Genomic DNA, 53,743 nt, shown 5'->3' on the forward strand with positions numbered 1-53,743 from the left:
CCTCGGTCGTGCCGAGCCGCTTCGCCATCTCGCAAAATTCGCGCAGCGGCAGTTTCGGGGCCGCGATGTGGTTGAGCGCAAGGCGCATGGCTTCCCCCTTACGCGTAAAGCGCCGGACGGGCGGGATAAGAGATGGCGACTGCTTCGCCCTCACACTCCTGCGCCTTCACGCAGGCGTCCGAGGTGACGGCAGCCATATAGCCATCCCACGAGGTCGGGCCCGAGGCGGTGCCGCGCGCGGCCGCTTGCAGGAAGTCCTGCAGTTCCACGTCATAGGCACCGACGAAACGATCTTTCCAATCCGTCAGGATCTCGTTTTGCAGCTTCGCGCCCAGACGCATCTGGATCGCCATCGGCTCGGGCAGTTTCGCAATGCCATCCTCGCCCACGACTTCGCATTGAATGTCGTAGCCGTAGTGGCAGTTCACGAAGATCTCGGTGTCGATGACGACGCCCTTGGCGGTTTTCAGCGTCACGATCTGCGGGTCGCGCAGCTTTTCGTGGCTGCGGGGGCATTTGCGCGGGAAGGTCACGCGGGCCTCGGTGTAATCGTCATCGAGCAGCCAGCGGAACACGTCGATTTCATGGATCAGCGTGTCATGGATCGCCATTGGCGTGACGTAATTCACGCCGACGCGCGGGTTGCGATGCGCGGCATGCACCATCAGCGGCGCGCCGGTGTGGTTTTCGACCGCCGCTTTCAGTGCGACATAGCCCGCATCATAACGGCGCATGAAGCCCACCTGCACCAGACGCTTGCCCGCCGCCACCTCGGCATCGACGATGCGCTTGGCGCCGTCCGCCGTGGTCGCGAGCGGCTTTTCGCAGAAACACGGTTTGCCCGCGGCGATGGCGGCAAGAACATATTGTTCATGCGTTTGGCCCCAGGAGCAGACCAGAACCGCATCGACATTGGCCGAGGCGATCAGCTCTTCGCCGGTGGCGAACAGTTCGGCATCGGGGGCGATTTCGGCCTTGACCGCCTCTGCCGAGGCCATGTTCACGTCGGTCAGCGCGGTGATCTTGCCGCCTGCCAGAACCTGCTCGATGCGGCGGGCATGGTCGCGACCGATGGCGCCGGTGCCGATAACCCCGATTTTCACAGTCATTTCAGGAACCTCATTTCCAGAATTTGTCGATGTAGCGTTGCATTTCAGCACGCATGAAGCTGGAGGACTGATCCGCCCTGTCTTCCCAGGCGAAGACGCAGGCGGTCATGATGCCGTCGAAACCCACCTCGTGGAGCGTGCCGAAGAAGTCGTCCCAAGGCACTTCGCCCTGACCGATGTTCAGATGCTGGTGCACGCGCGCCTGCGTGCCGGGCGGGTTCAGGATGTAGCGCAGACCCGACGACGCCTTGTGGTTGAACGTGTCGCCGACATGGACATGCGCGAGCACGTCGGCGGCTTCGCGGATCATCGCCTTGGTGTCGTCGCCGAAATAGAACGTATGCGGCGCGCAATAGAGGAACTTCACCCGCGGGCTGTTCACCGTGCGGATGATGTCGAGCGCCGGTTGCAGCGTCTCGCACCAATCCTCGGGGTGGGGTTCGATGTGCAGGTTCACGCCTTCGCGCTCGAAAAGCGGCACCAGCTCTTCCATCGAGCGCCACCAGGCATCCTCGCAGGTCTCGATCATCGAGCCGGTATGGCAGCAGTAGCACGAGCCCTTGTCCGGGTGCGGCCCCCGGCCGAATTCCGAGTTCATCGTGTCGACGCCCATCTCGACACAGATTTCGAGCGCGCGTTTCCAGTGCTTGACGGCGGCCTGCCGCTCGCCCTCGTCGTTGCTGGCCCAGCGATACATCGGCAGGATCGAGGCGATCTGCACATTGGCGTCGGAGAGCGCCTTTTTGAACGACTTCACCCGGTCGGGGAACACCCGAGGCGCCTTGAACCATTCGAGGAAATCGGCCCGCGGGCTGAGTTCAATCCAATCGTAGCCAAGTTCCGCGACCTTCGAGGGCAGGGCCTCAAGGCTCAGATGGCGGTGCATGAAGGGGTCGAGCGCGATCCTCATCACTGATACCTCAGGGGGTTACCGGACGGCCCTGCGAGGCCGCCATCGCATGGATGATTTTTTCGATGACGAGGCCCTGCGCGAAATCCGGGCCGCAGGCCGGACCGCCCGCAATCGCCGACAGCAGATCGCGGGCCTCGATCACCTTCTGCTCGTTGAAGCCGAAGTTGTGGCCGGGCGCGGGGCAGAAGGCGGCGAAATCGGGCTGATCGGGGCCGGTGAGGTGACGGGTGAACCCGGCCTCGCCTTTGCGGTGCAGCCAAAGCTCGTTCATGTTTTCCTGATCGAAGATCAGTGTGCCGTCGGTGCCATGCACTTCCCATTGCAGACGGCATTTGCGGCCGCGGGCCACGCGCGAGGTGGCAAACGACCCCTGCGCGCCGCTTTCGAACTTGAGCAGGGCGAGCGCCGAATCCTCGTTCTCGATCGGCTTCATGCCGTCGGGCGAGGGGCGCATCGGCACCGAAATATGGGTCAGCGCGGTGAGTTCGGCCACCGGCCCCATCAGCGCCAGCATCTGCGATACGAGGTGGCAGCCCAGATCGCCCAGGGCGCCCAGACCGCCCCCCGCGCGCGTCATCCGCCACGACCAGGGGAGGGAGGGATCGGCGGAATAGTCTTCGTCATAAACGCCGCGGAAGGCCATCGGCGAACCGATCGCGCCGGATTGAACGAGGGCGACCGCCTGCTGGAAAGCGGGGCTGCGCAGGTAGTTGTAGCCAAGGATCGTCACCTGACCCGGATGCGCGGCGGCCAGATCGGCCATCGCCTGCGCGTCGGCCAAGGTCAGCGCCATCGGCTTTTCCAGCCAGACGTGCTTGCCCGCTTTCAGCGCGGCTTCGGCCATCGGGCGGTGCAGCCCGTTCGGCGCGGTGATCGAGACGACATCGACCGCCGGATCGCTGCAGGCCGCCTGCCAGTCGGAGGTCGCCCGGGCAAAACCGAATTGCGCGGCAAAGGCCTGCGCCTTTTCCTCGGGCAGGTCGCAGAGCACTTCCAGCCGGGGATGGGCCCCCCCGAAGGTGGCCGCGACGGTCCGCCAAGCCATGGCATGGCATTTGCCCATGAAGCCGGTGCCGATCAGGGCAACGCCAAGGGATTTGTCAGGCATGGGGCGGGTCATCGGGTCATCCTTCGGGGGGAGGCGGGGGAGGAAGAGAGGGAATCCCCGCCGATCAGGTTATTGATATTGCGACATGTTTTCTTTGGTGACGGGTTCGAATGGGATCCAGATGTTGCCATCCACCTTCTCGCCCTTCGTCATCGCCACGGCCGAGGACAGCGCGACCTCGCCCTGTTTCGTGGCGTTCTGGAACACCGTCACATCGAGATCGCCCGCCGCCATCGCGGCCAGACCATCAGGCGTGGCATCAATGCCCGCAACCACGACCGAGCCCATGTCGACGCCCGCGCCCTTCAGCGCCTGAATGGCGCCGATGGCCATCTCGTCGTTGTTGGCGATGATCGCGTCGAAATGCATCCCCGTGGTCAGCCAGTTCGTCGTGATGTCCTGACCCTGCGTGCGGTTCCAGTTGCCGACCTGCTTGTCGAGGATCTTCATGCCGGAGCATTCGGGCGTGGCGATCACGTCCTCGATGTCCTTGGTGCGCACCAGCGAGGCTTCGTTTTCCAGCGGCCCCATCAGCACCAGCACGTCGCCCTTGCCGCCGAGCATCTGGCAGACGGCCTTCGTTTCCATCGTGCCGCTGTCGACCTCGTTCGAGCCGATGAAGCTGGTGCCCGCGGGCATCGCGGCATGTTCGGCGGGCGGGTGGTTGACATAGACAAGCGGGATACCCGCTTCCGTCGCCAGTGCGGTCATGGCGGGGGTCGAGGCGCCGTCGACCGGGTTCACGATGATCGCATCGACGCCATTCGCGACGAAATTCTGCACCTGATTGAGTTGCTTGGCCACGTCGAGCTGCGCGTCTTCCAGGCTGAGCGTCACGGTGCTGTCCTTGGCGGCCTCGGCCTTGATCCCATTGAGAAGGATCGTCAGGAACGGGTTGTCGAAGCTCGTCATGCTGACACCGATCTTCGTCTCGGCAGCGGCGGGCAGGGCGCACAAAACAAGCGCAGTGGTCACGAACATGCGTTTCATGGGATCTCCTCCGGGGGGTAACCCCCTGCCCGTCGAGCGGACAGGGGGAAATCGAAATGTCAGGATTTCTTGCTGCGTTTCTTTTGCCGGTAGACGTCGGCAACAACGGCGGCGACGATGATCACGCCCTTGATCATTTCCTGATAGTAAGCGTCGAGGCGCAGGAAGGTGAACCCCGAGATGATCACGCCGAAGATCACCATCCCGATCATCGTGCCGATGATCGATCCGCGACCCCCGGTCAGCGACACGCCGCCGATCACCGCCATCGCGATGGCGTCGAGTTCATAGGCGAGCCCCATGCCCGCTTGCGCAGTCTGACCGCGGGCGGCGACGACCATCCCGGCGAGCGCGGCCAGCGTGGCGGCGACGACATAGACCTTGATCAGATGCTTTTCGACATTGATGCCGGAGACGCGGGCGGCCTGGGCATTGGCGCCGATCGCATAGGTGAACTTGCCGTAGCGGGTGTATTTCATCGCCACATGGAAGATGGCCGCAACCAGAAGGAAGATCACGACCGGCATCATCCCTTTGCCGATGAAGGCAAAACCGTCGGTCGGAAAGGAAATCGGCTGGCCCTTGGTATACCATTTCGCAAAGCCGCGTGCCGTCACCATCGTGCCCAGCGTGGCGATGAAGGGCGGGATGCGGGTATAGGCGATCAGCACCCCGTTGATGCCGCCGACGAGCGCGCCCGCCAGAAGCCCCAGCAGGATCGGCACGATTGCGGGCAGGTCGGTCAGTTCGGGGTAGACCGCGCGGGCATAGGTCGAGACCTGCGCGAAGCTCATCGCGAACATCGCCACGGCGCCGACGACCGAGCCCGAGGACAGATCGATGCCCCCCGAGATGATCACCTGCGTCACGCCGACCGAGATGATCCCGATCACCGAAACCTGCAGGATCATGATCTTCAGCCGGTCGATCGACATCAGGAACGACTGCCCCTGAAAGATCCAGCCAAGGATTTCGAAGACGAGCGCGATGCCCACCAGAACGAACAGGATGTTGACCTCGGGCGGCAGGCGCCTTGGCGCGGCCTTGATCTCGGCCCCGGTCGTGTATGTGTCTTGCATGGCCATCGGCTCCCCCTATTTCGCCGCCAGTTCCATCACGCGCACCTGAGTGGCCTCGGCGCGGTCAAGGAAACCGCTCACGCGCCCCTCGTGCATCACCATGATGCGGTCGGACATGCCCAGAACTTCGGGAAGTTCGGACGAGATCATCAGCACCGCCACACCCTGCCCGGCGAGGGCGGTGATCAGGCGGTGAATTTCGGATTTGGCCCCCACGTCGATGCCGCGGGTGGGTTCATCGAGAATAAGGATGCGCGGGTTGGTCAGCAGCCAGCGCGCGATCAGCAATTTCTGCTGGTTGCCGCCGGACAGGTTCTCGACCCGCTCGGCAAGGTTCGGCGTCTTCACCCGCAGCTTGGCGGAATACTCCTGCACCAGCCGCGTCACCTCGGCCTGCTGCACGAAGCCCGCGCCATTCACCTTGTCGCGGGTGATCAGCGCCATCTGCATGTTCTCGAGGCAATCCAGCACGAGGAAGCAGCCGGTTTCCTTGCGATCCTCGGTCAGGAAGGCGAGGCCGTGCTCCATCGCGACCTGAGGCGAGGTCATCACGACATGCTCGCCGTTGATCCAGATGTCGCCCGTTTCCGCCGGATGCACGCCGAAGAGCGCCTCCGCCACGTTCGACCGGCCGGAGCCGACAAGCCCCGCGACGCCCAGAATCTCGCCCTTGCGCAGCTTGAAGCTGATGTTGTCGAAGACCCCCGGCAGGCTCAGATTCTGCACATCGAGGATCACCTCGCCGATCGGGCAATCGACCTTCGGGAACATCTCGGTGATCTCGCGACCGACCATCATGCGGATGATGTCGTCGCGCGTGACCTCGGAGGCCGGAACGGTCGAGATGTATTTGCCATCGCGGAAGACGGTCAATTCGTCTGCGATTTCAAAGATTTCATTCATCTTGTGGGTGATGTAGACGATGCCCACGCCGCGCGCGCGCAGATCGCGGATGATCGCGAACAGATGCTCGACCTCGCTCTCGGTGATCGCCGAGGTGGGTTCGTCCATGATCAGCACGTCGGAATTGTAGCTGACCGCTTTCGCGATCTCGATCATCTGCTTTTGCGCGACGGTCAGATCGCCGACGATCGCCAGCGGATCGAGATGGATGTTCAGGCTGGCAAAAAGCTCGGCCGTCATCGCGACCATGCGCGAATGATCGATCAGACCGAAGGCGCCCTTCGGCTCGCGGCGGATCCAGACGTTTTCCGCCACCGTCATCGTGTTCATCAGGTTCAGTTCCTGATGGATCATCGCGATGCCGCAGTTCAGCGCGTCGATCGGCGTGCGGATCACCAGCTTTTCCCCGGCAAAGCGCACTTCGCCCCGGTCGGGGTTGTAGACCCCGGCGATGATCTTCATCAGCGTCGACTTGCCCGCGCCATTCTCGCCCATCAGCGCATGGACCGAGCCCGGACGGATCTTCAATTGCACATTGTCGAGCGCCACGACGCCCGGGAATTCCTTGCGCACCCCATCCACTTCGAGGATGAACTCGCCGTCATAATGTCTGCGGCCTTGGGCCCCTGTCGTCGAAAGGGTCGCATCCAGCATGGTCGTCTCCTTGAACCGGCGCCGCTGTTGCGGTCCGGGCAAACCGGGGGCGTCGACCGCCCCCGGCAGCGCTCAAAGCGGGATCAGTTCTTCGCCTGGTAATCCGCGACGTTCGCCGGGGTGACCAGTTCGAAGGGGATGTAGACCTTGGTGTCGACCTTCTCGCCCTTGGCGAGTTTCAGCGCCGCATCCAGCGCACCCTGGCCCTGACCGGCGGCATTCTGGAACACGGTGACGTCCAGATCCCCGGCCGCCATCGCGGCCAGCGCGTCCTGCGTCGCGTCAACGCCGCCGACGACCATCGTGCCCATGTCCTTGCCGGCGGCCTTCAGCGCCTGAATGGCACCGATCGCCATCTCGTCGTTGTTGGCGACGACCGCATCGAATTCGAGCCCGGCCGAAAGCCAGTTGGTGACAAGGTCTGCGCCTTGCGTGCGCGACCAGTTCGCGGTCTGCTCTTCGACGATCTTGATGAAGCTGCACTCGGGCGTGGCGATCACGTCATGCACGTCTTGCGTACGCATCCGCGCCGCCTGGTTCGACAGCTCGCCCATCATCACGACGATCTTCGCCTCGGTCTTGCCCTGCTCTTTCAGCAGACGGCAGACTTCCTGCATTTCCAGTGTGCCGCTGTCCTTTTCGTTCGAGGCGACGAAGGCCTGTTTTTCCGGCAGGGTATCGACGTTGACCGGCTCGCGGTTGACGTAGACGAGCGGAATGCCCGCGGCGGCGGCGGCTTCCGACATCGCCACGGTGGCGTCGGTATCAACCGGGTTCACGACGATGGCATCGACCCCCGAGGCGACAAAGTTCTGGATCTGGTTCAGCTGTTTGCCGACGTCGTTCTGCGCATCTTCGATCTGCAGGTTGACACCATCGAGCGTCTTGGCATGATCTGCCATGCCGTTGCGCAGCACGGTCAGGAAGTTGTCGTCAAAGAGCGCCATCGAGACCCCGACGTTCTGGGCCTGCGCCGCAGTCGCCATCAGCCCGACCAGAGCGGTCGAGATCAGAACCTTCTTCATTGTCTTCCTCCTCTGTGGTGCCCGGGGATGCACCGATTGAACCCGAGGCGGATCATGGGCATGCAAAAACCGGCCCCCGGAAAATCCGGGGCTGCGGCCGACCTGCCATGCGCAGATCGCGGGACGTCACCTCCTCTGCGACGTCTTGTCCCGAAGGATTCCCGAAAGCGGACCCAAGGTCAAAGAAAACGCGCCCAAAATTTCATCAACCATGATGGAAAATGCGCGTCATCATGATGCAATTCCATCAATTACAGACTTTCCGGCGTCAGGATGATGGAATTGTGGAAGCGCTGGCCCGGGGTCTCGGCCATGCCATTGGCCGCGGTGGCACACATCAGCGCCACCAGATCCTCGCACAGCGCCCGCAGCGGTGTCTGCATCACCACCGAGACGGTGCGATCCAGAAGGCCTTCGCGCGAATCGGGGGTGAGTTCGTGCACGATCAGCACCGGACGACGCGGCATGGGCAATTCGCGGATGGCCGCCACCGCGCCTTCCATGCCCCCGCCCGCGCAATAGACGCCAACGAGATCGGGGTGGCGGGCGATCATCTCATGCGTCGCCTCATAGGTCAGTTGCCGCGTTTCCAGGTTCGGCTGCGGGCTGAGCAATTCGAAATCGGGCGCATATTCGCGGAAATAGCTGCGAAAGCCGGTTTCGCGCAGCTCGTGGCCGTGAAAGCGATGCCCGCCGATGAAGACCGCCACCTTGCCCGGCCGCCCGGAAATCTTTGAAATCAACCAACCTGCGGTGCGCCCGACCTTGAGGTTGTTGGTGCCCAGATAGCTTTCCCGCACCCCTTGCGCGAAATCCGACAAGAGCGAAAAGGTCGGAATACCGCGCGCGCGCAACTCGGTCACCGCATCGGTGACCAGATGATGATCAAGCCCGCTCGCCGCCACCGCATCGACCTTGCCCACCATCGCGCGCAGCATCTCGGCGAGTTCGTCGGGCAGGGTGGATTGGGCGAATTTCAGCGTCAGCCGCAGCCGGTGTGTGGTGCTGGCGGCGCAGCGCTCCTCGATCTCGCGGGCGAAGCTTTGGTAAAAGGCGTGCCGCTCCTTTTGCAGGATGACGCCGACATGCAGCTCTGGCAGGTCGGCAAAGACCCGCTGCCGGATCACATTCGCGCCGTGATAGCCGATCTTCTGCGCCGCCTCATGCACCTTGCGCGCGGTTTCCTCGCGCACTTTCACCCGCCCGTTCAGCACGCGATCGACCGTGGCAACGCCAACACCTGCCGCTTGCGCCAGATCGGCAATCGTCGGTCGCTTCATCTTAACCTCTTGCATGATGGAATAACATCATTTCCATCATGGTGCCATCAGGTCAAGCGTGGTCGAAGGGTTGCGGCCTGCGGACTGTCACATGAGTGATGCAAAACGGGTTCAAGGACGGGGCCGACGCAACCCGACCCAGGAGACCACGATGACCCTGCGCAGCCAGCTTCTTGCAGCCAGCGCCCTGATCGCCGCCCCGATCTTCGCACATGCCGGTGATATCGCCTTTGCCCCGGTGCCCTTTGCCGCCGACGATGCCGCCAAGCGCGCGGTGCTTGCCTCCGACAAGGTGACGATCGACGGCAAGGACTACCCCATCGGCTACACCACGCTTGCCCGCTCGGGCGACAAGATCGGCGCCGGGGTCTTTGCCGCGCTGACCGACCGCAAGGGGCAGGTGGTGAAATCCGAGGACGGCTCGGAACATATCTCGGTCGATGCCGATTTCACCTCGCTGCTGCATGTCGGTGGCAAGATCTTCTCGGTGACGCATTTCGAGTCGCGCCCGGGGGCGATGTATGTGAGCGAGCTGACGCAGGCTGCCGATGGCAAGCTGACGCCGGTCTCGACCAAACCGGTCGATTTCTCGGCCTTTGGCGGGCTCTGGGTGCCCTGCGCGGGCTCGGTGACGCCGTGGGAGACGCATCTGGGCTCCGAGGAATATCCGGCCGATGCGCGCGAGATCGAAGCGGCGACCGCGCTCGATCAGATCGACGATTACGATTACCCGATGGCCCGCTACGAGGGTCTCGATCCGGCGAAGATGACGCTCGACGCATTCCGCGCCGCCTTCAAACCCTATCGCTACGGCTTCCCGACCGAGGTCACGGTGAGCGAAGACGGCACCGCCAAGGCGCAAAAGCACTTCGCGATGGGCCGTGTTGCGGTCGAGCTTGCCAAGGTGATGCCCGACAAGAAGACCGCCTATATCTCGGATGACGGCACCAACACCGGCCTGTTCCGCTTCGTCGCCGATGCCGAGGGCGATCTGTCGGCGGGCAAGCTTTACGCCGCGAAATGGGTGCAGACCTCGGATGCGGGCGCGGGGGCGGCGACGCTCGAATGGGTCGATCTGGGCCATGCCGACGACGCGACGATCCAGGCCGCGATCGAGAAGGGCGTGACCTTCTCGGACATCTTCGAAACCGCCGAGTTTGGCGCGGACGGCAGCTGCCCCGAAGGCTTCCTTGCCTCGAATGCCGAGGATCGCGCCGAATGCCTGAAGGTGAAACCGGGGATGGAGGCCGTGGCGTCGCGGCTTGAAACCCGTCGCTATGCCTCGATGCTCGGCGCCACGACCGAGTTTCGCAAGATGGAAGGCATCGCCTTCGACCCCGACCACATGAAAGTCTATGTGGCGATGTCGGAAGTGTCGAAAGCGATGGAAGGCGGCGCGAAGCAGGACAAGGGCGGGCGCGATGCGATCCGGCTCGAAAAGAACAGCTGCGGCGCGGTCTATCAGCTGGATCTGGATGCCAGCTACACCGCCACGGCGATGAGCGCGCTTGTCGCGGGCACGCCGATGAGCAAGGAACAGGAAGCGGCGGCGGCCGATCCGAACTGCGATCCGGCGCATAACATGTGCGGGGATGCGGCCAAGGTGAATAGCTGTGATGTCAATGGCATCGCCAACCCCGACAACATCACCTACATCCCCGGTTACAACACGCTGATCATCGGCGAGGACACCGGCGAGGGCCATCAGAACGACGCGATCTGGGCGATGAACCTGGGTGACAAGTCGCTGACGCGGATCTTCTCGACGCCCTATGGGTCGGAATCCACCTCGGCCTACTGGTATCCGAACCTCGGCGGGCATGGCTATCTGATGGCCGTGGTGCAGCACCCTTACGGCGAATCCGACGAGGACAAGCTGGCCGATCCGGCCGATGCCCGCGCCTATGTGGGCTACATCGGCCCGTTCCCGGCGATGGACAAGTGAGCCTGACCTGATCTTCCCGCGGGGCCCGGGCGATCCGGGCCCCGCCGCTTTTCGGAGAGATTGATGCTGCGCCTGTCCCTCATCGCGCTTCTGGCCGCGGCCCCGCCCGCGCTGGCGCTGGATTTCGCCTCGACCGCGCTTGATAACCGCACCGCCTATATTCCGCCGCAGTGCTATACCCGCACCGAAGATGCGGCGGGCGTCGCGCATAACCCCTGCCAGACCTGCCACGTCGCGCCGCGCGCGCCGAATTTCGTCAACGACGCCGATCTGCAGCTGTCCTATGCCTTCCCCGGCCCGGGGCTTGAGAATCCCTGGACGAACCTCTTCGTCGATCGCTCGGCCGAGGTCGCCGCCACCGATCCGGCCGAGATCACCGCCTGGGTGCGCACCGACAATTATCATGGCGCGGATGGCCGCCCGGCGCTGGCCGACAGGCTTGATCCGCCGCCCGCCGCCTGGGACGTGAACCACGACGGGCGCTGGAACGGCTACAGGCCCGACGCCTTTTTCCGCTTCGATGACGAGGGCTTCGATCTGGACCCGGCCGGCCAGCCGACCGGCTGGCGGGCCTTCGCCTATCAGCCGTTGCCGGGCACCTTCTGGCCCGCGAACGGATCGGGCGATGATGTGCTGATCCGTCTTCCCGCGGCCTATCGCGAAAATCTTGCGGGCACCCCGGACCGCGCCACCTACCGCATCAATCTTGCTATCGTCGAGGCGCTGATCACCCGCGCCGATGTGGCCATCGCGCCGACAGACGAGGCGGCGATGGGCGTCGATCTCGACCGCGACGGGCAGATCGGCACCGCCCGCCGCGTCGCCTTTGCCTTTGCGCCGCTGGCGGGCATCACCATGCACTGGGCGGGCCGTGCCGGGCAGCTGCCCGCCGCGCAGGCCCCGCTTGCCGCCGGGCTTTATCCGCTTGGCACCGAATTCCTGCATTCGGTGCGCTATCTCGACCCGACGGAGACCGGCGTCGCGATGGCCGCGCGGATGAAGGAGCTGCGCTACATGCGCAAGACGCGCTGGCAAAGCTATGCCGATCTCGAGGAATGGGCGCTGGCCGAGAAAAAGGAAGACAGCGACTTTCCCGACCGCACGAAGCAATTCTTCGGCTCGGCCGAGACCGGGCTGGCAACCGGCACCGGCTGGCGCTTGCAAGGCTTCATCGAGGATGCCAAAGGCGCCCTGCGTCCGCAAAGCTTCGAAGAGACCGCCTTTTGCATCGGCTGCCATTCCGCGATCGGCACGCTGGATGACGCCACCTTTGCCTTTCCGCGCAAGCTTGGCGCCGGGGCCTTTCGCGACGGCTGGTATCACTGGAGCCAGAAGGGCCTTGCGGGCACGCCCGAGCGGCTGCGCGCCGATGGCCGGGGCGAATATGCGCAATATCTGCGCACCAACGGGGCAGGGGACGAGTTTCGCGCCAATGCCGAGCTGATCGCGGCCTGGCTCGACAACGGGCAGCTGTCCGAGGCCAAGGCCGCGGCGTTGCGGACCGATATCGGCCCGCTTGTCACGCCCTCGCCCGCGCGGGCGCTTGCGCTTGATGCCGCCTATCGGATGATCGTGCGCGCGCAAAGCTTTGCGCAGGGCCGCGATGCGACGATCACCCCGCCCGAGGCCACGGTCTGGCGCAGGCTCGATCAGGACCGCCCGACTGGCATCGTCACGCCCGAGGCGCCCTGGTTTCCGCGCCGGGCGCGCTGAGGGGCGGGGCTCAGCCCCCGGCCGCGATCCGGGCGACCGCAGCCTCGAACGCCGCGGCATCGCCCGCGCGGTGCTGCAGCCACGCCCGGATCAGCTGCTGGTCATCCTGCGGCAACCGTGTGCGCGGCCCCATCAGGCGGAAATAGTCCTGCCATTCCAGAAGGCTGTATTTTTCGGGCACGCGGCGCGGATGGCAGGCGGTGCAGCGGCTGCGGTAGAGCGTGAAGGCCTTTTGCCACATCGGGGCGGGATCGGCGGTCAGCGTGCCCGCCGCAATCCAGCCGCGCAGTGCGACCGGCCGCCAGCCGGGGGCAGCCGTTTCCCCGGGGGCGAGCGGGCGCGGCGACAGGCTTTCGGGCGTCACCCGGGCCAGTTCGACTGCGCGGGCGGGGGTGGCGTAAAGCCCGCGTCCCGCCGCATCGGTGAAGCCGGGAATCGCGACGTCAAGATGCCCCGGCCCGCTTGGCCCGATCACCCGCACCGGCGTGGCGACCAGCGCCTCGCCCAGTTCCCGGCCTGCGGGGGCGTCCAGCACCGGGGCCGAGACCGTGAGCCAGCGCAGCCCGGTGTCCTCTGCCGAGGCCGGAAGCACCGAAAGCAGCAGCAAAACCCCGATCCCGATCGCGCGCATCATCCCCTCCATCGCTTGCGGCGATGGCTACGCCCGCTTCATGTCGGTCCGGTGACGAAAACGCCGTTTGCCAGCTTTCAGCCCGCTCCGTTTTGTCACATTGCTTCACGCTGAATGAACCCTTCGGCGATAGGCTCTGGCGGTTCGACATCATTCGGATATGCTGCGGCGCAGTCAGATGGAGGGTAAGATGGCCACGCGGATCGTCGTTTTGGGCGGGGGTTTCGGCGGCATGTACACGGCCCGCGCGCTCAAGCGCAGGCTGGGCCGCAAGGCAGAGGTCGAGCTGATCAACGCCGAGAACTACTTCGTCTTCCAGCCGCTTCTGCCCGAGGTGGGGGCAGGCTCGATCATGCCCGCCCATGCCGTCTCGCCGCTGCGCTTTCTGCTGAAAGGCGTGCTGGTCCGCAAGGCCGTCGTCGACAACGTCGATTTCGAGCGCAAGGTGGTCACCGTCTTTCAGGGCATCATGCGCCGCCCGATCGAGGTGCCCTATGATCAGCTCGTCATCGCGCTGGGGCAGGGGACCGATTTCTCCCGCATGCCGGGGCTTGAAGAACATGCATTGAAGATGAAGACGCTCGAAGATGCCCGCCGCCTGCGCGAGCATGTGATCGAGCAGCTCGAACATGCGCAGGTCACGGCGCTGCCCGATACGAAACGCGGGGCGCTGACCTTCACCGTCGTTGGCGGTGGCTTCTCGGGTGTCGAGACCGTCGGCGAGATGAAAGAACTGCTCGACCGTTCGCTGCCGTTCTATTCCAACATCGATCCGTCCGAAGTTCGCGTGCTGCTGGTCGAATATGCGCCGCGCATCCTGAATGAAATGCCGAAAGAGCTGGCCGAATACGCGACCAGGCATCTCGAAACCCACGGGATCGAGCTGAAACTGGGCACCGGCGTTCGCTCGGCCACGCATCGGCAGCTGGTGACGAGCGACGGCGAGGTGATCGACACCCGCACCATCGTTGCCACGATCGGCAATGCGCCCCTGCCCGTGATCCTGCGCATGGGGCTGCCGCTCGAAAAGGGCCGCGTCGCCGTCGATCGCAGCCTGCGCGTCAAGGGCATGTCCGATGTTTGGGCGCTGGGCGATTGCGCGCTGATCCCGCTCAAGGATTATGCCACCGACCGCCATGATTTCGCCCCGCCGACCGCGCAATTCGCCGTGCGCGAGGCGAAGCGCGTGGCGTCCAACATCACCGCCGTGCTGAAGGGCCGCCAGCCCGCGCCCTTTGCCTACAGCTCGCGCGGCGCGCTCGCTTCGCTTGGCGCAAAACGGGGTGTGGCCGACATTTTCGGGCGCAACATCACCGGCTTCCCGGCCTGGTTCATCTGGCGCTCCTATTACCTCGCGCTGCTGCCCGGCATCGGCACCCGCATCCGGGTGATGATCAACTGGTCGCTGGATCTTCTGGGCGCGCGCAGTCTGGTGCAGCTGCGCACCTTCCAGAAGCCGCCGATGCGCTACGTCTATTATCGGGCCGGTGACCGGATCTACAACGAAGGCGACCGCTCGGATGGGTTCTTTTCGGTCGTTTCGGGCGCGGTGCAGATGGTGCGCACCGATCCCGACACCGGCAAGCTGACGACGCGGGTGATTGGCCCCGGCGGCCATTTCGGCGAGCGGCTGATCCTTGGCGCGACGCGGCGCAAGACCTCGGTCCATGCGATCGAGGATACCAAGGTTCTGGTGATGAACCGCGAGGAATTCCTGATGCTGGCGGAAAGTTTTCAGGCCTTCCGGGACTATTTCCGCCCCTATATGGAAAAACACGGCGTCAGCCTGCCCAACGACCCGCAAAAACCCGAGGCCTGAGGCCGCAGGTTTCGCATTCCGGATGGTCCTGCGACCCGTTCCGGGTAAGTTCCCGTCTACCGGACAAGGCTTCGGGGGATCGGTCGAAAGGCCGGGCCCTGTTGCTTCTCCGCATGACATTCCTGCGGCACAGTCCCGCTGCCCGCCGCATCGAGACCCGCGGGCGTCTGTCCGCCCGACCGCGCAAGGAGCCGCCATGACCCGTTCCAAGCCTTTCTGCCTGATCGTTCTGGCCGCCGCCGTTCTGACGCCGCTGACCGCTCTCGCCGAAGACGGGCTGGAGATCCCGCTGCCTTCGGAAAGTCTGGTGCCGGGCATTCTGGTTTCGGGCAGCCTCAGCGGCGATGAAACGGTGCGTTACAGCCTGTCGGGCGCGCAGGGACAGGTGCTCTCGATCGATTTGAACGGGTCGGTGATGCTGCCCGATTTCCTGATCCGCGAGGCGAACAAGTCCGAGGTGCTGTTCCTGTCCTCGCAAGCCGCGGCGCCGGTGGCCGATCTCGCGCTGCCGCAGCCGGGCGATTACGAGATCGAGGTGTTTCTCAACCGCGCCTTTGCCCGGCAGGGCAAGGCTTTCGATTATGATCTGGCGGTGGGGCTGAACCCACCCGATTTCGCCGATAGTCTGGCCGGTGGGCCGGATTGGTGGCAGGTCAACGCGGGGCAGGTGCTGACGATGCGGGCGGGGCCGTCCGAGCGCTTCACCCCGGTGGGCGTGGCCGAAGGCGGTGTGGTCGGCCGCAACAAGGGCTGCCACATGAACATGGGCACGCGCTGGTGCGAGGTGCGGCTGGCCGGTTCGGGGCTGCGCGGCTGGTTGCCCGGCACGGCGCTGAGCGAGACCGCCGCCCCGCTCGCGCCCGAGATGCCCGAGGGCGGTCCGAAGGGCAATGGCGAGCCCTTCGATGCGACCGGCACGATCCCCTGCGCGACCGATCCGGCCGCGCCGACCCATGCTTGCCCCTTCGGCGTGATCCGTGCCGGTGCGGGCAATGCCGGGGTCTGGGTGGCGTTGGGCAACGGCGCCGAGCGCTATTTCCTGTTCGAGGGCGGCAAGCTCGTCGACAGCGATGCGGCCTCGAAGCCGGTGCTGAAGCAGACCGAAGATCTGATGAAGATCGAGGCGGGCCGCGAGCGCTTCGAGATGCCTGCGGCGGTGGTCACCGGCGGCTGAGCCGCGCAGGGGCGGGGGCGGTCTTCGGTTCGCCGCCCCGACCGCCCCAAAAGCAAAGGCCGCGACGCGAGGTCACGGCCTTTGAGGAATAATGGTGGGCGATAACGGATTTGAACCGCTGACATCTTCGATGTGAACAAAGCGCCGCGAGGCCAAGCTATTGTTTTTTTGGCTGATCGCGCTGTTTTTATTGAGGCCGTTTCGACTGTCTCGCAAAGATGTTTCAGGTTCGCCCAGTTCAATGAACCGCCGCGCGCTTCGTAAACGCGCACCGGATTGCAAATCCGTGAAGACCGGTTCGATTCCGGTGGTCTGCGCCAGTGCCATGTTGCATGCCGTCGCAGGTTGACTCTGCGCCTCGGGAAATCTCAACACCACAAAGATGTAATCTTCTCAAGGTGTTGCGGGTGATACTCCTGCACCGCATCGACAATGTGGGGCCACGTGTGGGGCTGATATGGGGGCAAGGGACAAGCTGACGGCGGTCAACAAGATCGGCGAGGCGGGCAGACCGCACGGCTTTCGCACGACATTCCGAACCTGGGTGCAGGATACGCTGGACGGCTCGCATGATCTGGCGGCAGAGGCGGCGCTTGGCCACGTCATCGGCAACAAGGTGCGCCGCGCCTACGCCAGATCCGATTACCTCGACCAGCGCGCCGCGCTCATGCAGCGATGGGCGGATTATGTGACCGGCGAGTCGGCGCAGCTGAGGCCAAGCGCGGGCTGATCTGGTCGGGTCAGGCGTCGCCGCCTGGCGACGCGAACGGCCTTTTGCCGTCGGCCGCGCCTCGGCGCGCCTTTTCTCGAAGCGGCCGTTCAGGCACGGCGCAGCGACGGGGAAAGCTAGCCCATTCCGGCCCTTCGTGCGGAGCGCGGCGGAAGGCTTTGTGCAGGCATGAACGTGGGCTGCCGCCTGTGAGGGTGCCGCATCGGCTGCGCACCAAACCGTGAAAGCCGCCGTTCGAAGTTGTCGAGGCCACCCTCGATCAAGCCGCGCCAATTTCGCGGCGGACATGCTCGGTCAGGGCCTGCTCAGGGTGCTCTGCCGTCAAGCCGATCGCGGCGGCCAAAGCGGAAAAGTTCGGGGTCAGTTCTGCCGGATCCTGCGGGCCGGGCGCGTGCGACAACCTCAAGAGCTCAGGCCGTCCCGCGGTCTCGGCGATGATCCGGGCCAGCGTGCCCAAGCTGCGGGACTGCCCCGATCCGATGTCGAAAGCCCCGACCGTGCCCGCCTCGATCAGGCTGACGAGGGCGCGGGCGACATGCGCACTTGACGCAAAGTCGCGGAGCAGATCGGCCGCGCGCACCTCGGCCGGGCGGCCTTCGACCAGCGCGTCGATGAGCGAGGGGACAAAACGGCGGCGGTCCTCGCCGGGGCCATAAAGATGAAAGAGCCGCGCCCAGATCAGCACCGGCCCGCAGATCTGCGCCAGGTCGGCCTGCAAGAGCGCCTTCGCCTGACCATAAGGCGTGATCGGCGCAACCAGCCGGGCCTCGGCCAAGGCGCTTGGCGCGAGCGGATCGTATTCGGCGCAGGTTCCCAGCGCGAGCACCCGCTGCCCCCCGGCCTCAAGAAATCCGGCCACCAGATCGCGCGACACGGCGCGCCAGACCTCATTGGCGGGTGACGTCCAGAACTGGCCGTGCTCGATTTCCCAGGCACAATGAATGAGCCGCGCCGCCGGGGCCGCGGCGATCAGCCGAGCCCGCGCGGAGGGCTCGCACAGATCGGCGGCGTGCCAGATCACCCCGGGCAGTACGGGCCCGGGGCGGCGCGCGGTGGCGTGAACGGGAATGCCACGGGCGACAAGTTCGGCCAGAACCGCGCGGCCGACAAAGCCCGTGGCCCCGGTCAGAAGCACGCCCTCACGCATCAGACATCACCGGCCAGTGAGCGTCGCGATCCGAGATCACCGCGGGGGCCCCGGGCCAGAGGATGCCAAAGGCCGGATCGTTCCAGCGCACGCCGCGCGCGGCCTCGGGGGCGTGGGGCGCGTCGATCAGGTAATCGACCACCGCCTCCGCGGACAGGGTCAGGAACCCATGCGCCACTCCGCGCGGCAGAAAGAGCGACCTGCCCGCCGCGGCGTCAAGGTGCACCCCATGCCAGCGCCGAAAGGTCGGGCTGCCCGGGCGCAGATCCAGCGCGACATCGAAAATCGCCCCGGCGCTGACCCGCACCAGTTTTTGTTCGCCCTGCGGCTCGGCTTGCCAATGCATCCCGCGCAGGGTGTGGCGGGCGGGGTTGCGAGATTGGCTCGCCTGAACCGGGGTGAAAACGATCCCGGCCGCCGTGAAGCTGTCGGCACACCAGGTCCGGCGAAAACTGCCGCGGGCATCGGCATGGGCGGGAAACGCGATCTCGTAAACGCCCGCAAGCGGCGTCGGCTGGATCTGCATCACAGCCTCCGCATCTCGGGGACCGCAGTCCAGAGCCCGCCGGTGAAGCCCGCGCCCCGCAGCTGCGCGACGATCTCGGGCGCGATGTTCCAGGGCAGGATCAGGATCTCGTCGGGGGCCAGCGCCAAAAGCGCCTCGGGGGTCACAACGGGGATATGACTGCCGGGCAGTCGCCGCCCCACCTTGGCTGGCGAGCGGTCGGCGACGGCCAAGAACGCGTCAGCCCCGATGCCTGCGGCATTCAGAAAGGTGTTGCCCTTGGCTGCCGCGCCATAGGCGGCAAGCTTGCGGCCCATGTCCTGCTGCGCCGCTGCCCAGGCGCGGAAATTCTGCAAGACCTTGCGCACGCGGGCATCAAAGCCTTGATAGAAGGCGTCTTTGTCCAACCCCCGGTTGGCTTCCTTTGCCCGCAACGCAAGCAGTGCGGCCGTCGCGGGCCGGGCCTCTCGCGCCGCCAGATAGCGGATCGAGCCGCCATGCGTCGGCAGCGTCTCGACGTCGAAGACATTCAACCCATGCCGGGCCAGCAGCCGCTCCAGCGCAAGCGCCGACCAATAGGCGTAATGCTCGTGATAGATCGTGTCGAACTGCACGCCATCGACGAGCGACAGAAGATGCGGCGCCTCGATCGAGACCACCCCCCCGGGCGCCACCAGCGTGGCAAGACCGGCGGCGAAACCGTTGATGTCGGGCACATGCGCCAGCACGTTGTTCGCCACCACCAGATCGGCCTGCCGTCCCTGCGTCGCGATACTCTTGGTGGCCGTTTCGGGGGTCAGAAAGGCGACCTCGGTCGGCACACCGGCGGCGCGGGCGGTGGCGGCGACATTGGCGGCGGGCTCGATGCCAAGGCAGGGCACGCCCGCGGCGACGAAATTGCGCAAGAGATAGCCGTCGTTCGAGGCCACCTCGATCACCAGCGACTGCGGCCCCAGTCCCAGACGGTCGGTCATCAGCGCGCAAAATCGTTGCGCATGGGCGAGCCACGAGGCGGAGGCCGAGGAGAAATAGGCGTAGTCGGAAAAGATGCCCGCCGCATCGACGACATGGTCAAGCTGCACCATCCGGCAGGCAGAACAGACCCGGGCGCACAGCGGGAACCGCGGTTCCGCACCGGCATCCGCCTCGGGCGGCAGATAGGAATTGGCAACCGCCATCGTGCCCAGATCGCAAAAGACCGGGCCAAGCGGGGCACCGCAGGCGCGGCAGGTCAGGGCGGGTGCGGTCATCTCAGGGCTCCAGAAAGGCGGCGATCGCCGTGTCGGTTGCATCCGCCATATCGGCGCCGCGGGCGAAGGCGGCATACCAGGTCGCGGTCGCCGCCACCGCTTCGGCCGTGGCAAGGCGCGGGCGCCAGCCAAGCGCGCGGGCGGCAAGCCCACTTTCAAGCGCAAGACGCGGTTTTTCGGGCAGCGGCGGCACCTCGGAGCATTGCCAATCGACCAGCTCCCCGGTCACGCGCTGCCAATGGGAAAGCAGGTCGAGAACCGAAAGCTCGGCCTCGGCCGGGCCGAAATTGACCGCGCCCGGGGCTTCGCCGGTTGCCAGATCCTCGGCGAGGATCAGATAGCCCGCCACCACATCGAGCACATGCTGGAACGGCCGGGTCGCGCCGGGGTTGCGCAGCACGAGCGTTTGCCCCATGCCTTGCGCCCGCACCAGATCGGGGATCAGCCGGTCGCGACCGAAATCGCCACCGCCGATCACATTGCCCGCCCGGGCCGTCGCAAGCGGCGGCAAATCGGGGAACGCGGCGCGATAACTGGCGGTCAGGATCTCGCAGGCGGCTTTCGAGGCGGAATAGGGATCATCGCCCCCCAAGGGATCGGTCTCGACGAAGGGGCGAAGGCCTTCGTTGCGATAGACCTTGTCCGAGGTGACGATCACGGCCGCTTGGGCGGGGCTTCCGCGCAGCGCGTCGAGCAGATGCGCGGTGCCGGTGACATTGACGGACCACGTGCCGAGCGGGTCACGAAATCCTTCCGAGACGATGGCTTGCGCGGCCAGATGCAGCACGAGATCCGCGCCCGCCACAGCTTGGGAAACCGCAGCCCAGTCGCGCAGATCGGCGCGCAGGTCCTGCGCCAGATCGCGCCCGACCCCGAGCGCCGCAAAGGCGGAGGGCCCCGGCGCAGGATCAAGCGCCAGTCCCGTCACCTCTGCGCCAAGGGCCGTCAGAATCCGCGCCGCCCAAGCCCCCTTGAAGCCGGTGTGCCCGGTCAAAAGCACCCGCAGCCCGGCCCAGAACCCCGGATCGGGCCTCCTTACCAGATCTTCCACGGCGCTGCCCCCCCATCCCAAAGCGCCTGCAGATGATCCCGGTCGCGGAGCGTGTCCATCGGTTGCCAAAAGCCGCGATGATCGTAGGCGCAGAGCGCGCCGTCGCGGGCAAGGCCCTTCAGCGGCTCCTGTTCGAAGACCGTCGCATCGCCCGCGATCCGGTCGAGCACCGCAGGCGAAAGCACGAAGAAGCCGCCGTTGATCGTGCCGCCATCGCCCGCAGGCTTTTCGACGAAGGCCGCGACCCGGTCGCCCTGACGTTCGAGCGCTCCAAAGCGACCGGGCGGCACCACTGCGGTGACGGTGGCGGCGCGGCCATGGGCGCGGTGAAAGGCGATGGCGGCGGTGATGTCCACATTACCCACCCCGTCGCCATAGGTCAGGCAAAAGGCGTCGTCGTCGCGCAAAAGGTGCCCGACGCGTTTCAGCCGCCCGCCGGTCTGGGTGTCCTCGCCGGTGTCGATCAGATGGATTTTCCACGGCTCCGAGGCGGGGCGCCGCATCTCGACCGCGCCCGAAGCCAGATCGACCGTCAGATCCGACGACAGCCGGGCATAGTTCAGGAAATATTCCTTGATCTGCCAGCCGCGATAGCCAAGGCAAAGCACGAATTCGGTGATCCCGTGCGCGGCATAGATCTTCATGATGTGCCACAGGATCGGCCGCCCGCCGATTTCGACCATCGGTTTCGGCCGCAGCCCGGTTTCCTCGGAAAGCCGGGTTCCACGTCCGCCAGCAAGGATCACGGCTTTCATTCTGCGGCCACCTTTCGCGCAAGGTCATAGAAATGCTGGGTAAAGCGTTCGGGCTGACCAAGCGGGTTGGCCGCGATCTGGGCCCGCAGCCCGGCCCGAAGCGCCGCGCGCCCCACCGGATCGGCGGCCAGCTCCGCGGCCTTCGCGACGTAATCGGCAGCCGAGCGCACCGCCAGATCGCCCAGCCCCGCATTCGACAGGTTGGAATAGCTTAGCCGTTCCGCAAAGCCCGGCCCGATCAGGCTGATGGTCGGCACCCCCATCCAGAGCGCTTCGCAGGTCGTCGTGCCACCGACATGCGGCAGGGTATCGAGCGCGATGTCGATCTCGTTGTAATGGCGCATGTGATCGCCGCGCACGCCGATGAAATCGAGCCGGTCGGGGTCGACATCACGGCGCGCAAAGGCCGCGCGGGCATTGGTGCGGAAGCTTTCCACCCCGCCCTCGGGGCGCAGAAAGACAAAGCGCGATCCGGGCACCGCGCGCAGCACGGCGGCCCAGGCATCAAGGCAGGCGGGGGTGTATTTGTAAGGGTTGTTCGCGGTACCAAAGGTCAGATGCCCCTTGCGCGCCTGCGGCGTGCCCTCGGTGATCGGATGGGGTGCGAACATCCGCGACAGGCTGACCCAGGTTTCGGGCATCTCGAAGGGGCGCTCGATCAACAGGCGCGGGTCTTCGGGGCGCAGGAACGGATCGGTCAGGATCAGGTCGATCTGTTCGAGCCCGGCCGAATGCGGATAGCCGAGCCAGCTTGCGCCCAGCCGCGCGGGCCGATGCGCCATCACTTCAAGCTTGTTCATCGCGGTCGAGCCGCCGAGTTCAAAGAGGATGTCGAGCCCGTCAGCCGCGATCCCCTCGGCCACCTGCGCATCGGGGCGCTTGGGCCAAAGCCGGAACCCGGTGACCTGACGGGCCAGATGCTCCTGTGTCTTGTCGGGCTGCCGTTCGTAGAAGGAATAGCAATAGACCTCGACCCGGTCGCGGTCGTAGCCTTCGAGCAGCGGCAGCGCGAAATAGGTCACCGGATGGTGGCGCAGGTCCGAGGACATGAACCCCACCCGCAGCTTGCGCCCGCCGGTCAGCGCCGGAGCGGCAACAGCAGGCAGCGGCGCGATCCGCGCCGCGGCCCGGCGGCCCCAGGCCCGGTGCCAGTCGACCAGCTGCACCCGCTCCTCAAGCGAGGACACCCGACCCAGTTCGTAATGCACGACGGAATGGCGCCCCTCGGCCTGCCACAGCGGCAACAGCGTCGCCAGCGATCCGGTCTGCGTGAAACGATCCTCGTCGAGCACCTGCGCCAGCACCGTGCGCAGCGTCCGTGCCGCTTCGGGAATGCGCGAAGGGAAGCGCGCCATCAGATCGCGGGCGCAAGCGTAAGCGCGTTCGATATGCGCGGCCTCATTGTCATAGCGGCTGCGCGACAGGCTTTCGGTGAGCCGCTCCAGCGCGTCGAAATTGCCCGGATGCGCCGCCGCGGCCCGCTCAAGCGCCGCATTCACGCTGGGCCGATCACTGTCGCCCAGGATCGTCGCCAATTGCAGATTGGCGTTCAGATGCCCCGGCGCGCGGGTCAGAACCGCGCGCAGCAGATCGAGCGCCTGCGCCACAGCGCCGGTGCGAAAGGCAAGCCGGGCCGCGATCACTGCGAATTCATCGTTCTCGGGGGCCGCCGCGCGCAGCCGGTCGATCAGCTCGGCAGCCTCGGGGATCCGGCCAAGCCGTTGCAAGGTCTGCACCAGCGCCGCCACGATCGTGACATTGCCGGGCGCCAGCGCAAGCCCCCGCCGCAGACTTTCGAGCGACGCCTCGTCTTCGCCAAGAACCGATTGCTCTCGCGCCAGCAGCCGCCAGAGTTCCGCAGATTTCGGCGCGACCTTCAACCCGCCCCGGTAGCAGTGCGCCGCCTGCGCGTGATTGCCCAGCAATTCGTGAACATTGCCAAGGTTCTGCCAGGGCGAAAGCTCTTGCGGGCGCAGTTTGCGCGCGATCTCGAGCACATCAAGCGCCTTCGTCAGTCGCCCGGCCCGCTTCAGCAGCACCCCCATCAGGTTGACGGTGGCAAAATCTTTCGGGTTTTTCGCAAACCACGGCTTCAGCACCGCAATCGCTTCTGCGTGTCGCCCCAGATCAGACAGCGCCAGCGCATGCGGCCGCGCCGTCAGCTTGAGCGACCCTCCCGCCGCCACGGCGCGTTCGAAGGCGGCCACCCCTGCGGTCAGGTTTCCGGTCGCTACCGCCGCCCGGGCCTCGGCCAAAGCCGTTTCGGCGGGGCTCAAACGAAGATCGGTCATGAAAAGCGGCGCCTCAGTTGAACCGGTTGCGCAGGGTCTCGGCCCCGCGGGTCAGATCCGAAACCGGCCCCGCAGCATCGACGAGCACATAGGCCGCCCGGCCCTTTTCGAAATAGGCCAGCGTCCGGCCATCGAGCGTCAGCACGTCGGGCGGGGCGTCGGGGCCATCCAGGGTGCGGATCACCGAAAACAGCATGATCCGCCCCATGTCGGGCGTATCGATCACCAGCGCCACCCCCGGACGTTCGGGGGTCGACACCACTTGCGCCGCCACGATGCGCCAGTCGGCTGGCAGATGCGGCAGGGCGATGCCCAGACGGGCCGAGATTTCCTGCGCATCCCGGGGCAGCGGCCCGATGTCCTGCCCGAGCGACATCCGCAACGCCACGGCATCCTGTGCGTCCAGAGCCGCCTCGATCAGGCTGCGGTTTTCGCGCGCCAGCGTCAGATCGCCCCCCCGCGAAAGCCACGCCTGCGACGACCACCCCAGCGCAAACATGCAGGCTGCCGCCGCCATCGGCAGGAACCAGAGCCGCCGATGACGCTGACCAAGGCCGCGACCAAGCCGGTCTGCGGTCGCCAAAAGTGCCGCGGGGGCTTCGGTTTCGACCGAGCCCAAGGCCAGTCGCAACCCTTCGGTCAACCGCAGATCCGCCATCACCTCGGCGGCACGCTCGGGGTGCGCGGCAAGATACTCGGCCACGGCATAGCGCTCCGGCGCATCCAGCTGGCCATTCACGAAAGCGGCGATATCAAGCTCGATCTGCGTTTCGGAATCAGGTGTCATCACGGCCTCGCACGACTCTGAGGGGGGGCGCAGTTCTGGCAACGGGGGCTGCGTCTTCAAAGGTGCGCAAGGCGGCTCGCGCCCGCCCCACGCGCGACATCACGGTTCCGGCCGGAATGTTGAGCACGGCCGCCATTTCGGCCACGCTCAGACCTTCGACGGCCATCAGATGCAGCGCTTCGCGCTGATCGGCTGGCAGCGCCAGAAAGGCCCGCTGCACCTGTGCCAACCGCACCGCATGTTCGCCCTCGGGCGGCGCGAAGCCAGGTGTCGTCGCGCCATAAGCGCTTTCGCGCGCGGCCTCGGCCTTGCGGGCGCGCAGCCGGTCGATGAAATGGTTGTGCAGGATCGCCATCAGCCAGACCCGCAGATCGGCGCCCTCGCGAAAGCCTTCGCGGCGTTCGAGTGCGCGCAAGAGCGCCCCCTGCACCAGATCGTCTGCCTCCTGATCGGCGCGCGTCAACACCCGCGCGTAACGGCGCAGCGCCTCAAGATGCGGAGTGACGTCGAATTTCTTCATGCTCATGACGGGTATACGTCGCAACGCGCGATTTCATCCCGATCTGGATGACTTTTTTCTTCCGGCGAAGACCGACGGAAGGCGGGGCGCTGATCGTTCATATTGCAATAAAAAGATAGATATGCCGAGATCGCGGCAATCGCAGCACAAACCTCGTCCGGCGAGCGGGGAGAAGCGCGCCACTTCGGCGCGAGTTTTGGGAGGAGGACCCGATGAAACACTGGATCAAAGCAGCAGCGGCAGTGGTCATGCTTTCGACGGGGGCGGCAATGGCGGGGCCGGTCTCGGATTTCGAGGCGGTTCTGCGGGGTGCCTATGCACCCTATCGCACGGCGCTTTTCGCCACCAACATGAATGCGCCCGACAAGGCTCTGGCGGCGCTAGAGGCGTTTCACGACGGTTGGGGCAAGGTGATCGACACCGCTTCGGGGGCGCCGCAATACGCCGATGACAAGGGCCTGGTCCAGACCCTTGCCGCCGTCAGCGCCAAGGCCGAGATCGCGGGCGCGGCGGTCCGGGCCGGGCAGATGGCGCAGGCGCATGAGGCGCTTGAAGGCATCCGCGACGATATCGGCGCGCTGCACGAGCGCAACGGCATGATCGGCTTTTCCGACCGGATGAACGCCTATCACGCGGCGATGGAAGCGGTTCTGGCAGTCCCGTCCGAGGCGCTTGATGCGGTGGGGATGGAAGGGATGCGCGAGCAAGCGGGTGTGCTGGCGTATCTGGCCGCCGATATTGCCGCCCATCCCGCCCCCGAGGCGGCGGCCCCCGAATATGCACCGCTGCACGCAGCGTTTCAGGCCTCGGTCGCGGGCTTTGTCGAGGCCGTGCGCTCGGGCGATCCGGGCGCGGTGACCAAGGCGATCGGCGCGCTGAAGGCGCCCTATTCGAAGTTCTTCGTGGCCTTCGGCTGAGGCCCGTCCCGAAGATCGCGTCGGCGGCGGAGCGTTGGCGGCGCTCACGGGTCTGCTGCGGGCTGGGCCGACTTCGGCGCGGCCTTTGCCCGAAGTTCCCGGAACGCCGTCCGGGCGCGGCCTTGCGCCGCAGCCTTAAGCTATTGTTTTGTATGAATTATGTGGAATTTTCGGCGAAACTTCGCCGACCCGGCCCCGGTTCGGACTGACGCGATTGTGATTGAGGGCCATGCTCCTAAACTGTCCCGCGCAGAAAAGGAGAAGGTCATGAAAGTAGGACTTTTCGGTTTCGGCAAGGCGGGACGGTCCGTCGCATCCGTTCTGATGGAGACCGACGAAGTCGATCTGCGCTGGATCGCGCGCAAGTCGCATCGGCTGGAAAATCGGCCCGCAGGGGATGTTCTGGGCTCGATCGGCGCTCCCGAGGCGGGGCTGATCCTCTCCACCGAGACACTCTCGGCCGAGGCGTTGTTCGACGCCCATCCCGTCGATGCGGTCGTCGATTTCGCGGCTCAGGATACCATTCATTACTACGGAGAGGCCGCTGCGCGCCGGGGCATCGCCATCATCTCTGCCGTCTCTCAGTACCCGGGCGAAACCCTCGCCTGTTTGCGACGACTGTCGGAAACTACCCGCGTTCTGCATTCGCCCAACATCACGCTCGGGATCAATTTCCTGATGCTCTCGTCGAAGATCCTGCAAAATATCGCGCCCGATACGGACATCGAAATCATCGAGGAACACTTCAAGACGAAACCGGAAATCTCCGGCACGGCCCGGATCATCGCCGACGAGTTGGGGGTGGCGCATGACACGATCAAATCTGTCCGCGCGGGCGGCATTATCGGCGTGCATGAGGTGTTGTTCGGGTTTCCGTTTCAGACCGTGCGGCTGAAACATGAATCGATCTCGCGCGAGGCATTTGGCAGCGGCATCCTGTTCGCGCTGGAAAATCTGCCGCCGGTTCAGGCGGGTTTTTTCACCATGGAAGATCTGCTGTTGCCGAAGTTCAACCTCAACAAGAGCGAGGATGAGTTCGTGTCGCAGGGGCGCAAGCCGTGGTGGAAGGTCTGGTAGACGGCCTGCGACGCCGGACAGAAGGCTCCGGTGTCGCCCGCTGGCGGCACCGCTTCCGGTCCGGGCGCAAATCGATGCGCGATCCAGTTTCCCGTGTTCGGCGCTATCCGGCGACCTGCTGAAAATGGTGCGCGTTGATCACCATATGTGCGCCTATCGCCGCGAAATAGCCAAGCGCAATCGCCCATGCCCATTTCAGATGGCCCGAGAAGGTATAGGCGCCCCTGGCCTGCCCCATCAGCGCCACCCCGGCGGCAGACCCGATCGACAAGATGGAACCGCCGACACCGCAGGTCAGCGTGATCAGCAGCCATTGGCCGTGGCTCATGTCCGGGTCCATCGTCAGCACCGCGAACATCAGCGGAATATTGTCGACCACCGCCGACAAAAGCCCAAGGATGGTGTTGGCCGCCGTCGCACCAAGGTCTTGGTAAAGCACCGTCGAGACCAGATCGAGATAGCCCATCACGCCAAGCCCTCCCACGGCAAAGATGATGCCGAAGAAAAACAGGAGCGTATCCCACTCCACCCGCTCGAATTGCTTGAAACTGTCCAGCACGAGTTCTTCGCTGCGGCGTTTGTGACCTGTGCGGGTGAGGAAATAGGAATAGATCTGCAAATAGCCAAGGCCGAGCATCATCCCCATCGCCGACGGCAGATGCAGGAAGTTCTTGAAGCTGATTGCTGTGATGATGGTGGCGGCAAACAACGTCACCACCGCCGCCCCGCCGGGTTTCATCGTGCCCTTGTCCTCTGTCGGCGCAGGGGATTCATTCGGGATGGCAAAGGACATGATCGCCGCCGGAACCAGCCAGTTCAAGATCGAGGGCACGAAGAGCACGAAAAATTCAAAGAATTCGATCTTGCCCTTTTGCCAGACCATCAAGGTCGTGATGTCGCCAAAGGGGATGAATGCACCGCCGGCATTGGCGGCAACAACCGTCGAGATGCAGGCCAGCATGACGAATTTCGGCGAGGATCTGCCCAAGGCCATCACCACCGCCCCCATCACCAGCGCTGTGGTCAGATTGTCGAGCACGCCTGACAGGAAGAAGGACAAAACCCCGCTGAGCCAGAACAGCTTGCGAAAACTTAGCCCCAGTCCGACAAGTTTCGCACGCAACGCGTCGAACACACGGCGCTCTTCCATCGTGTTTACGAAGATGATGGCGACCAGAAGAAACAGGAACAATTCGCCATATTACTCGATGATATGGGCGGCCTTCTCATGCGCAACATCGGACAGACCCTGGCCCGCATAGCAGATGCCAATCATCGCCCAGATCAACCCGGCCGCGAGCATTACGGGTTTCGATTTCCGCATGTGGGTGGTTTCTTCCAGCACCGCAAGCACATAAGCGGCCAGAAAAACCACCACGGACGCAATCCCAAACAGGCTTGTCGTCAAGTTCAGTTGTTCCATCCCTCCCTCCAATGTTTGACCCCGCTTAGCCCGCGGGCACATCCTCCGACAAGAATTTTCACCGATGCCTCGGTGCGCCGATCGGTGACCCGCGGGCGCAACAACCGTGCGGTCTTCGAACCTGCGCTTGTTGATCACGGCTGCGTGAGGGCTGTAACGAAGGCCGCGGTCAGCGCGAACTGTAGGGGGAAGGGCAAGGGAGCCCTTCGCAACCCACAGGGAGACAGACCATGACCGCATCCAACCCCCGCCGCGCTACGCACCTCGCCCTTGCCGCCACGCTTGCGGGCGCGCTTGGCGCGATGGCGGCCCTGCCCGCGCAGGCCGAGAACATGGAGAAGTGCTTCGGCGTTGCGCTCGCCGGGCAGAACGATTGTGCCGCCGGCCCCGGCACCACCTGTGCCGGCACGTCGAAAGTCGATTATCAGGGCAGTTCCTGGAAACTCGTGCCCGCGGGCACCTGCATGACGATGGAACTGCCCGCCGGTGCCGATGGCATGGCCCGGCATGGCGCGCTGATGCCGCTTGATCGCGATCTGGCCTCGTAAACCCGTCAGGGGCGCGGGTCCGCCCGCGCCTCCCTTCCCCAAGGAGGTTTTCCGATGCCCCATCTGCCCGCCTGTCTGCCTGCGACCGCTGGCCTTGGCTTCAAGCCCGCGCATTTCGCGCAGATCCGCGCCGACCGCCGCCGCGTCGGCTTTTTCGAGATCCATGCCGAGAATTACATGGGCGCGGGCGGCCTGCCGCATGCGCAGCTCTCCGCGCTGCGCGCCGATCACGCGCTGTCGGCGCATGGGGTGGGGCTGTCGATCGGCGGGGCGAAGCCGCTTGATCGCGACCATCTCGCCCGGCTCAAGACCCTTTGCGACCGCTATGAACCCGACAGCTTTTCCGAACATCTGGCCTGGTCGAGCCACGACGGCGCCTATCTGAACGACCTTCTGCCGCTGCCCTATACCGAGGAAACGCTGACCACCGTCTGCGCCCATGTCGATCAGGTGCAATCGACGCTCGGGCGGCAGATGCTGCTTGAAAACCCCGCCACCTATGTGCTTTTCGCGCAATCGACGATCCCCGAAACCGAGTTCCTGCGCATCATCGCCACGCGCACCGGTTGCGGGCTGTTGCTCGATCTCAACAACCTCTTCGTCTCCTGCAGCAACCACCGCCGTGACCCCTGGGCGATGCTCGCCGATTTTCCGCTGGGCGCCGTGGGCGAGATCCATCTGGGCGGGCACGCGGTCGAGCACCTGCCCTCGGGGCCGCTGCTGATCGATGCGCATGGCAGCCCTGTCGCCGATCCGGTCTGGGCGCTTTACGCCGAAACGATCCGCCGCACCGGGCCGCTGCCCACGCTGATCGAATGGGACAATGACCTGCCGGACTGGCCGGTTCTGGCCGCCGAGGCCGACCGCGCCAGCGAGATCCTTGTGCGCGAGGTCTGTCATGAGCCCGCATGATGCAACCCTCGCGCGGTTCGGCGCGGCACTGGGGCAGGGCTCGGCACCCGAGGGCCTCCTCGGCACGGATCTTGCGCGCCGCTTTGCGGTCTATCGCAACAACGTCAGCTTCAGCCTGGGCGCGGCGCTCGGGGATCGCTTCCCGGTCATCGCCCGCCTTGTCGGCGCAGAGTTCTTCGCCGCGCTGGCGCGGGACTTCATCGCGGCGCATCCGCCGCAAAGCCCGGTGTTGCACGAATGGGGCGCGGTTTTCCCGGACTATCTCGACACCTTCGCGCCGCTTGCGGCCTTTCCCTACATGGGCGATGTGGCGCGGATCGAAGGAGCGCGGGGGCTGGCCTTTCATGCCGCCGATGCCGCACCGATTGCCCCCGCACAACTGGCCGCGGCTGATCCGGCAACCTTGCGACTGTGCTTGCACCCGTCGGTGATCGTCCTGCCGCTTGCCACCCCCGCCGTCTCGATTTGGGCGGTCAACCAACCCGGGGCCACGGTGCGCCCGATCCAACCCGGCCCGGAAACCGCGCTGATCCTGCGCGACCGCGCCTTTGACGTGCCGGTCCGCGCAATCGCCCCGGCCGAGGCGGCGCTGATCGCGGCGCTTGGGCGCGGCGAGACCTTGCTGCAGGCCGCAGCCCATGCGCCCGAGCGTGACCCGACCGCGCTTCTGGTCGCGCTGATGCAGGCGGGCGCATTGTGCGAAAGGGCCGGGGCATGAGGGCGCTGATCCGACTGAACGCGCTTCTCGCCCGGGTGCCGCTTGATCTTGTCTGCATCGCCTTGCGGCTTTTCCCGGCGCTTGTTTTCCTGCAATCGGGCCGCACCAAGGTGGAGGGCCTCACGATCAAGCCTTCGACCTATTACCTGTTCGCGCACGACTATGCCCTGCCGCTGATCCCGCCCGAGATCGCCGCGCCTTTGGCCGCCAGTGCCGAGCATCTTCTGCCCGCGCTGATGATCGCGGGGCTTTTCACCCGGGTCGCGGCGCTTGGCCTGATCGGCATGACCGCGGTGATCGAGATCTTCGTCTATCCCGAGGCCTGGATCACCCACGGGCTCTGGGTCTCGGCGCTCTTTGCGCTGGTCGTGCTCGGCCCCGGGCGGTTCTCGCTCGACCGGGCGCTCGGGTTCGACCCCGGGGGGCGCTGAGATGGACCTGGCGCTGCCCTCGGCCCAATCGTTGCGTTGCCCGACGCCCCCGAGATCGGATAGGCTTGGCGCATCGCGCCCGGCGCGGTCGGAGGGGGAGATGGCGGATCACGACGACTGGGCCGATCTGCTGCGCCGCGCCAATGCGGGCGAGAGTGCCGATGCGCGGGCAGCGCTGGCGCAGTTTCTGCGCGCGGTCAGCCCGGCGATCCGCACCATCCTGCGCGCGCGGGGCGGCGCGCTGCCGCCCGATCAGCACGAGGATGTGCTGCAAGAGGTGCTCTTGGCCATTCACCTCAAGCGCCACAGCTGGCGCCCCGAGGCGCCGGTGCGGCCCTGGGTTCATGCCATCGCGCGCTACAAGCTGATCGACGCATGTCGGCGGCGCGGGGCCGCGATCCATGTGCCGATCGAGCCCTTTGTCGAGACGCTCGCAGACCCGCACCAGATGCCGCCGTTTTCGGGGCGCGATGCGGACCGGCTTCTGGCACGGATCGACGCGCGCTCGGCCGCGCTGGTGCGGGCCGTGGCGCTCGACGGCGAAAGCGCCGAGGCGGCCGGGGCGCCGCTTGGGCTTTCGGCGGGCGCATCGCGGGTGGCGCTGCACCGCGCGCTTTCCCGCCTGCGCCAGATCGTGAAAGGATGAGACCATGACCACGCCCGATCAGACGGATGCCTTCATCGACCGGCTGGCTGCCGCGCCCGGCCCCGCGCCGCTGCGCCCGGCCCGCGTGATCGGTCTTGCGCTTGCCGGATTGGCGGCGGGCCTTGGCGGGTTTTATGGCCTCTTCGGCCTGCGGGCGGGTCTGCTGGCCGCGCTTTCGACCCCGGTTGTCGCGGCCAAGACGCTCGTGCCGCTGCTGCTGGGTCTGCTGGCGCTTTCGGCCACCTTCGCCAGCACGCGACCTGGCGAGCGCATCCCGCTTTCGCCGCTGGCCGCACCGCTTCTCATCGCGCTTGGGCTTTTTGTCGTGCGGGCGCTGGCAACGGCGCCGGATCAGCTGCAGACTGAGCTTTTGGGACATACGGCGGGCGCCTGCCTGCTTTCGATCACGTCGCTTTCGCTGGTGCCGCTCGGCCTTGGGCTTGCGGCGCTGCGCCCGGGCGCCTCGACCCGACCGCGGCTGACCGGCGCGCTGGCGGGGCTCTCTGTCGGCGCCTTTGCCGTGGTGGGCTATTCGCTTCATTGCCCCGAGGATTCGCCGATGTTCTATGTGATCTGGTACGGTGGCGGCATCGGGCTTTGCGCGGCCCTTGGTGCGATGGCGGGGCAACGGCTCTTGCGCTGGTAAGGCCGTAAAGTGTTGATCCCACAACGCCACCGCGCCCGCCCAAAAGGGTGTGGTGAATCGCCGGGTTGATCTTTGATCCGGCACGACCGTAGGAGAGCGCCGCGAACAACAGCACAAGATCCCAGCGATGCAACCAGCATCGCCCACCTGCCCGTCTTCCCGGTGAAGACGAAGGTGCGAGGGACACAGAGGAGACTGGCGTTTGGAACTGATTCATAACTTCTTCGAGTGGCTGAACGGGATCGTCTGGGGCGTTCCGATGATCGTCCTGATCATCGGAACCGGCTTCTACCTGCAGATCCGTCTGGGCTTCATGCCGATCCGCAAGCTGATCTACGGCTTCCGGATGATCTGGAAAAGCCGCACCCCCGGCGCGGATTCTGAGGGGGAAATCACCCCCTATGCGGCGCTGATGACCGCGCTTTCGGCCACCATCGGCACCGGCAACATCGCCGGGGTCGCGACCGCCATCGCAGTTGGCGGCCCGGGAGCGCTCTTCTGGATGTGGGTCACCGCCTTTGTCGGCATGGCGACGAAATACGCCGAAGTGGTGGTCGCGGTGAAATATCGCGAAGTGGACGACAAGGGCGAACACATCGGCGGTCCGATGTTCGCGATCAAGAACGGGTTGGGCCGGAACTGGGGCTGGCTCGCCACCGCTTTTGCCTTCTTCGGCGGGCTGGCGGGCTTTGGCATCGGCAACATGGTGCAAGCGAACGGCATCGCCAGCGCGGTGCAGAACGCCTTCGGCATCGAGACCTGGATCTCTGGCGTCGTGATGACGGTGCTCACCGGTCTGGTCGTTCTGGGCGGGATCAAGCGCATCGGCGCGGTGGCCGAACGGGTCGTGCCCTTCATGGCGATCGTCTATCTGGTCTGCGTCAGCATCGTGCTGATCGTCTTTGCCGAAAACATCCCCTCGGCCTTTGCGACCATCATCTCCGATGCCTTCACCGGCACGGCCGCCGCGGGCGGCTTCCTTGGCTCGACCATCCTGATGGCGATGCAAAAAGGCGTGGCCCGTGGCATCTTCTCGAACGAGGCAGGGCTTGGCACCGCCGGGATCGCGCAGGCTTCGGGGTCGACCTCGAACCCGGTGTTCTCGGGCGTGATCGGGATGATGGGAACCTTCATCGACACGATCATCATCTGCACGCTGACGGGTCTGGCGATCATGGTCACCGGCGTCTGGACGAGCGGAGAGACCGGGGCGATGCTGTCCTCCTCGGCCTTCGAAGCGGCGATGCCGGGCTATGGCAAATACCTGCTGACGATCTCTCTGGCGCTCTTTGCCTTCACCACGATCCTCGGCTGGGCCTATTATGCCGAGAAATGCTGGGAATTCCTGCTGGGCACGATCAGCGAAAAGCCGTTCCGGGTGCTTTGGACCATCGCGGTCTTCTTCGGGGCGACGCTGAGCCTCGATTTCGCCTGGTTGGTGGCGGATACGCTCAATGCGCTGATGGCGATCCCGAACCTGATTTCGTTGCTGCTGCTCTCGCCGATCATCGTCAAGCTGACGCGCGAGTATTTCGCCCCGGGTGGCGAAGGCGGGAACTGATCTGCAATTGGCCGGGGCGTCTCGTTGGATGCCCCGGCGCTTAGCGGTGTCGGCTGAATCAGAGCCGCCAGAGCGATTCATGGACGTGAGCCCGGAGGCCCCCGAGCCATCGCAAGCTTTTCACTAAAACTTGGCTGCGCCTATCAACGGGCCAAAGAACGGCGTCTTCACCGCAAGCGATTTCCCGATCGACAGTCGCGCGACGGGACAACCCGCCTGAGCGACAACAGTTGCTTAGCCACCATTGGATATTCTTGTTACAGCAGACGGGAACATCGCACAGAACCCGCGTGCCGAGTTGGAGATCTCGGTTCTGTCGTTGCAACTGGTGGGAATGGCCGCTTTGAAATCCGTAGCCGCTGGCTGACGGAGCGCACTGGGCCGGAAGATGAATCGGTCTCACGCGGCAAGCCCTTGAGCGCAACGTCCGCAAATGCGCGTCGTTACCAGCTCGTCGGCGGTGTCGAACGACCACTATCGCGGCTTGCCGCGCTTGCGATGCTGCAACCTCACCGTCGCCAAACCGCCCCTTGCGAGGGCGACGGCCTGATCGCTGTTCCAGCTCAGATAATGAGGTCCAGAGGAAGGTCCGCGATATCTCGGAGACGCTGGCCATCGATCATGGTTTCGACCAGTTCCAGGGTTTCCCGGTCTTGTTCGCGCAGGGTCTCTACCAATTCGGGGAGCGCAAAGTGATAGACGCAGTCCATGTCGCCCGTTCCCAACGCGATGGCGGCGATACGGGAAGGAGTTGGCTCTGCCGTGACGGCGACGATGTGAGGCAGCCGACCCTTTCGGTTCCTGACAAGGTTCAGCGCTTCTGAGCGCGTGTTCTGCACGCGGTCGGAGCGGATTGTCAGCTTGCAGCTGATCGACGCGTGCAGGGTCGCCCGCGCGCCATTAGCCTCGCGCAGCGCGGTGTGCCTTGCGACCGTGTCATCCACAAGGAGTTGCTGCCTGTTGATGCTGGCGTCGGGTTCAGGTCGACGCAAGACAACGACGTCTGGCTTGATGAGGTAGTCCGTCCCGAGAAGGGTCCGCAATTCCTTGTTCTCGATCGCGAGAGAGCGAAGGGCGTCGAGATGGCTGTACTGGTAAAACTGCGAGATTGCCTGCCCCTTCTCGACCGCGAAGGAGCCGGGGCGCAGATGCAGCAGCTGCGCGAAACAGGACGCAACGAAGTTCTGCGTTGCGGTCTCGAACATCGCGCCCGCCGTCTGCCCGGCAGGTTTCGCGGCATGGCTTTTGCTCGCGCCGATCTTCGCCACCAATGCCGTCGCTATTTCCCGACTTGGGCGGTTGGAAACGTCGGCAATGGACGGAACCCCCTTCGTTTCAGTGATCGGGCCAGCCAGACACTCGGCATGGAACTTGCGACGGGCTTCAAGCAACCAAGGCAGCATCATGCCACCGCATAGAGGCGACGAGCCGTGATCGCCTTGCGCAAGTTCTGCGCGACGGCACGGGCCACCGGGGGCGGGAAGGCATTTCCGACCTGGCGATATGCCGCGGTCTTGCGGCCGACAAATTGCCAGTCGTCGGGGAAGCCCTGCAGTCGCGCAACCATGCGGACAGTCAGGCGGGGCATGCCCGCAAAGCCCGGCTCAGGGGCATCTTCGGCAATGGTATGGCCGTTCACCCCAAGGGTCGCCCAGGCGCGTTTGGCGCGGGTCGGCCCGAGATCTGGCCCGCCGTGTTTCTTGGACCCGCCGACGATCGTGGGGGCGATTTCATCTGCCTGTGCTGCCCAAGCATCGGCGCCCTCCCAGCCATTCGCGCCCATGAGGTCGCGCAGGCGTTCTCCGACGGTCGGGGGGCGCATGTCGCTCCCCTTGGGCCATTCGAACTTGTCGGCGTATCGATCATGGACCGCGACGATCACGACACGCGGCCGCAACTGGGAGACGCCGAAGTCCGATGCATTGAAGAGGTGCCATTCGGCGAATGTGTAGCCCAGGGCCCGCAACTTGGCCTTCAGTTCCTGCCGGTAGTCATGGAAAACGGCATCCAGAAAGCCGCGGACGTTTTCGAGCATCACGGCTTTCGGGCGCACCTCATCCACCACACGGATGGCGGACGGGAAGAGGTCGCGTTCGTCGGCGGCCCCGAGTTGCTTGCCGGCCTTCGAGAACGGCGGGCAGGGCACTCCCCCCGCGACCAGATCAACCCCCGCATAAGGACGCGCATCGAACCGGGTCAAGTCGGACTGAGGGCCTTCGAGGGCGTTCCAGCATTTCCGGTTCAGGTTCAATGTCTTGCGACACCAGTCATCCACTTCGACGCAGGCCTGATGGGTGAAACCCGCCTGCTCGATACCAAGCGCTTGCCCACCTGCGCCCGCGCAAAGTTCCACAGATGTAAGTTCACCCAACGCAGTCTGCCTTCCCTAAAGCTCGGTGCTTCATACAGAGCGGGTCAGCGGGCAAAATGTCAATTCCCTTCCCCTTGTCGCGCGTCTTGCGTTGACCTGCAAAATCGATCCGGGGACGTGTGAGGCATGGGTTTGGCGCGCGCCCCGGGCTGCACCGTAGCGTCACCTTTGTCAGGGTTGAGGGGGGACGACGGGCGCAATCAGATCGCTTTGGCAGGGCGATCGGGGCATTCAGGGCGAGCTATTTGACCAGTCTCAACGCAGGCTTCGCTTCCATCGCAGCGAGCCGATTGTCGGCAGGTTGTTCCTGTGCGAGCAGGCCCCTGATAAGGCCATCGACTTCATCCAGCGGCAATTTTATCGCTTTTGCAATGCTTTCCTTGGTCTCGCGCTTGGACCAGAGGTCCGCCAAGATTTGCGACCAGACGACCGAAGTTTCCCGGTCGATCCCCTCCGGTTCGTCGCTGCGATAGCCGAGCTTGCCCAGCTGGATGCATAGCGTGCGGTGCTGCCATTCTGTCAGCATACCAAGCTGGCGCAGACGATAAGCCAGCGCCATCGCGGAGACTTTCCAGCGCCTCTTGAGCCTCAGGATGACCTTGATGTCGATGAACCGCGGGACATGCGCCATTATGTCAGACTGCGGCATGAGGAAGGCCGAGGCAAAGGCGTTGGCCTCGTTCTCCGCTTCTCTGCCACCTCCCATCGTACCGTGACGATGCATTGCCAAGTGTCCGAGCTCGTGACAGGCATCGAAGAGGTTGCGCTCCGCCGACTTGAACGAATTCAGGAACATGTACGGCACGTCATCCATCCAGAAAGAAAACGCATCGACGTTCTTGGTGTCCTCGGACAGTCCGAGGATGCGGATGCCCTTGGCTTCGAACAGTTTGAGGACTGCAGGGATCGGGCGATCGCCAAGCTGCCAGTGGGCACGCAGCGCTACGGCGGCGCTTTCCGGTGAATACTCGGCGTCCGCGCGCAGGTCCGGCAGATCGAGGGCGGGCAGCTCGTACAACTCTTCTGCCCATCGGAACATCTCGACGCCCGCCCCGCCAGCGGCAAAGGCTGCTTCGCGTTCCTTGGCCGACATATTGGTGAGGCTTCGGAAACTGACCTGTTGAGCCGACAGGGCGGGGGGATCGGGCAATGTGAAGTAGTCGAAAGGATAGCCGAGAGCCTCGGCTATCCTTTCGATCGTGGCTGGATCCGCTGCGTTCTGATCCGCCTCCAGACGCGTGATGGTAACCGGGCTGAGCTCGCAAAGTTCGGCAAGACTTTTCGCGGTTATCTTGCGCCGCTTACGCGCCGCGGCCAGCCTTTTTCCGTTGTGCATCACTTACCAGTCTTGCGCTTCACGTCGATGACAAGATCATCATCTTTGGGCGCGTCTTCCGGCAATACCGAGATCGGGTCAAGATCGCTGTCCTGAACAAGGTAGATCCTTTCGATGAAATCCTTGATTTTGCCGTCTTCGATCACGGGCATGCTCAGCTCCATGCGGCCTTCCGGATCGAGCAGAAGGTAGAAGACGGAGAATCGGCTGGATCGCAGATTGGAGCTTTTCGGGGTCCGCAGCGTTCTGACCGAGGGAAGATCCATCCCAGCATGATCGAACAGGCTTGCGCTCTGGCAAACCTCCTCGGACTTCGAGCCAACATTCCGGAGGCGGGGCAGGCGGAAATCTGAACAGCAGCGATCGGCAGTCTTGACGAGGACAATGATGCTCAAGTCGTTGTTGACGATGCCTTCCAGCCCTTCATCGAAATAGCTTTCCCAGCCATTGATGCCGACGTGCTCGATGCGTAGGCCCGCCAGGGTTTCATGGAACGCATAGGTTCCCGCAGAGGTCTTGCCGTGCATTGCACCGGCCAGACCGCGACCAGCCATGCCTGACGCCCCTGCCGAGATGAGACGTTGCCGCTCCAGCGTCAATTGGCAAAGGCGTATTTCGATACGGTCCTGCTCTTTCAGGACAACCTTTGAAGTAGAAGTCATTCTGCCCAACGTGTTAATTTTCTCTCCCTCATATGAGGCAGCAAAAATTAACACGAGTCAAGCATTGATGGCGTTGCGGTCGCCTTTCTTGGTGGCGTGACCGAATTGCCCCATCGTCTCACCGCGGGCATGCGAAGATCGATGGCAGCACTGTCGCGTCGGGAGGGCGCCCCCCCACGCCCTTCCCTCCCCCGCTACCTCACATGCCCGCGGATCAGCAGCTCGGCGGCGGGGATGCTTTGGCCTTTCCCGGCGATCGAATAGGTGGTGCGGACCGGCTCGATCTCTGCCCAGGAGAAGATCTCGCGGATCTCGGGCACGTCGTTGATCGAGAGCAGGAACCGCCCCTTGAGACCGCGCAGCCCATCCGCCAGGCGCTGGAAATCGTCGCGGCTGAACAGATCCTTGCCGTAATCGCTCTCGCAGCCCCAATAGGGCGGGTCGAGATAAAACAGCGTCTCGGGCGCATCATAGCGCTGCAGGAAGGCGCCGAAATCCAGGCATTCGATCACCACGCCCGAGAGGCGCGCGTGCAGATCCTCCAGCATCGGTTCCAGCGTCAGCAGGTTGAAGCGGCCGGGGCGATCGCGGCTGACGCCGAAGTTTCGGCCGCTGACCTTGCCGCCGAAGGCGGTGCGCTGGAGATAGAGGAACCGCGCGGCGCGTTCGAGATCGGTGAGGGTGTCCGGCCGGGTCGCAAGCAGGCGCTCGAACTCGCTGCGCACCGTCAGTTGAAAGCGCAGGATTTCGAGGAACTGCGGATAATGCCGCTGCAGGATCCGAAACAGGTTCGCGATGTCGCGGCCCGCATCATTGATCACCTCGGCCCGCGGGCGGGCGCGGCGGCGCAGGAAGATCCCGCCCATGCCCACGAAGGGCTCGCAATAGGTCCGGCAGGGGGTTTCGTCCAGGATCGTGCAGATCCGTTTCGCCAGGTTGCGTTTGCCGCCGAGCCACGGTGCCGCAGGGGCCACCGGCGCGACGGGAATCATCGACTCCATCATCTGAGTATGTTCCAAGGGCCCTCCCTCGCGAGGGGGGAGCGGCCATGAGCTATTGCTGGTCGACGGGGGTGCTTAGCGGTTCTCCCCGTGTCGGAGGGGGTTGGCGCCCCCTCTGGCCTCCCAAGAGGCCGAAACATCACTCGTTACAGAAACGTCCCGCGCAGCGATCGGCTTCTCACGCGGCCCGACAGGGCGTCCTGGCAGGACGGCACGGGCCGAAGGCGCCCCCGAAGATCAGGGGCAAAACGGTCTCACCGGCAGTCCCGCGGCGAAGCGCGCCCCCGTGAGTGCGAGCACACGGATGCGCCAAAATCCCGCATGACAGGAAAGACCATTGCCAATCCGGGACCGCGCACACAAACTTTCTGTCATTGAAATTCTGAGGGAATCTTCCGTGAAAACAATCAGATCCGTTGCTGTTTCGTTGACGGCATGCGTGGCCTTGTGCGCCTGTGAGCCGGTGCAGACACTGCAGGAATATCGGCCGGTCGTTGATCCGGCGAAGGTTCGTCCGGCAAAATTCGAAGCCGATCTGGAGCATTGCCGGTCCATCGCCCTCAAGGTCGAGGCCGAATACAAACAACGGCAAGAGAAAGAGATGCAGCAGCAGCTGGTGGCCGGGATCTTGATCGGGGCCCTGGTTGGCGCCGCCGCAGGCAATCACACCGGCTATCAGGGCGACTATATCGCCGCGGGCGCCGCCACGGGCGCGATCGCGGCCGCGGGCAGTGGCGATTACAGTGACGAGCTGGTCACCTATGGGCCGCGGCGCGTCGTGGACCGCTGCATGACCGATCGCGGTTACAAGATCCTGACCGATCCCGGCCGCGCCTGACGCCTCCGAAGCGCGCGGCGGGGCAGGGCACGGATTGGCCCTTGCCCCACCGCGTTCAGATCGCGCGCAGGCGGATCGGTCAGGACGATCTCACCGGCTCAGGGTTGCGATCTTGGCTGCGGCAAGGTTCTTCAGCACGCCGTCGCGGGGCGCGAGGGCGCGGATGGCGTCGGGGACCGAAGCCTGGGCATGGGCGACGGCATCCCGGACGAGGATGTCGAGATCGCGGCCGTCGTCGCGGCGCCCGCGGCGGGTCAGGGCGAGCTGCGCGCCGGTCATCAGCGCCTGATGCAAGGCCTCGCGCTGCGCGGCCTCGATCTCGATGCCCCAGCGCGCGCGCAGTTTCGCCGCCGCCCAGCCGATCAGCGCGGTAGTGATCGTGGCGACGATCGGCAGCACGATCTGCGCGAGGATCGTGGCAAGGAGAGTGTCAGTCATCGGGGTGTCTCCTTTCACGCCGCCGGATAGGCGGCCCATGTCAGCTGAAAATGCGGGCCGTCTCTGAAGGTGGCCCAATCGCCGCCCCATTCGACGGCGGTCCCGCGCGCCTTGGCTTCGGCCTTGACCACGGCGGCAATGATGCGCAGATCGGCCCAGAGCCGCGCTTCCGCGGCAGGCGTACCCGCGGGCAGCGTTTTCCCGGTGACCGGATCGAGCGGCCACAGATCGACCGCATGCCCGGTCAGGTGGCGGCTGCGCATGGTCTTCGACGCGCCACGTGCCACCAGCTCCTTTTGCCGCGTCACGGTGCGCAGCCCCTCGATCACCGTAAACGGCGTGTCGCAGGCGGCCGAGGCCGCGGCGATCACAGCCACCAGATCACGATGCACGCCGTCCAGTTTGGCGAGGCCGCTGGCAGGGATATCCGCGGCGGGGACCTTGTCGGGCGCCGTCACCGGTAGCGGCGCCACCGTCACCCGCCCGGCCCTGGCGGCGGCGATCAGCGCGGCGGTGGTCACGGGGCCGATGCTGCCGTCCTGCGGCACATCGAGCGCCGCCTGCAATTGCTTGATATCCATCCTCACACCTCCTTGTCCTTGCCCAGAACTCTCATCAGCGCCACCTGGGCGCCGCGCGGGCCGAGATAGGCGAGCGAGGCGACGACGCCGGTCGTCACCGTCCGCCCAAGCTCGAAATACGCCGCCACCGCCTCGCCGATGATCGCCATGCCGACCGCGACGGGCAGTTCCCACAGCAGTTCGCGGCTCAGGAAGCGGCGCCGCCGCGCCCGCACCTCGGTCGAATGCCACATCAACCGCCCGGCCAGCGCCGCCGCCATCGTGGTGACGGCGCCGCCCCAGATGGCATCGATCAGCTCGACCAGGCCCCTTGCATCGCTCATGATCCTGCCCTTTCGCGGCTTGCCGCCCGGCGGGCGGTGACGGTGACGGCGCCCGAGGGCATCAGAAGGTGAGGGCGACCGCGGCCGGGTCGGCGGCAGCGCGGATCTGCGCGGCCAGGTCCGCCTCGCGGTCGAAACAGGCCTGCACATGGGCGCGCACGGCCAGCGCGAGGGCGATGATCTGCGGCGCGGTCAGATCGACGAAATCCCCGGTCGCAAGCTTCCAGCGCACGGTCGCACCCGGGTCGAGCTGGGCGGCCAGCGCTGCGGCGGTGAGGCGGCTCTGGCTCAGATCGTCGGTCTGCAGGCGCAGCCCGTCGACCTCGATGCCGCGGGCGATGGCCGTATCGCGCGCGGTCTTGAGCGCGGCGAGCGCCTGATCACGGGGGAAGGGCGGCATCTGAAACGACGGTGCGACTTCATCGATGACGGTGATCGTGCCGTCCAAGGCGATTTGCGTAATCATTGCCGTGTGATCGCCTTTACGGCGCCTCCGTTGAAGGTATTGCTGCCGCTGCGGGTGACGCGCACGCGTGTGATATCTTCGGCTTCGCTGATCGCCAGGGTGGCCTTGGAAAGGATCGCCAGGCCATCCCGGCAGATCCCCGTGAAGGTCATCATGACCAACGTTGGCGACGCCCTGACAATGCGCGCTTGCCCTGTAACGCCCCGCGAGACCCAGTTGCCGGACGGGGAAATAGGCATTCCGGCGACGGATGTGGAAGCCGCACCGTTTGTCCAAAGCGCAATACCGGCCCCGGAGTAGCCAGTAGCATAGACTGACGCAGCGGTGCCGATTTGCAGTAAGATGGCGTCGGTCCCGCTCAGCGAGACATCGATCAGATCGACGATGATCTCGGTCGCAGCAGCAGCCACGACGAGATCGAACGCCGTGCCACTTGTCGTCGCGGCGGTGACGCCGGGTGTCCGCACAAGCCCGAGGATCTCGCTATCCGACCCGTAAAGCCGCACCCAGCGCCCCCAGGCGCTAGAGGCGCGCCAGCGGATCCACTGCCCGGTGTCGCTCTCGCCCTTGTTGTGAGCCCAGACCAGCTGAACCGCGGCCGCGCCGTCGTAAAAGATCGTCAGCACCATCCCCGCGCCGGTCGCAAAGGGGGCGTTGGTGGTCTGGGAGGCGGCGAAGCGGTTCCAGCCCGAGCGGGTGATCGCGTTCAGATCCGTCACCGCCTCGGCGAGCATGGTGACCGTGCCCAAGCCGAGTGTCGCGCGCTGCGCCGCGGCATCCGCATCGCTGGCCAGCGCCAAACCGGCGGGGCTGGCGCTGGCCAGGATCGCTTTTCCGGCGCCTGATGCGGTCAGGAACTCCAACGCCGTAGCCCCCGCATTGACGGCCATCACCTTGCCGCCATTGCCTTTCAGCGAAAGGCCGGTCCCGGAGCCCGCCGCAAGGGCCGCGGCCAGCGCCGCATCGGCCTGGGCCTCGGAGAAGCTGCCGAGCTCGTCCAGATAATCGGCGAAGGTCTTCCAGAACACGAGCGAGGCTTCCATGCGCGCGCTGAACGTGTCCGGGTTGGAGCGCAGCGGCGGCGGCGGGACGGTCGGTTTGGCGGGTTTTGCCATCAGACGATTCCTTGTACTTCGACAGAGATCAGCGACCAGGCGTCGGTCTGATAGGCCGCGCGGTAGCTGCGATAAAATCCGTAGTTGATCGCCGCCTTGCGGGGATCGTCCGAACCGATCCAGACCGCCGCGGTGCCGCCGCGCAGGCTGCGCATGCGGGTGTCAAAGCCAAGCAGCTGCGCGTTCGGCAGGCAGGTCTCGAAGGTGCTGAGCCGGGTGGCGGCGCGGCGCACGGTGATCAGATCGCCGTAATCGTCCTGCTTAACATAGGAGAAATCGACCCCCTGAAACCCGGTGCCGCCGATCACTGGGCGTCCGACCGACCAGACCGGCCCGACGACAAGCTGTCCGACGTCGACCTGTCCACCACGGCGGCTGGCTTCGAGGGTGATTTCCGCCGCGGCATAGGGCGGCAGATCCGTAAGCACGAATTCGGAAAGCTCGGTGATCGGCTCGAAGTAGTAACCGAAGCCGTCGCAGACGACGGTTTCGTCCTGCATGGCGATCGCAGTCTCGTAGACCACCGCGCCGCCATCCGTCATCGTCACGCGGATCTCGGCCGCGCTGATGCCGAACCCGGCCACACCGCCAACGGCCACGCCCGGGGCCAGCGTGACGCGGATGGTCTCGGCCGCGCTCGCCAGAACCGAGGGCTTGCCGTCGAAGAGCCGCCAGCGGTTGGTGGCGCCGATCACCTGCCAGAAGACCGGATCGGGGTCGTCGATCAGCGGATCGGCCAGCGCGGCCTGTTCAAGGTCGGGATCATGGCCGGTGTTGTTCCCCTGCAGGGCGCGATAGACCGTATGCGTGGCGGGGCTGATCACGAAGGCGCCGCGGGGATAGGTCGTCTGCGCGTTCCAGGGCGCATGATCCGCCTCGGGGATCGAGCAGGCGACGAGCGTCGCATCGGTGATGGCAATCGGGTTGAGGATCTTCATGGCGCGGGGTCCAGGCTGGCGCGCTCCTGCACGGCCAGAAGCCGCGCGGTAAGGCGGGCATTGTTGATGTCGCCTTCGCGGATCGCGCGCACCACCTCGGCCAGCAGCCCCTGCACGGTGGCATCCCCGCTGACCAGACTGCGCCGATAGCCCTCCGAGGTCGTGGCATAAAGCGCCTCGGCACCGCTGCGATAAAGCGACTGGGTGTCGAGATCGCGCAGGGCCGCGGTCAGTGCCTGGGCCTGGTCGGTGATCTCGGCCATGGCCGGGGCCAGCTGGATCAGCTTTGCGGCCAGATCCTTGTCGCCGCTGGCGAAGGCGGCGTCGATCAGCTGCCGGAAGGCCTGGCGCGAGCCGGGCAGAACCTCGATACCAAGCCCCGCCAGCGCCTCTGACAACTCCTTTCGCGCCTGCGCCAGGCGTTCGGAGGTGCTGTAGAACCCGGCATAATAGGCGCTGACCGCCTCCGACATGCCGTCGATACTGCCAAAGGCATCTGCCCATGTCGACGCCGCATCGGCGCCCGCAAGCGACGTGCCGTAGGCGGTCTTGCCGAGCCGGTCCATCCAGACATTGGCCGTCGAGAGCGCGGAAGAAAGCCGCGTCAGGGTCTCGCTTGCCGTTTCGCCCATATGCGCGAAGGCCGAGGTGAAGGCCGAGAGGCTGCCGCTGTAGCCTTCGCCCGCGGCAAGGATCGAGCGCGCCAGCTCGTCGGAAAGCTGCATGAACCCCGCCTTGATCGCTTCCTGCGCCTCGCTGTCGGAAAGCCCCTGCGTGGAGATCTTGATCTGCGTCGCAAAGCCCTTGAGCGCGTCGCGACCGGCAATGCCGACCGTATCGGCCATGTCCGCGACGCCGCGCACGATCTCGGCCACCGCCGCCTCGATCGGGTCGGCAATCGCCGCGGCGGCCTCCGTGAAGGTCTCGCGGATCTTCTTCGACAGCCCCCAGAAGCGTGTTGTCTTCGTCTTGCTGAAGGTCTCGACCAGCGTATCCATGTCGGTGACGGTCAGCCGCAGCCCGGCGTCAAGCTGGGTGACCTTTTTCTTGAAGAACGAGAAGACCACGCCCACCCCGGCGAGGATCGGCAGCGCCGCGCCGATGGCGGCGCCGAAGGCCCCGAGGCTGCTCGTCGCGCTGCTGGCGATCGAGGAGAGATAGGTGCCCGCGGCGCCAAGGCCGCCGCCCGCCCCGAAAAGCGCGGTGCCCAGCCCCGCCGCGCCCGAGCCGATCGAGCCCAGAAAGCTGCCCGCGGTGCCAAGAAGGCCGAGCGGACCCGCAAAGCCGCCCGCCGCCGCCCCGGCAACGGCCGCGCCCGCCCCCGTTGCCGCACCACCGCTGAGGCCAAGGCCGAGCGAGAGCGTGATCCGGTTTTTGAGAAAGAGCGCCACGACCTGCTTGAGCGCGTCGCGGGCAAGGTTGACCAGACCCTTGAAGCCGCCCTGAAACCCGTCAAGCATCCAGTCCACCGCGCCTTCGACCGAGGAGCGGACCCCGTCCCGGAGCGCATTGGCAAAATCCTGCGCCGCCTTTTGCGCCTCGGTCAGGCCCTTCTTGACCTTCTTTCCGGCGCCGGAGCCCGCACCCCCGACCGCTGTCAGCGCGGTCTCGGCTTCGGTGGCGGCAGCGGTCACCCCCTGCGCGGCCGCGGCGGCGTCCAGCGCCTCGTAGCGCATCTGCTTGAGCGCGTTATAGGCCCCGGGCCGACGCCTTGCAGGCTGGTGCCGAAGAGATCGTTGAACCCCTCGGCGATGTCCCAGGTGAAGGTGGCGAAGGCGAGCGCCATCTCCTCCAGCGCCTCAAAGAACTTCGCCTTGAGCTTGTACCAGGCCGCGGCAAAGCCCCCGGCCTTGCGCACGGCATCGAGGATGGCGAGGCCGAGCTCGCCCATGGCGACGACCAGCACACCGACGCCGGTGGCGGCAATCGCGGCGCGCAGCCCGGCCATGGAGACCGAAAGCGCCATCGTCGCCAGTCGCGCGGCGATCGCGGCCGCCTGCCAGGCGATCAGCCCCGCGGTGAAGGTGGCGGCATAGGCGGTCAGATGCGGCAGCGCCGCCATCAGCCCGTCGATCACCCCGCGCAGAAACCCGCCCTCGCGCATGGAATTGACGAAGGCGCGGGCCATCGCCTCGACCGCCGGGGCCAGATCGGCGGCGATGCGGTTGCGCGTGGCCTCGATGACGACCGAGATATCGTCCAGCGCCTGCTGTGCCGCGCGCAGCGCGGTGATCGCATCGGTCCCGAGCACGGCGCCAAAGCTCGATGCGCTCTCGCCCAGGCGGGCCATTTCTGCGCCATTGGCGCGCAAAAGCGGCAGCAAAAGCGTAGAATCGCTGGCGATGGCCTCCATGTAGAAGGTCATTTCCGCCTGCGAGAGGCCCGCTTTCTCCAGGCTTGCCACATAAAGCTGCAAGGCCTGCGGCCCCGAAAGATCGCGGAACGCTTGCGCGGTCACGCCGACGCGCGGCGCGATCTTTTCGAAGAAATCCGCCATCGCGCCGCCGCCGGTGGAGAGATAATCCCCCACCTTGTCGTTCACGTCCTTGAGGATATCGGCGAGCTTTTCCTGTTCGATGCCCACCGTCCGCGCCCCGAAGGACCATTGCTGCAGCTCTTGCGCCGAGGCGCCCGCGACCTGCGACAGGCGGGTGATCTCGCGCGCGGAACGCGCGGCCGAAGTGACGATCGAGGCCAGGGCCGGGCCGCCGATCGCCGCGCCGATGGCGGAGATCGCGGCCGAGGCGGCCATGGCCGCGCCCTTGAGCGTGCCGAGCGACGCTTTCGAGCTGGCAACGCCCTTTTTGAAAATTGGCGCTGTCGAGACCGAGATTGACGCGCAGCGCGCCGATCACCGCGGATGCAGACATGGGCATTCCCCGATAAAGACAAGGCCGCCCGAAGGCGGCCGGGTTTGAGGATCAGGGCCGGGGGCGCAGCGCCATGGCGATCAGCGCACCCCGGACCCGTTCATGATCCACCTCGCGCGCGCCCTGCGGGGGCGCCGCGGCGGCGGTGTCGTCCGGCCGGAACTCCGGCAGGTGTTGCGGATCGTGGAAGGCAAAGGCCACGAGCCCGGCGAGCTGGTGATTGAGGGCGCGGGCGGCCTCGACTTCGGCGCGTCGTTGCGTGGCGGCGCCGCGCAGGATCATCACCGCCTCGCGCGGGGTCAGATCCCAGAAACCCGGATAATCCTGCCCCGTTTCAAGCCAGGCGCGCAGCAGCGCGCTCAGGGGATCCGTTTCTTCCGGCTCGCCCCGTTTCCCCCGGTCTCCCCGGTCTGGGCGCCCGCCTGCGGAAAGGCGGCGCGGATCGCCTCGCCCAGAAGCCGCGCCGCTTCGGTCTGGCCGATTTCGTCCATCAGATCGCCCGCCGCCTCTTCGGTGAGGCCCTCATGCGAGAGCGCCGCCCAGACCATCCGGCGGATGCGCCGCGTGTCGCCGGGGCTTTGTTCCAGCGCGGCCATGGCGTCAAGCAGGGTCTCGCCCGCGGCGTCCTGATAGCGCACAAGCGCATTGGTGGAGAGCCGGAAATACCGATCCCCGGCGAAAGGCACCGCGCCGCGCAAGCTGTTCATGCTGGTCATGCCTCCGTCCCTTTGGTCCAGATCACGTCGCCGGTGGTGCGGATGCTGATCGTCATGGCGATCAGCCCGGTCACATCGTTGCCCTCTACCTGCGGGGTCGGAAAGCCGCGGAACTGGAAGACATCGCCGGTCGTCTGGCCCGGGGCGGGCTTGAGGGTGGTGCGGTAATAGACCGGCTCGTCGCGGACGGAATCGGCGATCTGCTGTTCGTAGCCCGCGGCGGTGTAGCCGCAGGGCAGCGAGATCTCGCCCGCGTCGCGCATGCCACGGATGTATTCCTTGAAGCCGTTCGGGCTGTCGAGCGAGGTGGCATCGATGTAATCGGTGCTTGGGGTCGGAATGGCGATGCCCTTGCATTCCGGGATCGCCGCCCAGGCGATACCATCGGTCGAGCGCTCGACGGTTGCCCCGTAAGCGATGATTTGCTTGCTGGCCATGCGGCCCTCCTCAGTTTGTGTAAACCGTGATGAAGTCGAGCGAGACCCGGAACGGGGCCTCGCTGTCTTGTGAATCGCGCGTGCCCGCGTGAAAGACGCCTTGAAACCCACCGCCGCTGTAGCCATCGAGGGCGGCGCGCACGGCGCGGGAAAGGTGCTTGGCCGCGCCATAGCTTTCGCCGTAGCAATCGACCTGCACCCGGCCGCGGCAGACGCCATCGGGGCCCGAGAGCAGCAGCCCCCCGGTCTCGCCGATCGTCCAGAGCACGAGGCGCGGGCAGGCCGTGTCCTGCGGGTTTGCGCCAAAGTCGATCCGGTCGCCAGCGAGCGCCGTGACCGCGCCCGAGGCCAGAAGGGCGGCGCGAAAGCTCTCTTCCATCAGCCCTTCTCCTTGGCGGCCGCGCGTCGCGCCGCCTTCTCGATCTCGACCCAGAGTGTCTTGCCCAGCCGATCGAGGGTCGGTCTGCCCTCGGCATCCCAGGCGGGGCGCAGGAAGGGACGCGGCGCGGTGCCGGGGTGCATCGTTCCGGCGAACTGGCCGCGGTTGCGGTGCGGCTTCGTGCCGAATTCCACAAGATGGGCGTGATTGCCCGCCTGTTTGTAATCGGGGCCCAGAAACATCTCGACCGCGGCCTTGCCCTCGGCCAGCAGTTTGCGGTTCGCCCGCTGCTGGCGCTTGCTCAGCTTCGTGCTGATGCTGATCGAGCGCTTCAGATTGCCGGTCGGCCCCTCGGGGGCGAGCGCCGCGGCCAGATCCACCACCGGCCGGGCGGCGGTCTTCAGCGCGCGGCGCATCACCGCTTTCGCCGTGGCGGTCCTTTCGATCTGCGCCAGCGCCTCTTCAAGCGCGCGCAGCCCTTCCAGCTTCACCGTGCCGGTCATCCCGCCGCCTTTCCGATCATGATCGCCGCAAGGGAGAGCTCGATCAGCCCGCGCCCCGCATCCGGGGCGCAAATCCCGCGGATATCCCAAAGCTGGCCGCGCGCTCGCACCCGGTCCGCGGCGGTGATCTGGCGCGCGAGGCGAGAGGCGCGCAGGCGCAACCTTGCACCGCGGCGCGTTTCGATCTGCCCGGCCGCGGCGCTTTCCGCGCCCGGGGTCTCGCCAAAGCTCGCCCAAAGGGTCGCATGTTCTTCCCAGCCGGTGAGGGTTCGGCTCAGACCGTCATCGCCGATCTGCGGGCGCAGGATCGTCACCCTTGTGTCAAGCTGCTCGCCCATTCTCAGCCCCCGGAAAACACGCGCGGGCGCAGATAGCGGGCGTGCCGAAGCATTGCGCGCGCACCAAAGGAGAGCGCGCCGGGGCTTGCCGCCTCGCCTGCGATGGTGATCCCGGCCTCGTGCCATTCCCGCGCGATCAGCACGATCGCCTGCCGAAGCGGCAGGATCGCCGGGCTGTCGGGATCGGCGCCGACCCTGGCGGTGATCGTGACCGGCATGGGGGCGGCCATCGGCGGCAGTGCGCCCGCGGCGAAGTCGATCTGCGGTTCGTCATGGGCCAGACGCAGCCGCCAGCGCGCCGGGTCAAGCGCCAGCGCGCCCGTTTCGGTCTCGACCACCACCCTGGAAACCGCCACCACCGGGGCGCAGGGAAACCACCAGCGCCGCAGGCCGGGAACCGCCTCCAGCGTGATCTCGACCTCGCGCAGCCCAAGCGGACGGTTTGTCGCCTGTTCGACCAGGCTTTGCGCCGCCGCAAGACAGGCCGCGAGGGTCGCGTCGTCTTCTGTCCCCTCGTCCATGTGGGTGGCGCGCTTGAACTCGGCGACGCTGACCACGCCCGGGACCGGTCCCAGAACGCGCATCAGCCCGCGCGCCCCTGCACCGGCGAGGCGCCGTCTTCGCCGTCGTCGTCTTCGCCTGCGCCGTCGTCGTCATGGTCGTTGCCGTCGTCGTCATGATCGACGAGCATGAACTCCGGCTCGGCCGCGTCGTCGTCGATCGCGTCATCCGGGCCTTCCGCACCCGCGCGATCCTCTTCCTTGACGGGATCTTCGGCGGGATCGGCGGCGGGCTCTTCCTCTTCGGCCGGATCTTCCCCGGCGGCGGTCGCGGCGGTCCTTGCGGCGAGCGGCACCGCCTTGCCCCGGGCCACCAGCGCCGCCGCCTCAAGCGCCTCGAAGCCCGCCACATCGCCCGCATGATAGGGCGGCGCCGCGGCGATGAAGGTCAGCACCACGCGCTTGCGGGCTTCCGGCCCGGCCGCCGTGGCGGGCAAGGACGGCGCGGCCTTCACCGCCTCGGCCGCACCGCCTTCGATCAGGGCCCGGGCGACAGAGGCGTCAAACCCGGCAATCTCGCCGGTGTTGTAGGGCGCGGCGCCCCGCAGAAATCTTACCGTGACCAGCCTGGCCATGTTTTGCTCCTTTCCGATCAGATCCGGGCCGCAACCGGGCGCGGCCCGGCCCGGTTCACAGCGCCCAGCCGATGCCCTGCAGCCCGGCGATCGCCACCTCATGTTCGGGGGCAAAGTCATGCTCGGCGATGGCGCGCATCAGCGTCTGGTCATTGGCAAAGGCCGATTGCATCTCGCCATTGGCGTCGAGATAGGCGGCCTCGGTCGATTGCGCGATCCGCAAGAGGCCGCTTTCGCCGATCACCAGATAGGAGAAATCGGCAAACATCACCTCGGTCTCGTTCGCCCCGGCGCCAAGGTTGTTGGGCAGCTGGGTGGTGGTGTGGATCGGAAATCCCATCAGCTCGCCGCGCGCGTCGATCGAGGGATAGAGCGCATTGCCATGCAGGTCCTTCAGCGCGGCCAGGAAGTTCTTCGCCCCCGGCCGCATGATCCAGCCCGGCGTGACCATCAGGATATTGGCATCCTCGACCAGCGAGACGAGCTTGCGCAACGCCTTGTCGATCGCCAGCGCATCGGTGCCCGCCACCGCGCCCAGCCAATGCCCCGCCGGGATCCAGTTGCGCGCGCCCTTGGGCGCCTCGTTCGTGCCGTCGCCGCGCAGGAAGGCCAGATCCTCGCGCGCGCCCATCACCTTGAGCAGATCATCGCGCACCAGCGCGCCCACCTGCAGCGAGGAATAGGAAAGCAGCGAATTCGAGATCGGCACCAGCGCGCGCAGCTTCTTGAAGCTCTGGTCGACGGCATCGAAGCTCGGCGCGCTGGCGCGCGGTGCCACGGTCTCGCCGCCATAGCCCGCGCTTGCGCTGCCCGTCTGACGCGCCTTGCGCAGCTGCCCCGCGGGCATCGGCACCACCCGCGCCCCGGCGCGGCGCATCACCACCCGCGGGCGCAGCATCTCGATCAGATCCGCGGCCAGCGGGCGCGGCACCGTCACGCCGCCCGCGGTCGCATCGGTGGCGTTGAGCGCGGCCGCGACCTGGCCGAAGCCCGCCCGGTCCAGCTGGGCGACGGCGCGGCCCAGATCGCCCTTTTGCGCAGCGAGCGCGCCGACGATCAGCCCGACCTCGATGCCCTTGTGGGCGGGGTCTTTCGGCACCGCTGCCGCGCCCGCCCCAAGGTTCGCGCCCGGATCGGTGTCGCCCGGCCCCGCGGCGGCGGCCTGGGCGGCTTCCACCGCCTCGGCGCGCTTCACCTGCTTGTCGGCGGCCTCGAAGGCGCCCTGCGCCGCCGCAAAGGCGGTTTCCGCCGCGCTGATCGCCGCCGCATCGGGCGTCTCGGCCGCTTCCAGCGCGGCCAGCGCTTCGGCCTTTTCGGACATGCTGTCCGCCGCCGCCTTTCGCGCGCGGCGCAGATCGTCGATCGTCATCGTTCTTCCTTTCCGAGATCCAAGGCCGCAGCGCCGAGCGCGCGGCCACATTCCCCGCCGCCACCGCGCGCGAGGTCACACCGGCCGGGGCCGGGAAGTCTTAGAGACGGGCCTGCGCCCGGGCCGCCGCGGCCAGCGCCCGCGCCCCCCGCGCCATAGCCTTGCGGGGGGCGGGCGCATGGGCGGCCCGCAGCCGGGCATAAAAGGCCGCGCGGGTCTCGATCCGGTCGGCGAGCCCGCGCGCCATCGCCTCGGCGGGCTCAAAAACCGCGCCGCCATCTTCGGGATCGTCGCTCACCGAAAGCCGCGCGGCTAGATCTTCGGGGGCGATGCCGCGCCCTTCCGCCACCGCCGCGTGAAACCGCGCCTCGGTGCAATCAAGGCCGCGCCGGATCTCGGCCTTGCCGTCCTCGGTCGCCGGATCGGGCCATTTTGCCCGCGCATGGCGCGAGGTGAAATCGAAGAGCTGCACCCCCGAGGCGGCCCCCGGCGCGACATTGGCCGCCGCCGTCACCGCCACCCCGATCGAGCCCACCGCAGCGCCGGGCGTCATCACCAGCTCGCGCGCCTGGCTGGCCAGCCAATAGCCCGCCGAAGCGGCGAGCGGCGCGGCCAGCGCATGGACGGGCTTGACCGCCGCCAGATCGCGCAGCGCCGTCACCGCATCCTCGATGCCAAGCGTGTAGCCGCCCGGCGTGTCGAACTCGACCACCACCGCCGACACCGCCGCGTCGGCGGCCAGATCGGCGCAGGCCTCGGTGATGCCGCGATAGGTTGCCCAGCCCAGATAGCGTTCCAGAAGCGCCGAATTCGGCGTCAGCAGGCCGCGCACCGGCATCACCGCCAGGCCGCGCTCGCGCGTGTAGCGCGCCGGATCGCCCGCCGAGGCCTGCGGCCCTGCCGTCGCCGCCTCGGGCCAGGCCGTCGCCAGAAGCTCGGCGGCCCGCGCCGTATCCAGCGCCATCAGCCCGCCGCCCGCGGCCAGCACGTCCCAAACCGTTCTGCCCATCTCTCAGCCTTCCTTCTCTGTCGCTCCGTCGTCCTTGCGCGTCATGTTCGGCGGCGGATAGAGCACGTCGCCGCCCGCGATCGGGTCCTTGCCCTCGATCGCGCGCCCTTCGTTGGGCGTCAGGATCGGCCCGCCCACCGCCTTGGTGATCGCCTCGTAGCGTTCCTTTGTCGTTGCCATCAGCAGCGCGTCATACTGGTGGCGCAGGAACAGCCCGGCGCGGCGCTCGGCCTCGCTGAGCAGCCCCTGGCCCAGACCCGATTCAAGGAACCGGCCCCAATGCGTCAGGCATTCGGCCTTGTAATCCAGCGCCTGCTGCTCGCCGTTCGCCTTCACCCCATATTCGAGCATCTGCAGCTTGGCGGGCGGCACCCGGTAAAGCGCCGCGATCTGTTCGCGGTCGAACTTCTGCGAGGCCAACAGCTCCAGATCCGCCGCCGAAAGGCCAAGCGACTTGATATCGTCGCTCTGCCCGATGATCAGCACGCCCTCGTCGGCATCCTCGGCCATCGCCGCCTTGAGCCGCGCCCGTGCGCGCTGCCAGGTCTCGTCATCGGCCCCGAAATCCTCGAGCTTCGCCACCGCCTTGAAACCCTTGCCGCCCGCAAGCCGCGCCGCCGCCTCCTGACGCGCGAGCGCAATGCCCAGCGTCTCGGCCGC

60 protein-coding genes (2 of these 60 only partly in view) are annotated in these 53,743 nt (G+C 66.0%); 15 read left to right on the forward strand and 45 right to left on the reverse strand.

The genetic code is table 11. The features are described 5' to 3' along the window. The 9 genes from ACTTAI_RS05675 to ACTTAI_RS05715 all read right to left on the reverse strand — a co-directional run. A protein-coding gene (locus ACTTAI_RS05675; protein ID WP_444454835.1) for a TIM barrel protein crosses the window boundary here: on the reverse strand, positions 1–88 show its 5' portion. It extends 698 nt beyond the left edge of the window; the window shows 88 of its 786 coding nt (coding positions 1–88); the start codon lies at positions 86–88; the stop codon falls past the left edge of the window. A 10-nt stretch (positions 89–98) separates the two neighbouring features. Further along, on the reverse strand, positions 99–1,109 hold the full coding sequence (locus ACTTAI_RS05680) for a Gfo/Idh/MocA family protein (protein WP_444454836.1): 1,011 nt from the start codon (positions 1,107–1,109) through the stop codon (positions 99–101). Positions 1,110–1,119: 10 nt separating this feature from the next. Beyond that, positions 1,120–2,019 (reverse strand): sugar phosphate isomerase/epimerase family protein, encoded by a 900-nt coding sequence (locus ACTTAI_RS05685; protein ID WP_444454837.1) that lies wholly within the window; start codon positions 2,017–2,019, stop codon positions 1,120–1,122. A 10-nt stretch (positions 2,020–2,029) separates the two neighbouring features. Beyond that, complete coding sequence (locus ACTTAI_RS05690; RefSeq protein WP_444454838.1) at positions 2,030–3,142, reverse strand: Gfo/Idh/MocA family protein; 1,113 nt, start codon at positions 3,140–3,142, stop codon at positions 2,030–2,032. A gap of 57 nt (positions 3,143–3,199) precedes the next feature. Then, the gene (locus ACTTAI_RS05695; RefSeq protein ID WP_444454839.1) at positions 3,200–4,120 is read right to left on the reverse strand and encodes a sugar ABC transporter substrate-binding protein; all 921 of its coding nucleotides are present in this window, start codon (positions 4,118–4,120) and stop codon (positions 3,200–3,202) included. Between the two features lie 59 nt (positions 4,121–4,179). Further along, on the reverse strand, positions 4,180–5,199 hold the full coding sequence (locus ACTTAI_RS05700) for an ABC transporter permease (protein WP_444455699.1): 1,020 nt from the start codon (positions 5,197–5,199) through the stop codon (positions 4,180–4,182). Positions 5,200–5,214: 15 nt separating this feature from the next. Beyond that, positions 5,215–6,756 (reverse strand): sugar ABC transporter ATP-binding protein, encoded by a 1,542-nt coding sequence (locus ACTTAI_RS05705; protein ID WP_444454840.1) that lies wholly within the window; start codon positions 6,754–6,756, stop codon positions 5,215–5,217. Positions 6,757–6,839: 83 nt separating this feature from the next. Continuing rightward, a complete protein-coding gene (locus ACTTAI_RS05710; RefSeq protein WP_444454841.1) occupies positions 6,840–7,781 on the reverse strand; it encodes a sugar ABC transporter substrate-binding protein in 942 nt (313 codons plus the stop codon). 251 nt (positions 7,782–8,032) lie between these two features. Continuing rightward, a complete protein-coding gene (locus tag ACTTAI_RS05715) occupies positions 8,033–9,061 on the reverse strand; it encodes a LacI family DNA-binding transcriptional regulator (protein WP_444454842.1) in 1,029 nt (342 codons plus the stop codon). A gap of 151 nt (positions 9,062–9,212) precedes the next feature. Here ACTTAI_RS05715 and ACTTAI_RS05720 point away from each other — a divergent pair, with 151 nt between their 5' ends. Together ACTTAI_RS05720 and ACTTAI_RS05725 are read left to right on the forward strand one after the other, a co-directional pair. Then, positions 9,213–11,006 carry a PhoX family protein gene (locus tag ACTTAI_RS05720; protein ID WP_444454843.1) on the forward strand — a complete coding sequence of 598 codons (1,794 nt, stop codon included), beginning with the start codon at positions 9,213–9,215 and terminating at the stop codon, positions 11,004–11,006. A 63-nt stretch (positions 11,007–11,069) separates the two neighbouring features. Continuing rightward, on the forward strand, positions 11,070–12,719 hold the full coding sequence (locus tag ACTTAI_RS05725; RefSeq protein ID WP_444454844.1) for a hypothetical protein: 1,650 nt from the start codon (positions 11,070–11,072) through the stop codon (positions 12,717–12,719). A 10-nt stretch (positions 12,720–12,729) separates the two neighbouring features. Here ACTTAI_RS05725 and ACTTAI_RS05730 read toward each other — a convergent pair whose 3' ends face one another. Then, positions 12,730–13,350, reverse strand: a complete 621-nt coding sequence (locus ACTTAI_RS05730) for a hypothetical protein (protein ID WP_444454845.1) — start codon at positions 13,348–13,350, stop codon at positions 12,730–12,732. 190 nt (positions 13,351–13,540) lie between these two features. On the opposite strand from ACTTAI_RS05730, the gene ACTTAI_RS05735 reads away from it, so the two are divergent. Both ACTTAI_RS05735 and ACTTAI_RS05740 read left to right on the forward strand, forming a co-directional pair. Continuing rightward, positions 13,541–15,169 carry an FAD-dependent oxidoreductase gene (locus tag ACTTAI_RS05735; RefSeq protein WP_444454846.1) on the forward strand — a complete coding sequence of 543 codons (1,629 nt, stop codon included), beginning with the start codon at positions 13,541–13,543 and terminating at the stop codon, positions 15,167–15,169. 196 nt (positions 15,170–15,365) lie between these two features. Further along, a complete protein-coding gene (locus tag ACTTAI_RS05740) occupies positions 15,366–16,343 on the forward strand; it encodes a hypothetical protein (RefSeq protein ID WP_444454847.1) in 978 nt (325 codons plus the stop codon). Positions 16,344–16,415: 72 nt separating this feature from the next. Here the strand turns inward: ACTTAI_RS05740 and ACTTAI_RS05745 are convergent, their stop codons facing one another. Then, positions 16,416–16,670 (reverse strand): hypothetical protein, encoded by a 255-nt coding sequence (locus ACTTAI_RS05745; protein WP_444454848.1) that lies wholly within the window; start codon positions 16,668–16,670, stop codon positions 16,416–16,418. Between the two features lie 130 nt (positions 16,671–16,800). On the opposite strand from ACTTAI_RS05745, the gene ACTTAI_RS05750 reads away from it, so the two are divergent. Then, positions 16,801–17,073, forward strand: a complete 273-nt coding sequence (locus ACTTAI_RS05750; protein WP_444454849.1) for an integrase — start codon at positions 16,801–16,803, stop codon at positions 17,071–17,073. Positions 17,074–17,332: 259 nt separating this feature from the next. On the opposite strand, the gene ACTTAI_RS05755 is transcribed toward ACTTAI_RS05750, so the two are convergent. Genes ACTTAI_RS05755 through ACTTAI_RS05790 form a run of 8 tightly spaced genes read right to left on the reverse strand, consistent with a single transcriptional unit; the run spans position 17,333 to position 25,379 of the window. Next, complete coding sequence (locus tag ACTTAI_RS05755; RefSeq protein ID WP_444454850.1) at positions 17,333–18,220, reverse strand: NAD-dependent epimerase/dehydratase family protein; 888 nt, start codon at positions 18,218–18,220, stop codon at positions 17,333–17,335. Continuing rightward, on the reverse strand, positions 18,213–18,746 hold the full coding sequence (locus ACTTAI_RS05760; protein WP_444454851.1) for a dTDP-4-dehydrorhamnose 3,5-epimerase family protein: 534 nt from the start codon (positions 18,744–18,746) through the stop codon (positions 18,213–18,215). Before ACTTAI_RS05760 ends, ACTTAI_RS05755 begins: the two co-directional genes overlap by 8 nt. After that, positions 18,746–19,975, reverse strand: coding sequence for a class I SAM-dependent methyltransferase (locus ACTTAI_RS05765; RefSeq protein WP_444454852.1), 1,230 nt, complete (start codon positions 19,973–19,975; stop codon positions 18,746–18,748). Before ACTTAI_RS05765 ends, ACTTAI_RS05760 begins: the two co-directional genes overlap by 1 nt. A gap of 1 nt (position 19,976) precedes the next feature. Beyond that, positions 19,977–21,026 carry a CDP-glucose 4,6-dehydratase gene (gene rfbG, locus ACTTAI_RS05770; RefSeq protein ID WP_444454853.1) on the reverse strand — a complete coding sequence of 350 codons (1,050 nt, stop codon included), beginning with the start codon at positions 21,024–21,026 and terminating at the stop codon, positions 19,977–19,979. Then, positions 21,011–21,781, reverse strand: coding sequence for a glucose-1-phosphate cytidylyltransferase (gene rfbF, locus ACTTAI_RS05775; protein WP_444454854.1), 771 nt, complete (start codon positions 21,779–21,781; stop codon positions 21,011–21,013). Before rfbF ends, rfbG begins: the two co-directional genes overlap by 16 nt. Further along, positions 21,778–24,072, reverse strand: a complete 2,295-nt coding sequence (locus tag ACTTAI_RS05780) for an O-linked N-acetylglucosamine transferase family protein (RefSeq protein ID WP_444454855.1) — start codon at positions 24,070–24,072, stop codon at positions 21,778–21,780. Before ACTTAI_RS05780 ends, rfbF begins: the two co-directional genes overlap by 4 nt. 13 nt (positions 24,073–24,085) lie before the next feature. Continuing rightward, the gene (locus ACTTAI_RS05785; protein WP_444454856.1) at positions 24,086–24,859 is read right to left on the reverse strand and encodes an anti-sigma factor family protein; all 774 of its coding nucleotides are present in this window, start codon (positions 24,857–24,859) and stop codon (positions 24,086–24,088) included. Continuing rightward, positions 24,849–25,379, reverse strand: a complete 531-nt coding sequence (locus ACTTAI_RS05790) for a sigma-70 family RNA polymerase sigma factor (protein WP_444454857.1) — start codon at positions 25,377–25,379, stop codon at positions 24,849–24,851. The genes ACTTAI_RS05785 and ACTTAI_RS05790 overlap by 11 nt, the downstream gene beginning before the upstream one ends. A 212-nt stretch (positions 25,380–25,591) precedes the next feature. Here ACTTAI_RS05790 and ACTTAI_RS05795 point away from each other — a divergent pair, with 212 nt between their 5' ends. Both ACTTAI_RS05795 and ACTTAI_RS05800 read left to right on the forward strand, forming a co-directional pair. After that, a complete protein-coding gene (locus ACTTAI_RS05795; protein WP_444454858.1) occupies positions 25,592–26,296 on the forward strand; it encodes a hypothetical protein in 705 nt (234 codons plus the stop codon). A gap of 267 nt (positions 26,297–26,563) precedes the next feature. Then, positions 26,564–27,373, forward strand: coding sequence for a dihydrodipicolinate reductase C-terminal domain-containing protein (locus ACTTAI_RS05800; RefSeq protein ID WP_444454859.1), 810 nt, complete (start codon positions 26,564–26,566; stop codon positions 27,371–27,373). A gap of 103 nt (positions 27,374–27,476) precedes the next feature. Here the strand turns inward: ACTTAI_RS05800 and nhaD are convergent, their stop codons facing one another. After that, positions 27,477–28,565, reverse strand: coding sequence for a sodium:proton antiporter NhaD (gene nhaD, locus ACTTAI_RS05805; protein ID WP_444454860.1), 1,089 nt, complete (start codon positions 28,563–28,565; stop codon positions 27,477–27,479). 9 nt (positions 28,566–28,574) lie between these two features. Further along, positions 28,575–28,796 (reverse strand): hypothetical protein, encoded by a 222-nt coding sequence (locus ACTTAI_RS05810; protein WP_444454861.1) that lies wholly within the window; start codon positions 28,794–28,796, stop codon positions 28,575–28,577. A gap of 230 nt (positions 28,797–29,026) precedes the next feature. Here ACTTAI_RS05810 and ACTTAI_RS05815 point away from each other — a divergent pair, with 230 nt between their 5' ends. From ACTTAI_RS05815 to ACTTAI_RS05845, 7 genes are all read left to right on the forward strand, one after another. Continuing rightward, complete coding sequence (locus ACTTAI_RS05815; RefSeq protein ID WP_444454862.1) at positions 29,027–29,344, forward strand: BufA1 family periplasmic bufferin-type metallophore; 318 nt, start codon at positions 29,027–29,029, stop codon at positions 29,342–29,344. A 54-nt stretch (positions 29,345–29,398) separates the two neighbouring features. Then, a complete protein-coding gene (gene bufB / locus ACTTAI_RS05820) occupies positions 29,399–30,256 on the forward strand; it encodes an MNIO family bufferin maturase (protein WP_444454863.1) in 858 nt (285 codons plus the stop codon). Continuing rightward, the gene (locus tag ACTTAI_RS05825) at positions 30,243–30,974 is read left to right on the forward strand and encodes an HvfC/BufC family peptide modification chaperone (RefSeq protein WP_444454864.1); all 732 of its coding nucleotides are present in this window, start codon (positions 30,243–30,245) and stop codon (positions 30,972–30,974) included. Before bufB ends, ACTTAI_RS05825 begins: the two co-directional genes overlap by 14 nt. Continuing rightward, on the forward strand, positions 30,971–31,405 hold the full coding sequence (locus tag ACTTAI_RS05830) for a DoxX family protein (RefSeq protein ID WP_444454865.1): 435 nt from the start codon (positions 30,971–30,973) through the stop codon (positions 31,403–31,405). The genes ACTTAI_RS05825 and ACTTAI_RS05830 overlap by 4 nt, the downstream gene beginning before the upstream one ends. A 100-nt stretch (positions 31,406–31,505) precedes the next feature. Then, positions 31,506–32,051, forward strand: coding sequence for a sigma factor (locus ACTTAI_RS05835; protein ID WP_444454866.1), 546 nt, complete (start codon positions 31,506–31,508; stop codon positions 32,049–32,051). A 4-nt stretch (positions 32,052–32,055) separates the two neighbouring features. After that, positions 32,056–32,697, forward strand: coding sequence for an NrsF family protein (locus ACTTAI_RS05840; RefSeq protein ID WP_444454867.1), 642 nt, complete (start codon positions 32,056–32,058; stop codon positions 32,695–32,697). Between the two features lie 202 nt (positions 32,698–32,899). Further along, positions 32,900–34,258: an alanine/glycine:cation symporter family protein gene (locus ACTTAI_RS05845; RefSeq protein WP_444454868.1), complete on the forward strand. Its 1,359-nt coding sequence runs from the start codon at positions 32,900–32,902 to the stop codon at positions 34,256–34,258. Between the two features lie 563 nt (positions 34,259–34,821). Here ACTTAI_RS05845 and ACTTAI_RS05850 read toward each other — a convergent pair. The 5 genes from ACTTAI_RS05850 to ACTTAI_RS05870 form a co-directional block, all read right to left on the reverse strand. Then, complete coding sequence (locus tag ACTTAI_RS05850) at positions 34,822–35,664, reverse strand: NgoMIV family type II restriction endonuclease (RefSeq protein WP_444454869.1); 843 nt, start codon at positions 35,662–35,664, stop codon at positions 34,822–34,824. Further along, positions 35,661–36,611, reverse strand: coding sequence for a DNA cytosine methyltransferase (locus tag ACTTAI_RS05855; protein ID WP_444455700.1), 951 nt, complete (start codon positions 36,609–36,611; stop codon positions 35,661–35,663). The genes ACTTAI_RS05850 and ACTTAI_RS05855 overlap by 4 nt, the downstream gene beginning before the upstream one ends. Positions 36,612–36,870: 259 nt before the next feature. Next, positions 36,871–37,965 carry a helix-turn-helix domain-containing protein gene (locus tag ACTTAI_RS05860; protein WP_444454870.1) on the reverse strand — a complete coding sequence of 365 codons (1,095 nt, stop codon included), beginning with the start codon at positions 37,963–37,965 and terminating at the stop codon, positions 36,871–36,873. Continuing rightward, complete coding sequence (locus ACTTAI_RS05865; RefSeq protein ID WP_444454871.1) at positions 37,965–38,627, reverse strand: hypothetical protein; 663 nt, start codon at positions 38,625–38,627, stop codon at positions 37,965–37,967. The genes ACTTAI_RS05860 and ACTTAI_RS05865 overlap by 1 nt, the downstream gene beginning before the upstream one ends. 194 nt (positions 38,628–38,821) lie before the next feature. Then, positions 38,822–39,619 (reverse strand): DNA adenine methylase, encoded by a 798-nt coding sequence (locus ACTTAI_RS05870; RefSeq protein WP_444455701.1) that lies wholly within the window; start codon positions 39,617–39,619, stop codon positions 38,822–38,824. Positions 39,620–39,965: 346 nt separating this feature from the next. Between ACTTAI_RS05870 and ACTTAI_RS05875 the strand changes: the two genes are divergently transcribed. Then, positions 39,966–40,466 (forward strand): glycine zipper family protein, encoded by a 501-nt coding sequence (locus ACTTAI_RS05875; protein WP_444454872.1) that lies wholly within the window; start codon positions 39,966–39,968, stop codon positions 40,464–40,466. A 90-nt stretch (positions 40,467–40,556) separates the two neighbouring features. On the opposite strand, the gene ACTTAI_RS05880 is transcribed toward ACTTAI_RS05875, so the two are convergent. The 19 genes from ACTTAI_RS05880 to ACTTAI_RS05970 form a co-directional block, all read right to left on the reverse strand. After that, on the reverse strand, positions 40,557–40,904 hold the full coding sequence (locus ACTTAI_RS05880; RefSeq protein WP_444454873.1) for a hypothetical protein: 348 nt from the start codon (positions 40,902–40,904) through the stop codon (positions 40,557–40,559). Positions 40,905–40,918: 14 nt separating this feature from the next. Next, positions 40,919–41,485 carry a M15 family metallopeptidase gene (locus ACTTAI_RS05885; protein WP_444454874.1) on the reverse strand — a complete coding sequence of 189 codons (567 nt, stop codon included), beginning with the start codon at positions 41,483–41,485 and terminating at the stop codon, positions 40,919–40,921. 2 nt (positions 41,486–41,487) lie between these two features. Further along, positions 41,488–41,808, reverse strand: coding sequence for a phage holin family protein (locus ACTTAI_RS05890; RefSeq protein ID WP_444454875.1), 321 nt, complete (start codon positions 41,806–41,808; stop codon positions 41,488–41,490). A gap of 61 nt (positions 41,809–41,869) precedes the next feature. After that, complete coding sequence (locus tag ACTTAI_RS05895; protein WP_444454876.1) at positions 41,870–42,256, reverse strand: DUF4376 domain-containing protein; 387 nt, start codon at positions 42,254–42,256, stop codon at positions 41,870–41,872. A gap of 14 nt (positions 42,257–42,270) precedes the next feature. Continuing rightward, a complete protein-coding gene (locus ACTTAI_RS05900; RefSeq protein WP_444454877.1) occupies positions 42,271–43,389 on the reverse strand; it encodes a pyocin knob domain-containing protein in 1,119 nt (372 codons plus the stop codon). Then, positions 43,389–44,327, reverse strand: coding sequence for a hypothetical protein (locus ACTTAI_RS05905; protein WP_444454878.1), 939 nt, complete (start codon positions 44,325–44,327; stop codon positions 43,389–43,391). Before ACTTAI_RS05905 ends, ACTTAI_RS05900 begins: the two co-directional genes overlap by 1 nt. Then, the gene (locus tag ACTTAI_RS05910; RefSeq protein ID WP_444454879.1) at positions 44,324–46,003 is read right to left on the reverse strand and encodes a hypothetical protein; all 1,680 of its coding nucleotides are present in this window, start codon (positions 46,001–46,003) and stop codon (positions 44,324–44,326) included. Before ACTTAI_RS05910 ends, ACTTAI_RS05905 begins: the two co-directional genes overlap by 4 nt. Next, the gene (locus ACTTAI_RS05915; RefSeq protein ID WP_444454880.1) at positions 45,958–47,079 is read right to left on the reverse strand and encodes a hypothetical protein; all 1,122 of its coding nucleotides are present in this window, start codon (positions 47,077–47,079) and stop codon (positions 45,958–45,960) included. Before ACTTAI_RS05915 ends, ACTTAI_RS05910 begins: the two co-directional genes overlap by 46 nt. A gap of 169 nt (positions 47,080–47,248) precedes the next feature. Then, positions 47,249–47,479, reverse strand: a complete 231-nt coding sequence (locus ACTTAI_RS05920) for a hypothetical protein (RefSeq protein ID WP_444454881.1) — start codon at positions 47,477–47,479, stop codon at positions 47,249–47,251. A gap of 77 nt (positions 47,480–47,556) precedes the next feature. Beyond that, the gene (locus ACTTAI_RS05925; protein WP_444455702.1) at positions 47,557–47,904 is read right to left on the reverse strand and encodes a hypothetical protein; all 348 of its coding nucleotides are present in this window, start codon (positions 47,902–47,904) and stop codon (positions 47,557–47,559) included. Positions 47,905–47,909: 5 nt separating this feature from the next. After that, positions 47,910–48,350: a hypothetical protein gene (locus ACTTAI_RS05930; RefSeq protein ID WP_444454882.1), complete on the reverse strand. Its 441-nt coding sequence runs from the start codon at positions 48,348–48,350 to the stop codon at positions 47,910–47,912. Positions 48,351–48,360: 10 nt separating this feature from the next. Further along, a complete protein-coding gene (locus tag ACTTAI_RS05935; protein WP_444454883.1) occupies positions 48,361–48,729 on the reverse strand; it encodes a DUF3168 domain-containing protein in 369 nt (122 codons plus the stop codon). Beyond that, positions 48,729–49,232 (reverse strand): HK97-gp10 family putative phage morphogenesis protein, encoded by a 504-nt coding sequence (locus tag ACTTAI_RS05940; RefSeq protein ID WP_444454884.1) that lies wholly within the window; start codon positions 49,230–49,232, stop codon positions 48,729–48,731. The genes ACTTAI_RS05935 and ACTTAI_RS05940 overlap by 1 nt, the downstream gene beginning before the upstream one ends. Continuing rightward, complete coding sequence (locus ACTTAI_RS05945) at positions 49,229–49,570, reverse strand: phage head closure protein (RefSeq protein WP_444454886.1); 342 nt, start codon at positions 49,568–49,570, stop codon at positions 49,229–49,231. The genes ACTTAI_RS05940 and ACTTAI_RS05945 overlap by 4 nt, the downstream gene beginning before the upstream one ends. A gap of 2 nt (positions 49,571–49,572) precedes the next feature. After that, on the reverse strand, positions 49,573–50,154 hold the full coding sequence (locus tag ACTTAI_RS05950; protein WP_444454887.1) for a head-tail connector protein: 582 nt from the start codon (positions 50,152–50,154) through the stop codon (positions 49,573–49,575). Then, positions 50,154–50,705, reverse strand: a complete 552-nt coding sequence (locus tag ACTTAI_RS05955) for a hypothetical protein (RefSeq protein WP_444454888.1) — start codon at positions 50,703–50,705, stop codon at positions 50,154–50,156. The genes ACTTAI_RS05950 and ACTTAI_RS05955 overlap by 1 nt, the downstream gene beginning before the upstream one ends. A 55-nt stretch (positions 50,706–50,760) precedes the next feature. Beyond that, positions 50,761–52,074 (reverse strand): phage major capsid protein, encoded by a 1,314-nt coding sequence (locus ACTTAI_RS05960; protein ID WP_444454889.1) that lies wholly within the window; start codon positions 52,072–52,074, stop codon positions 50,761–50,763. A gap of 100 nt (positions 52,075–52,174) precedes the next feature. Further along, entirely contained in the window at positions 52,175–53,083 is a 909-nt protein-coding gene (locus ACTTAI_RS05965) for a S49 family peptidase (protein WP_444454890.1), read from the reverse strand. Positions 53,084–53,086: 3 nt separating this feature from the next. Further along, positions 53,087–53,743, reverse strand: partial view of a phage portal protein gene (locus tag ACTTAI_RS05970; RefSeq protein ID WP_444454891.1) — the 3' portion only. The gene runs 636 nt beyond the window's last position; the window shows 657 of its 1,293 coding nt (coding positions 637–1,293); its start codon lies off the right edge, out of view; it ends in the stop codon at positions 53,087–53,089.

It is taken from the genome of Rhodobacter capsulatus (assembly GCF_052363175.1).
GTDB classification, from domain to species: Bacteria; Pseudomonadota; Alphaproteobacteria; order Rhodobacterales; family Rhodobacteraceae; genus Rhodobacter; species Rhodobacter capsulatus_D.

What these genes read in the sequence shown, in the direction of transcription:
- ACTTAI_RS05690 (WP_444454838.1), bottom strand. Translation starts at nt 3,142, where the DNA reads ATGACCCGCCCCATGCCTGACAAATCCCTTGGCGTTGCCCTGATCGGC.
- ACTTAI_RS05680 (WP_444454836.1), bottom strand. Translation starts at nt 1,109, where the DNA reads ATGACTGTGAAAATCGGGGTTATCGGCACCGGCGCCATCGGTCGCGAC.
- ACTTAI_RS05890 (WP_444454875.1), bottom strand. Translation starts at nt 41,808, where the DNA reads ATGAGCGATGCAAGGGGCCTGGTCGAGCTGATCGATGCCATCTGGGGC.
- ACTTAI_RS05960 (WP_444454889.1), bottom strand. Translation starts at nt 52,074, where the DNA reads ATGACGATCGACGATCTGCGCCGCGCGCGAAAGGCGGCGGCGGACAGC.
- ACTTAI_RS05705 (WP_444454840.1), bottom strand. Translation starts at nt 6,756, where the DNA reads ATGCTGGATGCGACCCTTTCGACGACAGGGGCCCAAGGCCGCAGACAT.
- ACTTAI_RS05735 (WP_444454846.1), top strand. Translation starts at nt 13,541, where the DNA reads ATGGCCACGCGGATCGTCGTTTTGGGCGGGGGTTTCGGCGGCATGTAC.
- ACTTAI_RS05755 (WP_444454850.1), bottom strand. Translation starts at nt 18,220, where the DNA reads ATGCGTGAGGGCGTGCTTCTGACCGGGGCCACGGGCTTTGTCGGCCGC.
- ACTTAI_RS05835 (WP_444454866.1), top strand. Translation starts at nt 31,506, where the DNA reads ATGGCGGATCACGACGACTGGGCCGATCTGCTGCGCCGCGCCAATGCG.
- ACTTAI_RS05715 (WP_444454842.1), bottom strand. Translation starts at nt 9,061, where the DNA reads ATGAAGCGACCGACGATTGCCGATCTGGCGCAAGCGGCAGGTGTTGGC.
- ACTTAI_RS05905 (WP_444454878.1), bottom strand. Translation starts at nt 44,327, where the DNA reads ATGAAGATCCTCAACCCGATTGCCATCACCGATGCGACGCTCGTCGCC.
- ACTTAI_RS05885 (WP_444454874.1), bottom strand. Translation starts at nt 41,485, where the DNA reads ATGGATATCAAGCAATTGCAGGCGGCGCTCGATGTGCCGCAGGACGGC.
- ACTTAI_RS05840 (WP_444454867.1), top strand. Translation starts at nt 32,056, where the DNA reads ATGACCACGCCCGATCAGACGGATGCCTTCATCGACCGGCTGGCTGCC.
- ACTTAI_RS05935 (WP_444454883.1), bottom strand. Translation starts at nt 48,729, where the DNA reads ATGGAAGAGAGCTTTCGCGCCGCCCTTCTGGCCTCGGGCGCGGTCACG.
- ACTTAI_RS05940 (WP_444454884.1), bottom strand. Translation starts at nt 49,232, where the DNA reads ATGACCGGCACGGTGAAGCTGGAAGGGCTGCGCGCGCTTGAAGAGGCG.
- ACTTAI_RS05710 (WP_444454841.1), bottom strand. Translation starts at nt 7,781, where the DNA reads ATGAAGAAGGTTCTGATCTCGACCGCTCTGGTCGGGCTGATGGCGACT.
- ACTTAI_RS05685 (WP_444454837.1), bottom strand. Translation starts at nt 2,019, where the DNA reads ATGAGGATCGCGCTCGACCCCTTCATGCACCGCCATCTGAGCCTTGAG.
- ACTTAI_RS05725 (WP_444454844.1), top strand. Translation starts at nt 11,070, where the DNA reads ATGCTGCGCCTGTCCCTCATCGCGCTTCTGGCCGCGGCCCCGCCCGCG.
- ACTTAI_RS05965 (WP_444454890.1), bottom strand. Translation starts at nt 53,083, where the DNA reads ATGGGCAGAACGGTTTGGGACGTGCTGGCCGCGGGCGGCGGGCTGATG.
- ACTTAI_RS05810 (WP_444454861.1), bottom strand. Translation starts at nt 28,796, where the DNA reads ATGGAACAACTGAACTTGACGACAAGCCTGTTTGGGATTGCGTCCGTG.
- ACTTAI_RS05945 (WP_444454886.1), bottom strand. Translation starts at nt 49,570, where the DNA reads ATGGGCGAGCAGCTTGACACAAGGGTGACGATCCTGCGCCCGCAGATC.
- ACTTAI_RS05785 (WP_444454856.1), bottom strand. Translation starts at nt 24,859, where the DNA reads ATGACACCTGATTCCGAAACGCAGATCGAGCTTGATATCGCCGCTTTC.
- ACTTAI_RS05760 (WP_444454851.1), bottom strand. Translation starts at nt 18,746, where the DNA reads ATGCAGATCCAGCCGACGCCGCTTGCGGGCGTTTACGAGATCGCGTTT.
- ACTTAI_RS05870 (WP_444455701.1), bottom strand. Translation starts at nt 39,619, where the DNA reads ATGATTCCCGTCGCGCCGGTGGCCCCTGCGGCACCGTGGCTCGGCGGC.
- ACTTAI_RS05745 (WP_444454848.1), bottom strand. Translation starts at nt 16,670, where the DNA reads ATGGCACTGGCGCAGACCACCGGAATCGAACCGGTCTTCACGGATTTG.
- ACTTAI_RS05925 (WP_444455702.1), bottom strand. Translation starts at nt 47,904, where the DNA reads ATGAACAGCTTGCGCGGCGCGGTGCCTTTCGCCGGGGATCGGTATTTC.
- ACTTAI_RS05695 (WP_444454839.1), bottom strand. Translation starts at nt 4,120, where the DNA reads ATGAAACGCATGTTCGTGACCACTGCGCTTGTTTTGTGCGCCCTGCCC.
- ACTTAI_RS05815 (WP_444454862.1), top strand. Translation starts at nt 29,027, where the DNA reads ATGACCGCATCCAACCCCCGCCGCGCTACGCACCTCGCCCTTGCCGCC.
- ACTTAI_RS05920 (WP_444454881.1), bottom strand. Translation starts at nt 47,479, where the DNA reads ATGATCCTGCGCGGCGCCGCCACGCAACGACGCGCCGAAGTCGAGGCC.
- ACTTAI_RS05950 (WP_444454887.1), bottom strand. Translation starts at nt 50,154, where the DNA reads ATGCGCGTTCTGGGACCGGTCCCGGGCGTGGTCAGCGTCGCCGAGTTC.
- ACTTAI_RS05900 (WP_444454877.1), bottom strand. Translation starts at nt 43,389, where the DNA reads ATGGCAAAACCCGCCAAACCGACCGTCCCGCCGCCGCCGCTGCGCTCC.
- ACTTAI_RS05825 (WP_444454864.1), top strand. Translation starts at nt 30,243, where the DNA reads ATGAGCCCGCATGATGCAACCCTCGCGCGGTTCGGCGCGGCACTGGGG.
- ACTTAI_RS05830 (WP_444454865.1), top strand. Translation starts at nt 30,971, where the DNA reads ATGAGGGCGCTGATCCGACTGAACGCGCTTCTCGCCCGGGTGCCGCTT.
- ACTTAI_RS05720 (WP_444454843.1), top strand. Translation starts at nt 9,213, where the DNA reads ATGACCCTGCGCAGCCAGCTTCTTGCAGCCAGCGCCCTGATCGCCGCC.
- ACTTAI_RS05800 (WP_444454859.1), top strand. Translation starts at nt 26,564, where the DNA reads ATGAAAGTAGGACTTTTCGGTTTCGGCAAGGCGGGACGGTCCGTCGCA.
- ACTTAI_RS05750 (WP_444454849.1), top strand. Translation starts at nt 16,801, where the DNA reads ATGGGGGCAAGGGACAAGCTGACGGCGGTCAACAAGATCGGCGAGGCG.
- ACTTAI_RS05730 (WP_444454845.1), bottom strand. Translation starts at nt 13,350, where the DNA reads ATGCGCGCGATCGGGATCGGGGTTTTGCTGCTGCTTTCGGTGCTTCCG.
- ACTTAI_RS05780 (WP_444454855.1), bottom strand. Translation starts at nt 24,072, where the DNA reads ATGACCGATCTTCGTTTGAGCCCCGCCGAAACGGCTTTGGCCGAGGCC.
- ACTTAI_RS05880 (WP_444454873.1), bottom strand. Translation starts at nt 40,904, where the DNA reads ATGACTGACACTCTCCTTGCCACGATCCTCGCGCAGATCGTGCTGCCG.
- ACTTAI_RS05700 (WP_444455699.1), bottom strand. Translation starts at nt 5,199, where the DNA reads ATGCAAGACACATACACGACCGGGGCCGAGATCAAGGCCGCGCCAAGG.
- ACTTAI_RS05795 (WP_444454858.1), top strand. Translation starts at nt 25,592, where the DNA reads ATGAAACACTGGATCAAAGCAGCAGCGGCAGTGGTCATGCTTTCGACG.
- ACTTAI_RS05955 (WP_444454888.1), bottom strand. Translation starts at nt 50,705, where the DNA reads ATGGCCAGGCTGGTCACGGTAAGATTTCTGCGGGGCGCCGCGCCCTAC.
- ACTTAI_RS05865 (WP_444454871.1), bottom strand. Translation starts at nt 38,627, where the DNA reads ATGACTTCTACTTCAAAGGTTGTCCTGAAAGAGCAGGACCGTATCGAA.
- ACTTAI_RS05910 (WP_444454879.1), bottom strand. Translation starts at nt 46,003, where the DNA reads ATGCGCTACGAGGCGCTGGACGCCGCCGCGGCCGCGCAGGGGGTGACC.
- ACTTAI_RS05860 (WP_444454870.1), bottom strand. Translation starts at nt 37,965, where the DNA reads ATGCACAACGGAAAAAGGCTGGCCGCGGCGCGTAAGCGGCGCAAGATA.
- rfbF (WP_444454854.1), bottom strand. Translation starts at nt 21,781, where the DNA reads ATGAAAGCCGTGATCCTTGCTGGCGGACGTGGAACCCGGCTTTCCGAG.
- ACTTAI_RS05790 (WP_444454857.1), bottom strand. Translation starts at nt 25,379, where the DNA reads ATGAAGAAATTCGACGTCACTCCGCATCTTGAGGCGCTGCGCCGTTAC.
- ACTTAI_RS05915 (WP_444454880.1), bottom strand. Translation starts at nt 47,079, where the DNA reads ATGGCCGCCTCGGCCGCGATCTCCGCCATCGGCGCGGCGATCGGCGGC.
- ACTTAI_RS05930 (WP_444454882.1), bottom strand. Translation starts at nt 48,350, where the DNA reads ATGGCCAGCAAGCAAATCATCGCTTACGGGGCAACCGTCGAGCGCTCG.
- ACTTAI_RS05850 (WP_444454869.1), bottom strand. Translation starts at nt 35,664, where the DNA reads ATGATGCTGCCTTGGTTGCTTGAAGCCCGTCGCAAGTTCCATGCCGAG.
- bufB (WP_444454863.1), top strand. Translation starts at nt 29,399, where the DNA reads ATGCCCCATCTGCCCGCCTGTCTGCCTGCGACCGCTGGCCTTGGCTTC.
- ACTTAI_RS05740 (WP_444454847.1), top strand. Translation starts at nt 15,366, where the DNA reads ATGACCCGTTCCAAGCCTTTCTGCCTGATCGTTCTGGCCGCCGCCGTT.
- ACTTAI_RS05765 (WP_444454852.1), bottom strand. Translation starts at nt 19,975, where the DNA reads ATGACCGCACCCGCCCTGACCTGCCGCGCCTGCGGTGCCCCGCTTGGC.